Origin of the sequence: Caldisphaera sp. (genome assembly GCF_023256325.1) — an archaeon.
Lineage (GTDB): Archaea > Thermoproteota > Thermoprotei_A > Sulfolobales > Acidilobaceae > Caldisphaera.
On the sequence record NZ_JAGDXI010000033.1, the window covers coordinates 1 to 45,958 of the forward strand.

At 30.5% G+C, this 45,958-nt stretch carries 41 protein-coding genes and 1 pseudogene; 17 read left to right on the forward strand and 25 right to left on the reverse strand.

Features of this window, described 5'->3' with window-relative positions:
• Positions 1–155 precede the first annotated feature (155 nt).
• The 3 genes from Q0C16_RS04505 to Q0C16_RS04515 all read left to right on the forward strand — a co-directional run bounded on the left by Q0C16_RS04505 (position 156) and on the right by Q0C16_RS04515 (position 4,916).
• Positions 156–1,454 carry an acetamidase/formamidase family protein gene (locus Q0C16_RS04505; protein WP_292319910.1) on the forward strand — a complete coding sequence of 433 codons (1,299 nt, stop codon included), beginning with the start codon at positions 156–158 and terminating at the stop codon, positions 1,452–1,454.
• A gap of 138 nt (positions 1,455–1,592) precedes the next feature.
• A complete protein-coding gene (locus Q0C16_RS04510; protein ID WP_292319912.1) occupies positions 1,593–3,572 on the forward strand; it encodes an acetate--CoA ligase in 1,980 nt (659 codons plus the stop codon).
• Between the two features lie 654 nt (positions 3,573–4,226).
• Positions 4,227–4,916, forward strand: coding sequence for a metallophosphoesterase (locus Q0C16_RS04515; RefSeq protein ID WP_292319913.1), 690 nt, complete (start codon positions 4,227–4,229; stop codon positions 4,914–4,916).
• 54 nt (positions 4,917–4,970) lie between these two features.
• Here the strand turns inward: Q0C16_RS04515 and Q0C16_RS04520 are convergent, their stop codons facing one another.
• The 3 genes from Q0C16_RS04520 to Q0C16_RS04530 all read right to left on the reverse strand — a co-directional run bounded on the left by Q0C16_RS04520 (position 4,971) and on the right by Q0C16_RS04530 (position 7,767).
• Positions 4,971–6,428, reverse strand: a complete 1,458-nt coding sequence (locus Q0C16_RS04520; protein ID WP_292319914.1) for a 4-hydroxyphenylacetate 3-hydroxylase N-terminal domain-containing protein — start codon at positions 6,426–6,428, stop codon at positions 4,971–4,973.
• Between the two features lie 599 nt (positions 6,429–7,027).
• Entirely contained in the window at positions 7,028–7,426 is a 399-nt protein-coding gene (locus Q0C16_RS04525) for a hypothetical protein (protein WP_292319915.1), read from the reverse strand.
• Positions 7,399–7,767, reverse strand: coding sequence for a hypothetical protein (locus Q0C16_RS04530; RefSeq protein ID WP_292319916.1), 369 nt, complete (start codon positions 7,765–7,767; stop codon positions 7,399–7,401). Before Q0C16_RS04530 ends, Q0C16_RS04525 begins: the two co-directional genes overlap by 28 nt.
• 427 nt (positions 7,768–8,194) lie before the next feature.
• On the opposite strand from Q0C16_RS04530, the gene Q0C16_RS04535 reads away from it, so the two are divergent.
• Positions 8,195–10,738, forward strand: a complete 2,544-nt coding sequence (locus Q0C16_RS04535; protein WP_292319918.1) for a penicillin acylase family protein — start codon at positions 8,195–8,197, stop codon at positions 10,736–10,738.
• Position 10,739: 1 nt separating this feature from the next.
• On the forward strand, positions 10,740–11,090 hold the full coding sequence (locus Q0C16_RS04540) for a hypothetical protein (RefSeq protein WP_292319920.1): 351 nt from the start codon (positions 10,740–10,742) through the stop codon (positions 11,088–11,090).
• Positions 11,091–11,122: 32 nt separating this feature from the next.
• Here Q0C16_RS04540 and Q0C16_RS04545 read toward each other — a convergent pair whose 3' ends face one another.
• Positions 11,123–11,677, reverse strand: a complete 555-nt coding sequence (locus Q0C16_RS04545) for a hypothetical protein (protein WP_292319921.1) — start codon at positions 11,675–11,677, stop codon at positions 11,123–11,125.
• A gap of 192 nt (positions 11,678–11,869) precedes the next feature.
• Between Q0C16_RS04545 and Q0C16_RS04550 the strand changes: the two genes are divergently transcribed.
• Entirely contained in the window at positions 11,870–14,806 is a 2,937-nt protein-coding gene (locus Q0C16_RS04550; protein WP_292319923.1) for a thermopsin family protease, read from the forward strand.
• A gap of 99 nt (positions 14,807–14,905) precedes the next feature.
• Here the strand turns inward: Q0C16_RS04550 and Q0C16_RS04555 are convergent, their stop codons facing one another.
• The 3 genes from Q0C16_RS04555 to Q0C16_RS04565 all read right to left on the reverse strand — a co-directional run bounded on the left by Q0C16_RS04555 (position 14,906) and on the right by Q0C16_RS04565 (position 17,685).
• The gene (locus Q0C16_RS04555) at positions 14,906–15,841 is read right to left on the reverse strand and encodes an MBL fold metallo-hydrolase (protein WP_292319925.1); all 936 of its coding nucleotides are present in this window, start codon (positions 15,839–15,841) and stop codon (positions 14,906–14,908) included.
• Positions 15,820–16,713, reverse strand: a complete 894-nt coding sequence (locus Q0C16_RS04560) for a CocE/NonD family hydrolase (protein ID WP_292319926.1) — start codon at positions 16,711–16,713, stop codon at positions 15,820–15,822. The genes Q0C16_RS04555 and Q0C16_RS04560 overlap by 22 nt, the downstream gene beginning before the upstream one ends.
• A gap of 153 nt (positions 16,714–16,866) precedes the next feature.
• Positions 16,867–17,685 carry a carbon-nitrogen hydrolase family protein gene (locus tag Q0C16_RS04565; RefSeq protein WP_292319927.1) on the reverse strand — a complete coding sequence of 273 codons (819 nt, stop codon included), beginning with the start codon at positions 17,683–17,685 and terminating at the stop codon, positions 16,867–16,869.
• A 146-nt stretch (positions 17,686–17,831) separates the two neighbouring features.
• Between Q0C16_RS04565 and Q0C16_RS04570 the strand changes: the two genes are divergently transcribed.
• Positions 17,832–18,545 (forward strand): carotenoid biosynthesis protein, encoded by a 714-nt coding sequence (locus tag Q0C16_RS04570; protein ID WP_292319928.1) that lies wholly within the window; start codon positions 17,832–17,834, stop codon positions 18,543–18,545.
• A gap of 52 nt (positions 18,546–18,597) precedes the next feature.
• On the opposite strand, the gene Q0C16_RS04575 is transcribed toward Q0C16_RS04570, so the two are convergent.
• The gene (locus Q0C16_RS04575) at positions 18,598–20,166 is read right to left on the reverse strand and encodes an aldehyde dehydrogenase family protein (RefSeq protein ID WP_367117908.1); all 1,569 of its coding nucleotides are present in this window, start codon (positions 20,164–20,166) and stop codon (positions 18,598–18,600) included.
• A 380-nt stretch (positions 20,167–20,546) separates the two neighbouring features.
• Between Q0C16_RS04575 and Q0C16_RS07990 the strand changes: the two are divergent.
• The 3 genes and pseudogenes from Q0C16_RS07990 to Q0C16_RS04585 all read left to right on the forward strand — a co-directional run.
• Positions 20,547–20,778 (forward strand): annotated as a pseudogene (locus Q0C16_RS07990) (RNA-guided endonuclease TnpB family protein); the annotation flags it as partial.
• Positions 20,779–20,889: 111 nt separating this feature from the next.
• On the forward strand, positions 20,890–22,323 hold the full coding sequence (locus Q0C16_RS04580) for a hypothetical protein (RefSeq protein WP_292319930.1): 1,434 nt from the start codon (positions 20,890–20,892) through the stop codon (positions 22,321–22,323).
• 15 nt (positions 22,324–22,338) lie between these two features.
• Complete coding sequence (locus Q0C16_RS04585) at positions 22,339–23,622, forward strand: hypothetical protein (protein ID WP_292319932.1); 1,284 nt, start codon at positions 22,339–22,341, stop codon at positions 23,620–23,622.
• Here Q0C16_RS04585 and sat read toward each other — a convergent pair.
• Both sat and Q0C16_RS04595 read right to left on the reverse strand, forming a co-directional pair.
• The gene (sat, locus tag Q0C16_RS04590; protein ID WP_292319933.1) at positions 23,619–24,764 is read right to left on the reverse strand and encodes a sulfate adenylyltransferase; all 1,146 of its coding nucleotides are present in this window, start codon (positions 24,762–24,764) and stop codon (positions 23,619–23,621) included. The two genes, Q0C16_RS04585 and sat, sit on opposite strands and share 4 nt — an antisense overlap.
• Positions 24,765–24,772: 8 nt before the next feature.
• A complete protein-coding gene (locus tag Q0C16_RS04595) occupies positions 24,773–25,012 on the reverse strand; it encodes a hypothetical protein (protein WP_292319935.1) in 240 nt (79 codons plus the stop codon).
• 156 nt (positions 25,013–25,168) lie between these two features.
• Between Q0C16_RS04595 and cysC the strand changes: the two genes are divergently transcribed.
• Together cysC and Q0C16_RS04605 are read left to right on the forward strand one after the other, a co-directional pair.
• On the forward strand, positions 25,169–25,723 hold the full coding sequence (gene cysC, locus Q0C16_RS04600; RefSeq protein WP_292319938.1) for an adenylyl-sulfate kinase: 555 nt from the start codon (positions 25,169–25,171) through the stop codon (positions 25,721–25,723).
• 104 nt (positions 25,724–25,827) lie between these two features.
• Positions 25,828–26,235 carry a hypothetical protein gene (locus Q0C16_RS04605; protein ID WP_292319939.1) on the forward strand — a complete coding sequence of 136 codons (408 nt, stop codon included), beginning with the start codon at positions 25,828–25,830 and terminating at the stop codon, positions 26,233–26,235.
• On the opposite strand, the gene Q0C16_RS04610 is transcribed toward Q0C16_RS04605, so the two are convergent.
• Positions 26,232–27,059, reverse strand: a complete 828-nt coding sequence (locus tag Q0C16_RS04610; RefSeq protein WP_292319941.1) for a 7-cyano-7-deazaguanine synthase — start codon at positions 27,057–27,059, stop codon at positions 26,232–26,234. The genes Q0C16_RS04605 and Q0C16_RS04610 overlap by 4 nt on opposite strands.
• A 217-nt stretch (positions 27,060–27,276) precedes the next feature.
• Between Q0C16_RS04610 and Q0C16_RS04615 the strand changes: the two genes are divergently transcribed.
• The 3 genes from Q0C16_RS04615 (at position 27,277) to Q0C16_RS04625 (ending at position 28,439) form a co-directional block, all read left to right on the forward strand.
• On the forward strand, positions 27,277–27,486 hold the full coding sequence (locus Q0C16_RS04615; RefSeq protein WP_292319942.1) for a CopG family transcriptional regulator: 210 nt from the start codon (positions 27,277–27,279) through the stop codon (positions 27,484–27,486).
• A 129-nt stretch (positions 27,487–27,615) separates the two neighbouring features.
• Entirely contained in the window at positions 27,616–28,041 is a 426-nt protein-coding gene (locus Q0C16_RS04620; RefSeq protein ID WP_292319943.1) for a hypothetical protein, read from the forward strand.
• Between the two features lie 41 nt (positions 28,042–28,082).
• Entirely contained in the window at positions 28,083–28,439 is a 357-nt protein-coding gene (locus Q0C16_RS04625; RefSeq protein ID WP_292319945.1) for a transcriptional regulator, read from the forward strand.
• 185 nt (positions 28,440–28,624) lie between these two features.
• Here the strand turns inward: Q0C16_RS04625 and Q0C16_RS04630 are convergent, their stop codons facing one another.
• The 10 genes from Q0C16_RS04630 to Q0C16_RS04675 form a co-directional block, all read right to left on the reverse strand.
• Positions 28,625–29,605: a Gfo/Idh/MocA family oxidoreductase gene (locus tag Q0C16_RS04630; protein WP_292319947.1), complete on the reverse strand. Its 981-nt coding sequence runs from the start codon at positions 29,603–29,605 to the stop codon at positions 28,625–28,627.
• Between the two features lie 59 nt (positions 29,606–29,664).
• The gene (locus Q0C16_RS04635; RefSeq protein ID WP_292319949.1) at positions 29,665–29,850 is read right to left on the reverse strand and encodes a hypothetical protein; all 186 of its coding nucleotides are present in this window, start codon (positions 29,848–29,850) and stop codon (positions 29,665–29,667) included.
• Between the two features lie 10 nt (positions 29,851–29,860).
• Positions 29,861–30,853 carry an ABC transporter ATP-binding protein gene (locus tag Q0C16_RS04640; protein ID WP_292319950.1) on the reverse strand — a complete coding sequence of 331 codons (993 nt, stop codon included), beginning with the start codon at positions 30,851–30,853 and terminating at the stop codon, positions 29,861–29,863.
• Positions 30,831–31,772, reverse strand: coding sequence for an ABC transporter ATP-binding protein (locus Q0C16_RS04645; protein WP_292319951.1), 942 nt, complete (start codon positions 31,770–31,772; stop codon positions 30,831–30,833). The genes Q0C16_RS04640 and Q0C16_RS04645 overlap by 23 nt, the downstream gene beginning before the upstream one ends.
• A gap of 1 nt (position 31,773) precedes the next feature.
• Positions 31,774–33,120 (reverse strand): ABC transporter permease, encoded by a 1,347-nt coding sequence (locus tag Q0C16_RS04650; protein ID WP_292319953.1) that lies wholly within the window; start codon positions 33,118–33,120, stop codon positions 31,774–31,776.
• A 1-nt stretch (position 33,121) separates the two neighbouring features.
• Positions 33,122–34,183, reverse strand: coding sequence for an ABC transporter permease (locus Q0C16_RS04655; RefSeq protein ID WP_367117909.1), 1,062 nt, complete (start codon positions 34,181–34,183; stop codon positions 33,122–33,124).
• 73 nt (positions 34,184–34,256) lie between these two features.
• A complete protein-coding gene (locus Q0C16_RS04660) occupies positions 34,257–36,851 on the reverse strand; it encodes an ABC transporter substrate-binding protein (RefSeq protein ID WP_292319974.1) in 2,595 nt (864 codons plus the stop codon).
• A gap of 153 nt (positions 36,852–37,004) precedes the next feature.
• Complete coding sequence (locus Q0C16_RS04665; RefSeq protein WP_292319957.1) at positions 37,005–38,453, reverse strand: extracellular solute-binding protein; 1,449 nt, start codon at positions 38,451–38,453, stop codon at positions 37,005–37,007.
• 70 nt (positions 38,454–38,523) lie between these two features.
• Positions 38,524–40,185 (reverse strand): ABC transporter permease subunit, encoded by a 1,662-nt coding sequence (locus Q0C16_RS04670; protein ID WP_292319959.1) that lies wholly within the window; start codon positions 40,183–40,185, stop codon positions 38,524–38,526.
• Entirely contained in the window at positions 40,186–41,124 is a 939-nt protein-coding gene (locus Q0C16_RS04675) for an ABC transporter ATP-binding protein (RefSeq protein ID WP_292319961.1), read from the reverse strand. It abuts the gene before it with no gap.
• Between the two features lie 68 nt (positions 41,125–41,192).
• On the opposite strand from Q0C16_RS04675, the gene Q0C16_RS04680 reads away from it, so the two are divergent.
• Positions 41,193–42,110, forward strand: coding sequence for an NAD-dependent epimerase/dehydratase family protein (locus Q0C16_RS04680; protein WP_292319963.1), 918 nt, complete (start codon positions 41,193–41,195; stop codon positions 42,108–42,110).
• Between the two features lie 14 nt (positions 42,111–42,124).
• Here the strand turns inward: Q0C16_RS04680 and Q0C16_RS04685 are convergent, their stop codons facing one another.
• The gene (locus Q0C16_RS04685; protein WP_292319965.1) at positions 42,125–42,397 is read right to left on the reverse strand and encodes a hypothetical protein; all 273 of its coding nucleotides are present in this window, start codon (positions 42,395–42,397) and stop codon (positions 42,125–42,127) included.
• Between the two features lie 59 nt (positions 42,398–42,456).
• Between Q0C16_RS04685 and Q0C16_RS04690 the strand changes: the two genes are divergently transcribed.
• Positions 42,457–43,158, forward strand: coding sequence for a GNAT family N-acetyltransferase (locus Q0C16_RS04690; RefSeq protein ID WP_292319967.1), 702 nt, complete (start codon positions 42,457–42,459; stop codon positions 43,156–43,158).
• On the opposite strand, the gene Q0C16_RS04695 is transcribed toward Q0C16_RS04690, so the two are convergent.
• The 3 genes from Q0C16_RS04695 to Q0C16_RS04705 all read right to left on the reverse strand — a co-directional run bounded on the left by Q0C16_RS04695 (position 43,147) and on the right by Q0C16_RS04705 (position 45,791).
• Positions 43,147–44,163: a glycosyl transferase family 4 gene (locus Q0C16_RS04695; RefSeq protein WP_292319968.1), complete on the reverse strand. Its 1,017-nt coding sequence runs from the start codon at positions 44,161–44,163 to the stop codon at positions 43,147–43,149. The genes Q0C16_RS04690 and Q0C16_RS04695 overlap by 12 nt on opposite strands.
• Before the next feature lie 53 nt (positions 44,164–44,216).
• The gene (locus Q0C16_RS04700; protein ID WP_292319975.1) at positions 44,217–45,548 is read right to left on the reverse strand and encodes an alkaline phosphatase family protein; all 1,332 of its coding nucleotides are present in this window, start codon (positions 45,546–45,548) and stop codon (positions 44,217–44,219) included.
• A 66-nt stretch (positions 45,549–45,614) separates the two neighbouring features.
• The gene (locus Q0C16_RS04705; protein ID WP_292319970.1) at positions 45,615–45,791 is read right to left on the reverse strand and encodes a hypothetical protein; all 177 of its coding nucleotides are present in this window, start codon (positions 45,789–45,791) and stop codon (positions 45,615–45,617) included.
• Between the last annotated feature and the right edge of the window lie 167 nt (positions 45,792–45,958).

Genomic DNA, 45,958 nt, shown 5'->3' on the forward strand with positions numbered 1-45,958 from the left:
TATGAATTTATATTTAATTTTCAAATAAAATAAATTATATAAAAATAATAAAATTCTTAAAAATCATTGTTAACCGGGGGGTAACAATTAATAAGTTAATTCTTTTTAATAAAGTTTAACTACTTTCGATCTTATAATATTATATGGTGATAAAAATGGTATATGAATCTGTATTATATAATGATTTACACACTAATGGCATTATAGGTCCTCATAGCAAAATGCTAGGTCCAGTAGCTGATGGAGGTAAAATAGTTTTCTTAACGCCACCAGGATGTTGGGGCCCTATGATTACACCAAATATTAGAGGAGGCCATGAAGTTAATGTTCCTGTATTAGTAGAAAAGGCTGAAATTGGGAACTCTATAGCTATATTTCTTGAAGATATAAAAATAAAATCAAGGGCAACATCTTCAGGTGTTGGAGAACCCGTTGAAAACACTTATATGGGAGATCCATTTGTTTTTAAGATATGCCCATCTTCTAAGGAACCATGGCCGGATTATGAAGTTGTTGGCATAGGAGATAATGCTGTAAGGTGTAAAGATGGTACTCCAGCATCACCTTTTAAGATGGTTCATGGTTATACCATGTTATTTGATGATTCTTATAAGGTAGGTATAACTGTTGATAAAAAATTATCTGAAGAAATAGCAAAAAATGCTAAAAGTTACATGTCTATTCCGCCGAACTCAAAACAGGTACCTGTTGTAACGTTAGCTAAAGCAGATCTTATAGGGGCAGTCTCGAGAATTAGGCCTTTTATGGGTCAATTAGGATCGATACCTGCAGTAGATATACCAGATTCTCATAATGCAGGCGACTTTGGATACGCTTTAATTGATGCAAACCATCCGTATAGAATAACTAGAGACCAATATGAGCACGATTTAACGGATGGCCATCTGGATATAGATTCTGTTAGGCCTGGTTCTATAATTATAGCCCCAGTCAAGGTAAAGGGGGGAGGAATTTATGCAGGGGATGGCCATGCTATGGAAGGTGATGGAGAAGTGGCAGGCCATACTACAGATGTTACTACAGAAGTTTCAGTAAAGGTAGAAGTTATAGATAAGTTAAACCTTGAAGGGCCATTATTATTACCTAGAGAAGAAGATTTGCCTCCTTTAGCTAAGCCTTGGAGAAAGGATGAGTGGGATTATGTAATGAGCTTTGCAAAAAAGGTAAATATAGAGGTAGAACCAGTTGCTCCCTTACAAATAATAGGATCAGGTCCTACTATAAATGATGCAGCTAAAAAAGGTTTTGAAAGGGCTGCAAAACTTTTTGGCATGAAACTAGAAGAGGTTTTAAATAGGGTCACTATAACAGGCGCTGTAGAAATTGGAAGATTGCCTGGTATTGTGCAAGTATCTATGCAAGTTCCAATAAGAATTCTCGAAAAACTAAATATTGCTGATATTGTAATTAAACATTATAATTTATCATATTAGAATCTAGTATAATTTTTTATTTACAAACTTTTTAATTAATATCTTTACGGCTTTTAGATTCATATCAAAAATTTACATTATATAGCCAATAATTAAAAATATAACCTTCACTGTATACATAAATTTATGGTGTATTGTATGCCAGAAGAGAATATATCATCAAAGCCTATTTTAATTCCTCCCATGGTTAGTTATCTTATTAGAAAGGCGCAAGAAGATCCGGTAAAGTTTTGGGATGAGGTTGCAAAAAGCGAAACTGATTTAATATATTGGAAACGGTTGTGGGATAAGACATTTGAATGGGAAGAAAACAAGCCTTACAGATGGTTTATTGGAGGAATAACTAATGCAGAATATAGTCATATTGATTTCCCAGTAGAAAAGGGATTTGCTAACAAAGCCATATACATCTATGAGAATGCGGAGCTAGGAATTACTAAAACGTATACATATTATCAATTCCTTGATCTAGTTAAAAGATATGCAGCCTCTATGAGAGCTCTTGGTATAAAGAAAGGAGATAGGATTACAGTATATATGCCAACTAAAGTTGAAAGTATAGCAGTTTTCCATGCAGCTGCCAGAATAGGAGCAATAGCTACTCCAGTATTTGCTGGATTTTCAGCTGGTGCCCTAAGGGATAGAATACTTCTTACTGAGCCTAAGTTATTGTTTACGCAAGACTTTAATATGAGAAGAGGTAAGCTCATCGGCCTTAAAGATATTGTAGATGATGCTCTTAAGGGAATAGAGAAACCCACAATTGAAAAGGTAATTGTACTTAAGTCAGGCTACACAGAAAAAGAATCATCTGTGAATCCTAAACGCGATATGACTTTTGAAGAGTTCTTAAGCAAGTCCAAAGAGGGGTCAAGCGATGTTGAATGGATGGAGTCTAACGATCCATTATATATTATTCCTACTTCAGGTACCACTGCAAAGCCCAAGCCAGTTGTGCATAAACACGGTCCATATCAAGTTTATGTAACTACTATGAGCAAATGGGTTTATGGAACAGAGCCTAGCGATGTCTGGTTCAATACAAGCGATGTAGGTTGGGTAGTAGGCATGAGTTACATAGTTTATGGTATACCGATATTTGGTGCTACAAGTATTGTATATGATGGTGTTGCAGATTATCCGAAACCGGACATGTGGTGGGAAATAATTGAAAAAAACAGGGTAACAAAGTTATGGTTATCTCCAACTGGAATTAGGCTTTTAGGTAAATATGGAACGTCGTATGCGAAAAAGCATGATCTCTCTAGTTTAAAGGCTGTATTTAGTGCTGGTGAATTGCTTAACCCTGAGCCTCTTAAATGGTTAATGTATGATGTACTTGATGGTCGTGTGCCTGTTATAGATCATATGTGGCAAACAGAAACCGGTGGACCAGTTGTAGGTAATCCTTATGGAATACAGATGCTGCCAATAAAGCCGGGTAGCGCTGGTATACTATTGCCAGGTCTAATAGGTTATGTTGCAAACGAAGAAACAGGTCAACCAGCTAAGCCAGGTGAAAAAGGTGTTTTGGTAATTAAACACCCATTCCCGGGCTATACATCAGAACTTTGGCAAGATTATGATAGATATATAAGATCTTATTGGAATGCAAGGCCTCAACTCAAGGGCGTTATATATACAGGAGATGGAGCTATGGTAGATGAAGATAATTACATATGGTTTGTAGGAAGGGTAGATGATGTAATAAAGATATCTGCTCACCGTATAGGATCATACGAGTTAGAAAGTGCTCTTGTATCGCATCCAGCAGTTGCTGAAGCTGCAGTTATTGGTGTGCCAGACCCTATAAGAGGCGAAGTTGCTGTAGGGTTTGTGGTGCTTAAGGAAGGTTATCAACCCAATGAAAAAATTAGGGAAGAATTAGAAGATCACGTTAAGAAAGTTTTTGGACCAGTAGCTGTATTTAAGACTATTGAGTTCGTTAAGGCAGTTCCTAAAACAAGGAGCGGCAAAATTATGAGAAGAGTAATAAGGGCTGTTTATAAAAATGAACCGTTAGGTGATATATCAACTTTAGAAGACGAAGCAGAGGTTGAAGAAATAAAGAAGGCTATTGAGCAGTTTAAGCAAGAACTCAAGGAAAGAGAATCTTAAATAAAATATTTTTAAATTAATTTATAACAAAACTTCTTATTGTTTTATTGTTAAGTTTTATTCAACATAATTATTGCAAATAAAAAACATATCTTTATTATTAAAGGAAACAAGATAATGCATATAAATCTAATTTGACCAAATAAAAATAAATAAAAATATTACAGCTTAAAACCTATGCCTTATAAAAACAGCTGTTATAGCTATTATGCCTATTACTACAGCTACCCCACCTAAAGCTCCAAAATTTGTGGATACAGATGATACCTTACTATTTACAGTCGTAATACTTAAGTTTAATGATGATATTCAAGATGATAATGATTTGTAGTTATTTGATACTGAGCTGCTTAGTGATAAGAGTTCTGATGTTAATGTGGAGTTTACATTTTGTAATTTTGTATTTAATGATAATGTGTTACTGTAAAGCTATAAATATACAAATGTTTAAAGATTTCATAATTAACTTTATATGGAAAACTTAAATCTTTATAAAATTTTATTTATATTAAATATATCTTGAAATTCCTTGTATTATATGTTTTGATTATTTTTCATATAAAATTTAAATGAAAGCAGGATTAATATAAGGACCTTCAACTTTTTTAATTCTGAAAGTAAATTGAAAACATAATATATAATAAAAGGGACGGGATGATCGAGCTGATAATAAAAGAAAAATCAAGAAATGTTTTATGGATTAACCTTAGCTATACTTATAATAGAATTGCTGTAGTTTCAGATCTTCATGCGGAAGACAAGGGATTTAGTGCAAGGTGCTTTACAAAAACTATTAAGGCAGTTAATCCTGAGGTTTTAATAATTGCCGGGGACGTTTTTAATAATATGGAAAAACAGAAATTTGATGAATCTATGGCAAAACTTGTTGTTGAATTAACTGGTTACCCTAATAATTTGCGTGAGATTTTAATAACCTTATCTATAGGTAATCACGATCCAAAAATTAAAGGATTGATAGAAAGTTTTAATATTAATAATATTAATGTAAAAGCAATTAATGGTGTTGCGTTGTTAAGGTTTAATGATAAGCATTTAGTTGTGCTTCATGGAGATTTGTTGTTCAAAAATGGTATAATTGCTGCATTTATTAATTTACTTTTAGGAAAAGGGTTTTATGAAAAAATAACGAAAAGAATCTTACTTTTAAACTCAGATATATTTTTAATTATGGGCCATACCCACATTCCTTTTATTGATTATAAAATGAAATCTGCAAATAGTGGTTCATGGGCTTGGAGGCCTATAGTTGGAAAATCTTCTACAATTTTGATAATTAATAAGGATTTTGTCATTAAGCTCTTAAAACCCTCTTGTAAAGTATAATTTTCTACTTTTTAATTAATTTATAAATATATATTTATTTAAATTTTTTGATAATTAAGGCATTTCATCACTTATCCCAGAAGCATAATACGCAAGTTTTTTGCTTTCTTCGTAATTATAGGACCTATATAATTCTATAACACTTGCTTCAATAGATCCTTCTGCATGTATCATTATTGTAGTGAAAAATGCCCCTAAACTTGATAATATTTCTCTCGTTAATGATAAAAGCTTTGCTCTAGTTAGTGGATCTGTACCTTTCTTTCCAACTAGGTATTTTTTCAAGTATTTTACTTCTTCTTCATTATAAAAATCTTGAGTTGCTGGTAATGTATCGGCAAGTCCTCCGGCTATTTCTACTAGATCCTTAACCACGTTAAGATAACTTTCGTTTGAAACAAGCTTACCAACGTTTGTAAATATCCTATTAGGTATAGCAATTTTTGTATCTTCATCTAATTCAGCATATAAAGAGGCTGCTAAAGCAGATTCTCTCAATATTTCCTTATATTTTATCATATCGACAATATCTCTCCTTACATGAGACTTATCATCAATGCCATTTAATTCTGCTAATAGTTTTCCCAAGCCTATTAATAAATCAGCTATAACAGCCCTATAAGATATAGCAGTAAACCTGTGGAAAGTTGGGAACATAACTGCTAAAGGTCCTGCTAATTGGTATTCACCAGCTAAAAATACTCTATCCCATGGAACAAATACATCATCAAATATTACTAGTGATTGTGTTTCCATATTTTCCTTTCCCAAAACAAACCAAGGATCATTTAAAGCAGTTTCACTAGCTTTTAATGGCTTTGAAATCATCTTTAACCCCTTGGTATTTGGAGGTATAGAAAAAGATACTGCATAATCTTTATCCTTTTCTCCCATATTTCTTGTTGGCAAAACTATAATTTCATTAGCAACTGGTGCCTGTGTTATTTGTGCTTTTGCTCCCCTAACTATTATACCATCTTTGTTTTTGTCTACTATCCTTAAATATAGATCTTTATCTTCTTGTTCAAAAGGTCGTAAATCTCTATCTCCTTTCACATCTGTTTGAGCAACAGCTAATCCCAAATCATTTTTTATAACGTATTCATAAAACTTCATTACATTTTCATAATAATGTGTTTTAAAATATGAATCAGTTTTCTTTGCAACAATCATGAGAGCAAACAATGCATCGGAGCCAATAGCTTTAATTACATCAAAACTCCCCCTTCCTAATTTTGATGTTTCATAAATTAAATTAAACCTTTCTATTAGATCGTTTCCATTTCTAGGTATTTTATAAAATTTGCTTGAATAACCATAAACATCATCTTTATAAACAGTTAATTCCCTTGTTTTTTCATCCTGTTGCCATTTATATATTAAAGATGCATGATTTACGGCTGATTTTAAAATATCATGTTTAGTCACATCATCAACTCTTTTACCTCTATAATATACTTCCCTACAATCTCTCAGGCTGTTTATATATTCTTGAGAACTCCTTAAACCCATAGTTTATCCCCATATTTTCTTATATTAAATAATATTTAAATACAATAAATTTGTAATTCTATATGAAGGTTTAAATAATATTTAAATACAATAAATCTTATTATTGTTAACTCCCCGGTTAACAATAAGAGCAATTTAGTTTTCATTAGAAGAGCCTTCGTCTTATTTAAAAGTAATTATAAATACATTGTGTATCTATAAATTAGATTTATAGAATTTGATTCTTGATTTCCTTTATTATATTAAACAAAATTTTTTAAGACCTTTATCTTCTTTTAAAAACTTCATAATTTATAGTTAAGTATTTACCAAAATGCCCAAGGCTGAATTAGAAATTGCTACCTTCTTCCTATAATTTTCTACTTACGTATTGTAATAAACCTTTTTTCTATCATATACTAATATCTATGGCATTCGTTAATGTTCTCTCTATGCCGTTGGTGTTACAATCCTTGATCCTTGAGCATTTTCGCCATAGAACTTCCTTAATTAAGTGGACCACTTGGGTTTCCTTTCACTGATTGGAGATAGTTTCTGAGCTTTATCCTATCTGAATAGTTAAAGGACACAAGTTTATTTATTGAAATTAAGATAAAAATTCAAAGTATTTCATTAACTGTACATGTTTCTTTGACTTTATCAATTAAAATTGATAATTCCTTTAAAACTCCAATTCCTATTAAATTCTTTCCCTCAAAATCTCTTGGGGATAAGACGTAAGTTTCCATCTTTTTATTGCCAAAATCTATGAGTGCTCTTGACGTCTTCATGATAACATAACCATTTAAGGTTTTAAACCTAAACCATGAATCTTCTGGTAATTCTCCAACTTCAAAGTACTTATAGATAGTATCTGTTAGCATTATTGTACCATCAAAACCTGTATCTAATCTTAAGCTTAATTCAAATTCATCAAGCTTGATATTTTGGAGTTTTAAATTAATATAAGGTTTTTCGCCATTAAAACACTTTATTGTAATAAACTTCCTCCCAACCATTCGCCCTCACTTTTGATATCTTTACTGGGATTAAATACTATAGCATGTTTAACGTTTAATTTCTTAAGAACCTCCTCAACTTGATCTATGCTATCGTAGGCTCCTATGAATTTACCTTGAGCTATAATTACGTATTTATCTTTATATTTTGATAGTATTTCATCTTTTAATTTATTAAAGACTTTATTATTTTCTTGTCTTTCATCGTTATCTCTAACCCTATTCAACCAGAGATCCATAGCTTGATCAATAGCTTCAGATAAAGTTAAACCTCTTCTTATAGCTTCAGCTTTGAATTCTCTGAGTTTCTCCTCATTTACATTTTTTATTACCAAAGTCACCTATTTCACCAATTTAACCTATGTAACCAAAGTTAATAATTTTTGAATGCCTATCTTATGTTTAAGAAATTTATTATAAAAAATGTAAAACACCTTTTGTCAAAAAGCTTTTCTTGTTGTTATAAAAAAGCCTTATTTACTGTACTTTTTCCTAACGTTATTAAAAGAGTTATAAAAGCATGAAAATAATGAGTTAATAGAAAACCATTAATTTAATTAGATAATTAATTAAAAAGCGATTTAAATAGAAGGAATTGACTGCTTATAGGCTTTATTATAAATGATTGATTTGATATAATAGTAGAACTTGCAGCAAGATGATTCCATTATTTTCATAATAGAAATCATGGAGATATTTAGGAAATTAACGGATTTAATTCTAAAAAACATATTTAAGCTATAAAAACATATTAAAAACGGTGAAAAAATGGCTAAGAAATCCTATATATTAATAGCGGTTTTCCTTTTTATATTAATATTTGTATCTTATTTGGGCCAAAGTTTTTCATTATTTAGCCCATCTAAAAACAGTATTTGGCCTTATTCCTACACCTCTAAATTAAAGAGCCAAACAATATACCTAAAAGGTTTAAAGAGTCCTGTTAAAATTATAATAGATAATAATGGAGTAGCACATATATATGCTAATGATACCTATGATGCCTTTTATGCTGAAGGATATTATACCGCTTATATGAGGTTGTTTCAGCTTGAATTATTCGGTTTAACAGGAGTAGGTAATTTAAGTTCATGGTTTGGCAATTTAACTCTAAGCACAGATCTTTACGCCCATTACGTTGGTTTTCCTCAAAATGCAAACTTTTCATTAAATTATGTTAAGGAAAACTACCCTGTTATATATTCTTATTTGCAGGCATATTCAAACGGAGTTAACGCTTACATTTCTCAGGCTGAAAGCTCTCACGAATTACCTCCCATTTTTTATTTGCTAAGAATCAAGCCTTACAATTTCACTCCATATTATTCAATAGCCTGGGGTGAAGTAATGTCATGGGGATTAGCCAAAGGTTTTTGTGATGAACTAAGGCTTTCTTTAATTTATACACATTTAGGCTACAATTTAACTCAAGAACTTTTCCCATATTACCCTTATTATACAAATGGTTCTTTAACAGCAATGCCAGGCAATGGAACTGTTAATAACTTAAATCTTCAAAGCTTTAATATAAGTCCTTCATATTTTTGGTCATTGAACTTTTATAGCAATTTTGCAAATGGATTAAGTAATGAAACCTTATATAAGGCAATCCCATTAATTATCTCATCTCTTAATGAAATATGCTCAGATCCATTAAGCTTTGTTGATTTAGGTAGCAATGAATGGGAAGTTACTGGTAATTACAGCAGTACTGGATACCCAATGATGGCTAACGATCCGCATTTAACTTTATATGATCCGTCATTATGGCTTCCATTACAATTAGTATCTCCTAGATTAAACGTAACTGGTTATGAATTAGTTGGAGAGCCAGGTGTTTTGATAGGTCATACGGAAAATACTGCATGGGGATTAACAACTCCTTTAGGTGCGTCTAGCAACGCTTATTTAGAAGTTGTAAATATGGAAAACCATTCTTATCTATTTAATGGTGAATGGTTACCTTTAAAGGAGTATAATTTTACTTTATTGAACAAAAAATATACAATTTATTATACAAATAACGGACCTTTAGTTTCTTATAACAATACATTAAAAATGGGTATAAGCCTTTATTGGGTAAATCAATATTATCCATTCTTAACATTGGTATCTGAATTCCTATTGGATAATTCAACAAATTTCTCTCAATTATTAAATGCAGCAAGATATTGGGTTGAACCAACACAGAATTTAGCAATGGTTTCAAAGAATGAGACAGGATTTATTACAGCAGGTCTCTATCCTTTAATAAGGATTACATTACCAAATAATGAAAGTGTAGAGGTTGTCGGTGGTAGAACTATCTTAAATGGATCAATACCTAATTATGAACCTGTTGGTTATATACCATTTAATTACTTGCCTCAATCAATTAACCCTGAAAGGGGCTTTGCCTTTGCACCAAATCAGCCAACAGCATTTATAGATTATCCGTACCCATTTGTTGGAGGTTATTGGGTCTCTGATGGAAGGGCGTTAACAATATATAGATATTTGAATTCTCATAGGAACATGACTATCTCAGATATGGAATCTTTGCAAAGCAATGTAACTGATTCATGGGCTTCCATATTAGATCCTGTAATGGTTTCATGCTTAGAAAATGAGAACTTTTCAAATAATCTTAAAGAAGGTGTTTTGTTGTTATCGGCATGGAATTATACATTTTATCAAAACGAGGTGGCGCCAACAATTTATACATATACTTTATTGAACATAATAAATAATGTAGTTAACCCAGTTTTAAATGAACATGGATTAACCCAATATAAGAATTTGCTAACAGGTACAGTTGGTTTTTATGGAACTGATACTTTAATTACAAGCGATCTAGCATATTTTGCGACACATAATCCAAATTCATCATTATTTAATGGAAGTTTTTGTAAAGTAGTTAATTCGTCTTATAATGAGGCAATGAGTTATTTATCAAGTAAGCTGGGTAATATTTCTAATTGGAAATGGGGTAACGTGCATGTATTAGAGCTCATAAATCCTGCTGGAATTTCATCTCTGAATTATGGCCCAATACCCATATGGGGTGATGGTTTTACTCCATCAGCAGCTTACTTTAACTTCAATGGTACAATTTCTATTCCACTAATTGTTAGTGAAGGACCAAGTTTAAGGATAGTAGATTCCCCTGCAACTAATCAATTTTATTCAGTATTCCCAGGAGGGCCCAGCGAAAACCCCGCAAGCCCATGGTTTGAAACGCAACTAAATTCATGGCTAAACTTTAATTATTATCCATTTTCACCTGTTGTTGAAGTTAATGCTACATGGTATTTAATTCCTAGAGGTGGATAAAATGAATAAGACTAATTTAATAATATATATGACTTCGATAGCTTTAACTCTAGCCTTATCATATTTTATCCCCTACGTTTGGATTGGAATAATACCAGGCATAATAATGGGATTAATAAGAAGAAGATCATTAAGGCTTATTTCAAGCTTTTTAATTGGATTTATAGGCTCTTTATTAATGTATTTAGTATACCCAATAAATTATTTAGTTTCTTTAGCTAAGACTGTTGGAGCGTTAGCTGGAATATCTTGGTTAATATTAATACTAATATATCCGCTATTATATGGGTTGATAGAATTATCGGCATCGGGTATTATTGGAGAAATTTTAAATTCTAAAAATAAAAAATAAAATTTTCTAAAAATAATATTTATGATAATAAATTAAAGATTATCTTTTAATTCTCCTAGTTCCTGTATCAAATATAGAATCGAATAATCTTTATCAAAACTATCAAAATCTTTATCTATTTCCTTATCTAACAATACAATTGAATATGAAATTTCATAATCCTCATTTTCCTCTCCATCCTCATCCTCTTCATATGCATCCCAAATCAGCTTTACTCTTTTTATTTCTTTATTTATAATAAATAATTTTAATCTTAAATCAGCTTTACTATTAATGTCAATAGAAAACGATATTTTTAAAACCCCATCATCTTTCTTTCTTGATTCAATATCAAAAGAATTGTCATGAAAGTATTTTACTAACTTATATTTTAACAGTTCATTTTTTATATTTTGATATTCTCTTATTCCAGCCTCGTTCGATGTAGCTAAATTTAATCTGTCATCGAGATTAATAGGTAGTTTTTTATATTTATTTAGTTTTTCCCTTATAACTTTTTTAATATTGGATGTATTTTTCGAATTTTTAAACTTATCAGAAATATCGATTATTTCTTCTTCAATAGTGTTATCTAGTAGATTACTCATAATTTCACCATCCTATATACAATTAATAATTAAGATTAGAAATTATATAAGCTTTTAAAATATTAGATTACGGGAATTCCCATATAACTTAAATCTAGTTAGATATGAGAAATAATCAATTCAGTTTGTAAATTCTTGTATTTCAGTATTTAATTCAAAAACTAATAGATTCATGAAAATTCCCAAAAATTCATGTCTCAAGATTTATATAATTTTAAAACATCATTAATAATTGCAGAAGGTGGAATTGTGTACTTTGGTAAATCAAAAAGGTTTAAGATAACTGTTCTTTCGTTATTTTTGCTGTTGATATTAATTATGCCTTTATCCCATGCTATGAAAATAAGCAAATACGAAAGTCAGGAAAGTAATATAACTATGAGTGCAAGAAAAGTAATTGGTTTGCAGTCAGGCTTTAATGAAAGTGTTGGCATAAATGATAATGGATCGGCTTTAATAAATAACAACTTAATAGAATATAGTTATTCAACAAATTCTCTATTAGGTTACTTCGCATTTTATGGAGGTAGCTTTTATTCTGGTACGCCTATTAATAATAGTGCTTTTTCTGTTCAACTGAACTCAAATTTTAACGTTACAAGTAGTATGACATTATGGGCTCAAGATGTATTCGATGTTGAATATCAAAACGGCGTTTATTATATCAACATAATAGATAATCTATGGAACAGCACTACTTCCGATGCTAATATTAGTCAAGGTTTAGTTTCTGGAAAAGGAACTGTAAGTATAAGCGGTTCACAAACATATTATTACAGTTGGGCATTAAACAATAACAATATTATTACCACCTATGCAACAAATATCCCATTTTATTTATATGCATATATGACTATAAACCAGAGCAGCAATGGCTATCCACAAATATATATGTATTATGAATTTCGGAACTCTACTTTTAACTCTGGATGGATTTTATATGATAAAATAACTGTTTATGTAAAGTCTAGCAATCCACAATTCTTAACTGGAATACAAAGTTCAATAAACTCATATTTTCCTTATTATCCATTCGTAACACAATGGGTTGTAGGAGGAGCAGGTGGCGGGTCTCAATTAACTGTATATAATTGGAACGCTTCAATGGGCCTTTATTACGAATATAATGGTAATTTCTATAGTGTACCTGACGCAATAAGTTTACAGCCCTCTATATTTACCGCTGGCGCAACCGCTGAAAATGTAAATCAATATTATGGAATACAAGAGTATTATAAAAATGGTATAGTACATCAGATTGAAGGGCAAAATCAACAAGAATTCTTATGGCAGCCTAAATCATATTATCAATTAAATGGAAATAACCTGACCTTATATTTAACTCCTCCAAACGGGGAATGGTTAATAACAATATCAGGTAATAACTATTATAATCAAACATTCGGTCAATATTCTCCAATATCGTATATATTGCAACCCGGTAATTACAACTTATCAGTAACTTTATATGCAGGTTCTATGCCAATAGAAACGTTTACTTCATCATTGACGGTAGGAGGAGGTATAGTTAATGTTACTTCTCCAGTTAACTTTTATGTTGACGGATTTTCTCATTTAAGTGGAAATTATTTATTTAATACTCCTGTCAATTTAACGTTTCCAAGTATTTATTATATAAATAATAACAGCAGGATGCTGTTTAAATATTTAATAGTAAATGGTCAAATAGTTAAAAGCAATACAATAATTTTATATGTTAATGCAAATGTGACTGCAGTATATCAACTGCAATTCTATGTGACTTTTCCATTCGAATTAAATGGTTATATTAACAATTTATATCAAAAAATAAGTAATGGTTGGTACAATGAAGGGACGATAATAGATATACCAGCGCAAACAGTTTATAATGGTAGCTACACAAGGTTTGTTATATATAAAGAAACCTATTATAAAATAAACTCCTCTATGATTATTACCCCACCATTCTATACTCAATATTATTTAAAGATAAATTATGCCATACCTGCTGAAATAAATGGAGTTAATTCAACATTAGTAAGCGATTGGTATAACAAATCTACAGAAATTTTTATATACAGCATTTATTACATTAATAGTACTGCTAGAGAATCAATTAACTCAAATATAAGTAAGATTATTTTACGAAACCCAGTAATCATATCTGTTTCAGTCACTTACCAGTATTTTATTAATATTAGGTTACCTAACGGAACGATAAGTAATTGGTTTAACAAAGGAATGCTCATTAAACTACCCTCCATAATATATAACGGTAGTCTAGAAAGATACGTATTAAATCAAAGCAACACTATAATAATTAATAGCACATTTAACCTAACTATAAATTATATCAAGCAATATTACGTAACCATTAAATTGCCTAATCAAACGATAAGTAATTGGCACAATGTAAATTCTGTAATTACATTACCCTCCATAATATATAACGGTAGTCTAGAAAGATACGTATTAAATCAAAGCGGAATAATTAATGTAAATTCACCATTTAACCTAACTCCATCATATATTAAACAATTCTACATCAATGTATTATTGCCAAACGGAACAATAAGTGGTTGGTACAACTCAGGTTATAAGTTAGTGTTACCTTCCATAATATATAATGGTACCCGAGAAAGATACGTATTAAATCAAAGCAATGAGATTTTAATTGAAAAATCATTTAACCTAACTCCATTATATATTAAACAATATTACGTCTTTATCAAGCTACCTAACGGAACGATAAGTAATTGGTTTAACTATAAAACAGTAATTGCTTTACCTGAGATAATTTATATTACCAATCAAGAAAGATACGTATTGAACCAAAGCAGTTCAATAACCGTGCTATATCCTATAATTAATGAAACGGCAGATTATTATAAGCAATATTTGGTAACAATAAATGGTATAGATAATTGGTACAATTTTGGTTCTACTATTAAGCTATACGAATCAGTGCCTATATATGAGACTCTAACCTGGGTTGGCAATTATACATTACCAAATAATTCTAATGTAACTGTAAATGGACCTTTGATTGAAAATGCAAAAATATCAACTAATATAACTTTTGTTGGAAGTATAGCTGCGATAATAATTGTTGCAGCTATAGCTGGAATATTTCTAAGGAAACATTAAGAGGCATTTAATTTATTTTTTATATAAAAATTTATATGAAATTATTTTAAGATCTATTTAAAATAATTTATTTTTTTATTATATTATTGATAAACATTTTTATTTTAATGGATATTTTGCCATTTTCGTGGCTAGTTCTGGTAAATTTGTTACCATCTCTCCAGGAGGTTTACCTTGGAAATCCAATATTGCTCTAGCGACGTTGAAAACTATTCTTTCTTCAAGGCTCCATCCTTTAAGAGGTCCAGGGCCTATACTTTTTGCTATAATTAAAGGATCTGAAATTCCATTTGATAAACTCTCTTTAGTGCCATTTGCTATGTGTATAAGGTAATCTTTCATAAGTTTGATTACTTTTTCATCAGTAACTTCTCCATGCCCTCCTACAATCTTTTTACCTTTTGAAATGCCTTCCAACTTATCTAGCACTTTAATCCAATTTAATACCGTACCATCAAGGGCTAAGGGGGTTACTTGATTAAATATTATATCTCCAGCAAATATCGTATTCGCATGATCTACTATAGCTATTAGATCTCCTACAGTGTGCGCTGGTCCTAAATATTTTACATTAATTGGACCATATTTTGATTCTATAACTATTCCATCATCACCTATTACTATATCAGGTAATGTGTATTTTGAACCCTTAAAGTCTAATTGTGGAAAGAACGCTTCATAAATGCTAGATCCAATTTCTTTAAGTGTTTTTATCATGTTATTTGCCTCTTTATGGATAATAGCAGGTGCTCCTATGACATGGTTACCCCATACATGGTCTCCATGATGATGTGTATTTAATATTAAACCGGGTTTCGGCAGCCCTAAATTTTTGATAACGTTTATAATATCATTAGCTCTTTTTTCATTATATTGTGTATCGATGATTAATGTATAGGAACCCATGTCAATAAGGCCAGAATTACTTAAAAACCATCCACCATTTTTATCAATAATTGCATAAACATTTTCGCTTAACTTTTCTATATTACACCAATTGCAATCGGACATGCTCATAACCTCTCTAACAGCCATGCTGATTCATAAATTGCGATTTCATTTAATAAAGGTTGTTTATAGATTTCAAAATGGCCTACATTATATTCCTTTATTGTTACTTCGCTTTTAATTCTATCAGCTACTTCTTTAGCTATTTTTGGAGGTGTTGTTTGATCTTTAGATGCAATTATCATTAATAAAGGTTTCTTTATTAAGTGAGAGTAATCTCCTGGATTGTAAGCTAAAATATGAGTTAGGCTATCTAAAGTGATTTTGTTTTCAAAAGTTTCATATTTTGATGCAATGCTTGTATAATATTCATAAGCCTCCTTGGTCATTAAAGCTGCTATACCATCTTTAGATACTATAGGAATATAAGAAGGTCTTCCTTCGCAACAATCCTTTGAGTTCTGTGAGTATAGCATTAAAACTGGTTCAAGGCTACCAAAATATTCCAAGGCTGTTCTATACGAATAAACATTTGGAACTTGGGATATTCCGCATTTTAGGCCAGGTTCCGGAAATGCTAATAGGGTTAATACATGGCCTCCTGAAAAGCTTGTCCCCCAAACACATATCCTATTTGGATCGACTTTCTCAATAGTTTTCATAAAAGAAATGGCGCATCTATAATCAGATACTTGATCCATTGGATATAGAGCTTGTCGTGGCATCCCTTCGCTTCTTCCAAATCTTCTGTAATCGAAAACGAAAACAGCTATTCCTTTCTGAGCAAAGTATGGGGCATAATCATCGGCATGCACTTCTTTTACCATGCCAAAACCCATGCCCATCACTAAGGCCGGAGCTTTCTTAATACCAGAAGGCAAATATAAAATACCATGACACTTTTCCCCATTACAAGGGAAAAAAGTTTCTTTCTTTTCATAAGGCAAATTGCTAGTCATGTTTATCACCTATAGCGTTTAATAACTTTATGTTATTAAACACCATATACATATTTAATTACGTTTTTTAGATTAATAAATTTAAACGTGTATATATTTTAATCAATAACTTAATAAATAGTTTAAAAATTTTTTATATGATAAAAATTGAAGCTAAATAAGTCCTGAATATAAATCAGTTTTTCTTTGGGTGAGCAAGGGCAATATTTTTCTAGCTTCATTGATTCTTTCTTTGTCTACTTCGCCAAAAATAATTCCTTCCTCTTCATTCATTCTATGCATTATAATTCCGAGGGGGTCTACGAAACTTGTTATGCCAGTAAATACGTTTCCTATTTGATTTGATGTAGCTATATAAACAGTATTTTCTAATGCTCTTGCTTTGATCATAGTTAACCAATGCTCTTCCTTATTGTAACCCTTAAACCATGCACTTGGGACTAATATTACATCCGCTCCATTTAAAGCTAAAATTCTCGCAATTTCAGGAAACCTTATCTCATAGCATACCATAACTCCTATTTTAAATCCATTAAAGTCAAAGACTCTATAAGGATTTTTAGATTCTTTAAAGAAATCAGATTCTTTAAAGTTAAATGCATCATAAAGGTGTGTTTTTCTATAGATATTTATTATATTGCCATTATCATCAGTTGTTATTATAGTATTGTATGTTTTTAGGCTGTTTTCTATAGATTCATACATGCCTACTGTTATGGATAAATTATATTGCTTCGATATTTTTAATATACTTTTTACAAAATTACCATTTAGGCTTTCAGCCTCCTTAGATCTTTTCTCTAAGCTATCTTCAGAAGAGAAATATATCATAAAAACTTCGGGGAAAACTACCATATCTGCACCTTTATTTTTGGCTTTTTTTGAAAATTTTTCAATTTTTAATATATTTTCTTCCTTGTTTTTACTTGATACAAGTTGTGTTAGACCTATTTTTAATGCTTTTTCTTGCAATTCTCTCACCTTATTTTATTATGTTTTAAGTTTTTATAATTCTTATTTTTATTTATATACAAGAAGAAAAGAATTAAAATATATTAATAAAATATAGTATTTAATGTAGGCATTCGATCTTAAGACAAGGCTTTGAGGTTTAGAAGATGGGATTTAAAAAGATCGTATGGATCTTAACTACAATTTACCCAATAACACTAGTTTTATCAATTCTTCATATTAACGGATTAATTGAATATTTTTCAAGTATTTATTCGATACCATTAGTTTTTATTATTCTCTATTTTTTGAACTCATTATTAGAAATGGGGACTAATACGACAGTTAAATTCTTAATTGTATCTATAACAATATCATATATTTTTGAGTTTATTGGGGTGCATTATGGCATACCGTTTGGAAAATATTACTATACAGAAGGTTTGGGACCAAAAATTTTAGGAGTCCCTATTTTTATACCTTTGCTTTGGTCGTCATTAGGTTTTTATTCGTTGGCTGCTACCAATAGCTATTTGCTAGCATCGCTTGCTATGGTTATAATTGATTTGACTTTTGATCCTCTTCTTTCTCAAAAAGTTAAGCTATGGATTTGGCAATCTCCTGGACAATATTTTGGAGTTCCTATAACAAATTTTATTGGCTGGTTCATAGTTTCAGCTGTTTTCTTTTATTCTTTCTACATTTTAAGTAAGTATAAGGCTTCACAACTTAAAAAAACAAAACCCTTCTCTTCAATTTTTTATTTAGAATATAACGTATCATGGGGGATAATAGATATTATAAAAGGACTTTTTGTAGTAGGAATTGTTGGCATAGTTTTGTCTATATTATTAATAATTATAATAGCTAGCCTAAACTAAATCGATAAAGCTCTATATTATTATATAGATAATTTATATAATATAAAAAAGTTTATAGATAAGTTGTTCTCGCTTGTTCTCTCAAAAACGAAATTAAATAATAAGGTCCTCCTGCATTTCTTCCAGTAAATCCAGAAGACTTCCATCCTCCAAATGGTTGTACTCCAGGCATTGCTCCTGTTGTTGACCCGATTTCTCTGTTAGCATAAGTTACACCTGCTTCTATGTTGTTGAAAAAATATTCTACCTCTTTTTCGTCATTTGAAAAAATTCCTGCAGTAAGTCCATAATCGACATCATTTGATAGTTTTATTGCTTCTTCTAAATTTTTAACTTCTTTTATTAAAAGTATTGGAACAAAAAATTCTATTTTCCAAAGCTCGCTTTCATATGGAAGATCTACAATAATTGTTGGCTCTACTAAATAGCTTTCTTTCTCTTCTATCACTTTACCTCCGATTAATATTTTTCCACCATCATTAATAGCCCTATTAATGAAGTTTTTGTACTTTTCGACAGCTCCTTTATTTATAATGGGACCAAGAAATGTTTCCTTCTTTCTTGGATCGCCTATAACAATTTTTTCTACTTTTTCTTTTAATAAATTAATAAATTCATTATAGACTTTTGACTCGACAAAAACCCTAGAAGTTGCGCTGCATTTCTGTGCCCCAAAACCAAAGGCTCCACGATATATGCCTTCAACAGCTTTCTTTAAGTCTGCTTTTGAGGTAACTATGGTTGCATTTTTTCCTCCTAATTCTAAAACAATTGGTCTAGGCCTAATACTAATAGCTTGTTTTAATATTTTTTGACCAACTTCCTTAGATCCAGTAAATGCTATACCATCAAATCCAGAATCTTTTTCTAAGAATTTTGCTATGGTTTCATTAGAAACAGTAACATAATTTACAGCCTCATTAGGGAAGCCAACGCTTCTTAAAATCTCAACTAGCTTATATGCTGATAATGGAGTATGCGGAGACGGCTTTATAACAATAGTATTGCCAGTAATTAAAGCACCTAAAGACATTGTTGTAGTTATAGCTAAAGGAAAATTAAAAGGAGATAAAATTAACCAAGCTCCATATGGTCTTAAAACAGAATTTGCTCTTTCATTTTTAAGAATTCTACTTTCCATTTCCTTAATAAATCCTCTATTTTCTTCTAAAACATGGGCATAATAATTAAAATAATCTATTGTTTCATCAACTTCTGCCACACTTTCATACCTATTTTTACCGTTTTCATACGTTATCATTCCCGCTAATTCAAATTTATTTCTTCTAATTTCATCTGCCGCCTTTATTGAAAGCTCAACTCTTTCATGCCAATCAACTGTTTGCCAAAATTTAAAATATTCCTTAGCTGTTTTCAATGCTTTATTTAATATACCCTCATCACCGTTTTGGAAAATCCCTATAATAATTGATGTATCTATTGGGGATTTGACTTCAAACTTCGATTGAGTCTTTATATATTCATTTCCAATTAATATTGGATATTCTTTTCCGAGTTCCTCCTTAGCTTTTTCTAAACCAATCTCAAACAGTTTGTGAAATTCTTCCTCTTTTCCTTCTTCCAAAAATCTATAATATGTTTTCTCATTAACGAAAGGCATTTCCATCACAATTAGTTTTATTCAAAAAACAAATAATATAGACCTTTTTATATATGTTTGAATTATATTTAATGATAGCACAAAAATTTTTAAAACTATTTTTAATCTCTATAAGAAATATAAAATGATAAGTCATAAGGTATAATAAAGTTTAAAAGCTAATTTTAAAATAAAAATGCATTATATTGACAAAAAGAATGATAAGCCTCGCCTTTACAAGGCGGGGTAAAAGCTTTTGAGCTTTGCTTAAGATAAATCAAATAAAGCTAGCCATCAAATGGAGTACGCTTCACCGATTTAAGATGTGAGGTAAGCCTCTACTCCGATACTCAAGAAACATAGGTATGGGGAAGCCCATATGGGCATCATGTATGTAATGTGTCCCCATGTCTTTACATATCCCTGAGTCCCTAGGAGACAGGAGCGGAGGGCAACTCCTGTTGAGGGATAGGGGTAATGGGCTGAAGACCTAGCGGTGGTCTACCGTTAAACGAATGGAGCGGGGTGGGTAATTCCCACTAGCAATGAAGTGATGAAAATGAAGGCGGTAAACCACAAACCCATGATCTCCCTGAGGGAACCCTCGCCCTTCAGGGCAGGGAGGAGGTCAGTATAACTGAAAAGATAAAATTATCCTTACAACTATATAATATATCTACAACTATGAAAAGATTAGAGAAAAGTATAAACGCTCCCCATATATCCAATATATAGGGTGAGTATATGATTAGAAGATATCTATTAACTATAGCAATTATAGCAATTATAGCAATTGGTATTGCGTTGCCATTAACTACAAAAGCCGATTATATTGATGATTCACAAAACATGAATAACAATTATATATTAGTATATCCCAATTCAATATCATTTTTGTTCAACGGATCAAAATATATAAATTACGAGGGTAATGGAAACCTAAGTTTGAGTCTGTCATTTTTAAATGGATACAAGATACTAAAATTAAATGCTACAAAATCTGTTGAAAATAATAAATATAGGTTAAGTGAGCTTGTATATTATCACAATTCTAATGGAGGGAAGGGAATATCTAATTATTCCGCTTTATATGAAACTCAGTATTTTAACATAACATCAAATGGTTATCTAATGATAACTGCTAACCCATCAAACAAAATTTATTATATTAACCTATCAATAGCCGCAAATTGGCAAGGCTCATTTAATGATTCAAATGAAGAAATTAGTGATCAGCTATATAGTAATTTCAATAATCTATTTAACTATAATGAAAATGACGAAAATTCTTTTAATCCTTCTACGAATCCTAATGATTTTACAAAATATTTCCAAGATATCAATTTAAATGATTTATCTCAACTTTCAAGTATTTCTTTATTAAAAGACTTAAACATAACTGGATTAAACATAACATATTATAATGTTAATTTTAATTTAAACTCAGTAAGTATAATGATTAATGCAACTTTCAATTCGACAGAAGCAACAACAAGTAATGCAAGTATGTTAATTAATAATCTAATTAATAACTTCCTTAAACCTAAATTTGTAAAGATAAACTCATATTCAATAACCAAAAACGGTATATTTAATTTAAACGTATTTATGAATACAACTGCTGATTTAACATCAATATCTATGCCATATAACTTTAATTTATCATCATTACTCTCATCATTAAACATACAATCAATAAGTCAATATAACCTATCTTTAATCAAAAATGCATTAAATGCTTCGGCAGAAATAATAAAATATATAAACGATAATTATGAAATAATTATTCCAAGTTCCTTAGAGCTAAACGTATCACTTAACGGGAACGAAAGTCATTATAGTGTAGAGACTCCAAAAATAGCGTATAAAGGTTCAACAACGCCAAAAGAAAACTTAGTTAGTGTTGATTACCTAATAGGAAATGTATCGGAAATATTACAACAAAATGGTTTCAGTGAAGCAGCAAATAAAGTTTTATCAATAAATAATGTTAAAGTAACACTAATCGGCATAGGAGTAAAGGTTAAACCAAATCAAACAATAATAGGCAATTTAAGCCAGGTCAGCGTTACTATTAACAATAATTCCAGCATAACAACTCAAGAAGCTATAGGTGGGACAATAGCTGTAGTTGTACTGGCAGCAGTATTAGCTATATTTATTAAGAAACACTTCTAACTTTTGGTGTAGTTAATGCTATATAGCAAAGCATTAGCGTTAATAGTTATTTTTTCCTTTTTAATTTTAGGATCTCTCATGTTTTCTTTGTATGGAATATACAATAAATTAGATCAAGGTATAATAATAAAAACAACCTTGAATCTGATATATTACACGCCAAAAAACAATAAACAAATTAGCATATTAAGCAATAATAGTCAGACATATATAATAATTAATAATAAAGAATATATGATAAATCATTTAGATACAAATGAAGCATGTAGTTACGAAAACTATTACATTGCTCTTTCAGGCTATTATAATGAGAATCCTTCGTTAACTATTTTTTATAATAATGGTAGTTATGTTATCTATCAATTAGATGAATCGCCTACAGCTCTTTACTGTACAAAAAATGAAATTGCATTTTCAGGGATTAGCCAGATAAATCCATATATAGGTTTCTTAAATGTAAGCAATGGCATATTAAAAAGTTATAAAGCAAATATATACATAGGAACGCCAAGCTACATAGAGTTTTATAATAACACTTATTTTATAACATTTAACAATAATAATGTCTTACTTTTTAACATTAATAAAAGTTATGTTATATCTTATCCTACATTCATTAGTTTATACGGCATATTTCATTACAACAAAAACATATATTTAGTAGGCTCTATAAACAATAATTCTGTATATGGATTTTTAAGCAACCCTATAAACAATAATTCTTTTATTGTCGGTTTAAATGATTATCAGGGCTATATAAACATTGGTATAGGTAAACTAAATGGTTTTTCATTGCTATATAGGCCTTATACCACATGGGCATATTTAATAACTGTAACTCAAAACAAATTTGTCCATACGACCATGATAGGATTATCATATCCTTTTTCTTTATATAATTTAGGTACTTATGATAAAGGTATATGGTTAACTGGATCAATTACAATAAACAATCAAAGTTATCAACTGGGATTATATGTTAATGGATCTATCAATGGATATATAGGATATAAACTTCCTGTAGCATATACTTTAACATCTTCTCCCATAGTATCTAGTGGATTCTTAAAAAAGGTTAACGTTAATTTAGAATTAAATAGGATAAATGTAACTCAAAATGAAATCGAATACAATAAAATATATGGTATATCTAATATAACAAACAGTATTGAATTTCAATATCTTGAATTTTATGTTAATAAATACATAATATTTGGAGAATACACATTTATTTCTGTAATAATTGGAATAATAATATATTGCATATTAGCAAAAAGCTATAAGTGGAAATGTTTTTAGTAAAAAGGATTTTTATATGATAATATTACATCAATAACTTCGGGTCTCATTATATATTCTGGAGGTCTTTCACCTTTAATAATTGAGTTTCTTATTTGTGTTCCGCTAATTCTGACTCTGTCGTTTTCTGTATGGGGGCATATTTTTTCATTTGCCATTGCATTACATTTCTTGCAATAAAAAGCCTCTCTAATAAACAACGGCATTATACCTAGATCAGGGAATTCTTCAAATATCTTCCATGAATCGTATGGACCATAATAATTACCAACACCCGCATGGTCTCTTCCTACAATTATATGAGTAGCACCAAAATTTTTTCTAACAATTGCATGATGAATCGCCTCCTTAGGGCCTGCATATTTCATCTCCATCCTCAATATACTAAAAACATAACTATCTTTTGGGAAATAATTCGTTAATAATGCTTTATAAGAGTTTACTATAACATCATCTATAAAATCCCCTTTCTTTTTCCAACCCAATAATGGATTAATAAATAATCCATCAACAAAAGTTAACGCGGCTTTCATAACATACTCGTGACCTAAATGAGGTGCATTCCTTGTTTGAAAAGCTGCAACGCTTTTTATATTTAAATGATCAAATAGTACCCTAGTATCTTTTGGAAAAAGTCTTACTGTTTCATAGGGTTCCTTTATATTTTTTAATAAGGTTATAGGGCCAGCTAATAACTTATTTTTCATATCATAAACTTTGTTAACTCCTGGATGTTCTCGCGAAGTTGTTTTATAAATATAATAAGCATACTCTTTTTTATCCCACGAATAGACCTCTTCTACTCTTATAACAGCCAAAACTTCGTTGTTATATACTAATGAAACCTCGTCTCCCTCTTTTATGTCTTTTAAATCGTTTTCATCAACATCTAATATAATAGGTATTGTCCACGGTAAATCATTTTCTAATCTCATATTTTTAATAACAGATTCATAGTCATTATAACTCAGAAAACCTTCAAGAGGTGAATAAACACCATATGCAATATTTAATATGTCATATGCTCTGCCATCATTAATATTAATTTTAGGCATGCTTTTTGATTCTTCTATTAGCCTTTCTAATGACTTTCCTACTCTTGTTCTATCTATAAGTCTACCTCCATGAGGTTTAGAAACCATATAACCACCTATATATATCCAAGTTTCTTCAGTCTTTCAATTATTTCCTTTTTTTCTTCTTCTGATATCGTCGATGACATTTTTTCCTGCTCCATGCTAGCAACTACATCTCTTAACACATAAATAACAAATTGAGAAACACTAGTAAATCCCGTACCTTGAATTAAATTCTTGATCCTATCATAAAGAGTTATGGGAATTGAAACGGTCGTGTATCTTGTATTAGGTTCCCCTACTCTTTGCTTCACATTCTCACCTCTTAATTAAATTTAATTAAGAGTTTAATAATATTTAATTAAGAAAATATATACTTCACTACCTTTGTTAAGCTTATATACCTTAAAGAAAAAATTATTAAAAAGCTATCAAAAGTGAAATTGCTCTTCGAGAAAAGGGTCATAAATATGAGGTGCTTGCAAAAAGGATTAGTGATTTGGTTAACAGGCCTTTCAGGTAGCGGTAAGACTACAATAAGCAATATTGTAAAAGACTTGATTAAGAAAGATGGAATCAGGGTTGAAATTTTAGATGGAGATTGGTTTAGGCAAAACATAGATCCAGAAGCTGGTTTTACTAAAGAAGAAAGGAGAAAACATTTAATAAGAGTTGCAAACGTAGCAAAACTTTTAGCTAGAAACGGCATAGTTACTATTTGCAGTTTTGTATCCCCATATGAAGATGTTAGAAATGAAATAAAAAACATAATAAGAGAAGAAGCTAAATTTTTTCTAATATACACTAAATGCGAAATCGAAGAATGTATAAAAAGAGATCCCAAAGGATTATATAAAAAAGCGCTAAAAGGAGAAATAAAAAATTTTACTGGTATAAATGATCCTTACGATGAACCCAAAGAATATGACCTATTATTAGATACGGTTAGAAACTCCATTGAATATAATGTTGAAAAACTTTACAGCTTCATAAAAGAAAAAATAAATGAAATTGAGAAAGCGTAGAAATCCAATTAAATTAAGTTTAAAATAGTTATATACTTTTTTTAAAAATCCTCAAACATAAGCTTATTGAAAAGGGAAGTTTAAGAGAATTAGAGGGTAAATTAATGGAAAACGTGTCAGAAATAATCAAAAACAAAAGGGATTTAGATGAAATAGAACAGTATTTATTGCATAAACCTTTTCATTACCATATCTTAATAAGAAAATCAAATACGCAGCTACCAAAAACCAAAGGTTACAAAAGATCTCTAGGAGAGTACAATGGAGAAAAATTAGATTGGAGAAAGACTTTAATAGATGGAAGTTGCATTCATATTAGAGAATATAATGATTATTACATAATTCACAGAGACAGAGTTAACCCAGATGATAATTTGCTAAAGCATATTGCTCTGGATTCTTTGAAAAGCCTTCCACTAATTTTACCATTTGTAATACCAATCATTCTTTTAAGGTACAATCAAAAACTTATTATAAAGAAAAAGTTAAGGAAGTCTCTTAAAATAGCTTAAATACAATCCTTTCTTACATAGTAATCATTAATCTTCACAAACTCCTCTGGATTTGATGGAGGAACTAAATATTTTGTACAATCCTTTAGGCCAGCCTCTATAAAAGCGTTGTTCCTGTTTCTACATGATTCGCATTTTCCACAATGATATTTTTCACTTAAATAACAACTCCATGTATCGTAAATGGAATTGCCAATAATTTCAAAGCATGATTTCAAAACATCACTCTTTTTCAGACCTTCTTTACTTGGTGACCAAATTTCTATATTTCTTTCCCCTCTAAAATGGCATATCCTAAATGAAGATTGTAGAGATTCAATACACTCAGGGCTACAATCGGGATATAAAGGTTCATAAGTGTCCTGCCTAGGTACTATATCATTATAGTGCGATCCATAAATTACGTAAACGTTTTGATTATATGTTTCTGATATTGTATAAGCATATGCGGTAGCAATTGATAACATAACAACATTTCTTATAGGAACAACAACATTTGGTTTATATATTCCTTCCACATTCACATTACTATCAGTTAATTGAGTATTTTTCCAAATTTCTGCCATAAAAGACATGTCAACAACTTTATGTTCTACTATTTTTCCAAATTTATTAAAAGACAATGAATTTAATTTTTCTACCATTTTCTTAGCTATTTCGGTTTCTTTAGCTCCTTTTTGCCCATAAAGAAAGCTTAAAGCGTGCACATCACATCCTCTAGAAAGCCATAGAGCTGTATAGCATGTAGAATCAGGACCACCGCTCATAATTGATACAGCCCTGCAGGGTCTATTTATATTTGGTTTTACTCCTAAACGATACATTTTTTGCACCTTAATTTACTTAAAACTTTAGTTATTTTATATTTATAAGCTATATTTTAAATTTTATATAAGAGGCTGATTATAATAATTAAAACTTAATTTGCTTAACATAAATTATCTTACTTATTTAAATTTGAAATAGACTATAGTTTTAAAAGATAGATTATTGGAAAAAGTTTTAATATCTTTAAGAATAAATTTAAATTAGGTGTTTAAGATGAGCCAAGATAAACAAACTGTTTATATATCAAAGGAATTATATGATAAAGTAAAAAAATACCTAGAAGATCAAGGAACTTTCAATACAGTTGAAGAATTAATAGAATTTATGTTAAATGAGCTTCTCCAACAGTCTTCTGGAGAAATTATGTCAAAGGAAGATGAAGAAAAAGTTAAAGATAGATTAAAAAGACTAGGTTATATGTAACTTAATAAAACAATAATGTGCTTAATTTACTTTGTAATTTTGCTGTACAATATTAAAACAATTTTTATTTCAATTAAATTCAAACCTTATAATATTTTAATGTTAATTCATATATTTTAATTGATAGCTATGAGTGAAAATAATTGCGATAATAAAATAATAATAATCATTAAAAACTTAATTAAAAAAGGGCTTGGCAAAAGCTGTATTGAGTCAACTCTATATTTTTATTATAATTATTCATTGGGCCACGAAGAATTTCTCAACTACTATGAAACAGCTTTTAATTGCCTATACAAAATAGATGAAAAAGAAAACAATGAACCAAACGATTTATTTTTATTATGTGAAAATGAAGTGGTAAAGGATATAATTATGATGATTTTAAAAAATTTTGACAAAAATGATATAAAGACAAAAATATACAAGAAATATTTATTGCACAAAGATAAAAATGGAGAATATAATAAAATAACATTGAGAGATATAGATAATTTTTATGAAATTTCTAAAAAATGTATTAATTATAAAAAATATAAAAATGCTAATACATAAATTTTTAATCTATAAAACATATTATAGAATAGGTGATATTCATGTCTTTAGATGTTAAAGGTTTATTGTCCTCTCCTGATGATAAAAAAGAAGAAGTCTTAAAAAATGTATTTTCTTCATTATTGGGATTAAAACAAGAAGAAGTAGTTAACGCTTTAACTGATTTTTTAAAAGAATTGCAGAAAAATGCAAACGATATTCAATATAAAAACGTTTGTAAAATAAACTTAAAAATCATCTCATCTCTACCAGATAATGTGGCAAAACAAGTTATAGCAATGAGATTACAGGCTCAAAATAGTTTGCCAAAAGATATGAAGGCCAGAGATCAAAAAGTTTTAAATGATGCCATAAATGAATCGCCTTATAGGGAAAAAATATTAAAGCTATTAAGCTAATCCATAAAATTTTTCCCATTAACTACAACTTATATTTATTTCAAAATATAAACGCATTTTTATCCAAATTAGAATTAACAAATATTATTTTTACTAATTAGGTTCTATAGAATTTAAGCTCATTTTATTATAAGTAGTGTTTGAACCTTACATAATTAAGTTATTTTAAATACTAGATAAAATTTTCATAAACAATTGGATTCATATATATCCAAGACTGCCCTTAGATCTCTTAAAGCTATTTCTGGAGGCATTGGAACATTTTTTTCTTCTATTATAGAATCAATAAAACCTTTAAGCTCATCTTTTATTGAATCGCTGTCAGGTAATTCTATTCTGTTATTATTATATATCAGATCTCCATATCTTCTAACATATCTCGTTTTACCTGAAATTTCAACTTTTCTAGTATAGGGGTCTTCATAAATAGTTCCTTTTTCTCCATATATTTCAAAAGCAGGAACCATTGGGGAATTATTCATACCCCAACTAAACATCAGCAAACCATTAGCCCCATTTTTAAATTTGATTAATGAGAAGCTAGTATCTTCTCCTTCCATATCGACAATCGATTTGTAATTTGATGAACATATTTTTTCATAGCTTCCTCCTAAATTAAGTAAAGTATCAACCAAATGTATCCCACCATCTATTAGTGATCCTCCCCCCATAGAAGTCTTAATTTTTCTCCAAGTCCTAGGTTGATTAAAAGTAGTATACCTTACAATAATCGTATATATTTTGCCTAATTCTTTAATCATTTCGACTGCTTTTCTTATAGAGGTATCAAAATAATAGTTCTCAGCCACCATAAACTTAACTCTACTTGATTTAGCTTTTTCTATTATTTTATTAGCCTCTTCAACTGTCCTTGCTATAGGTTTCTCAAGCAGGACATGCTTCTTCTTCTCCATTGCCTTTATACTCATGTCTAAATGAGCATCATGGCTGACTATTAAATCAACGATATCAACATCAGAGTTTAATACTTCATCATAAGAAGTAAAAATACCAGATGCCTTAAATTCCTTTGCTAAATTATCAGCATCGTTTTTATCAGAACTAAATACATATATTTTTAAATCGTAACCTTCATCTTTTAATTTATTTAGAGCATATAAATGAACTCTTCCAAATCCTCTACTGCCAACTACCGCTATTTTCAAAATAGTCCCCCATTCTATTTGCCAATAAGAAATTAAAATATTTTTCTTAAGCCCTAAAATCATTTAAACACTTTAGATAAAAAATGTAATAATCCTCTTATTCCAATCATAGCTCCAGCTAAGCTCATGGATAAGGCTATTACTAATATCCATAAATTACTAAAAATCATCCCAATATATGTTAACATGAAAGAAAAAAACAAAAGCAAAACGCCAATAATTATTTCTATAAAATAGCTTTTCATTTGAAATCACCTAATATAACCAACAAGCTACCTCATGATCAGAACTCATTGATTTAATATCAGGCATCTTTTCTAAACACTTTTGAGTCGCAAAAGGACACCTATCATAAAATGGGCATCCTTGAATTTTAGAAGTATCTATCTTACTTTCTTTTACATTAATTGTTTTTATAGTATCTTTACTCTCTGGATTAATCTTTGGATATGCCTCTAATAAGACCTTAGTATACGGATGTAAAGGGTCTTTTAGAACAGTTTGAGCCCTACCACTTTCAACGATCTTTCCTTTATACATAACAGAAATCCTGTTTGCTACTATCTTTGCTATTGGCAATTCATGTGTTATAAACAAAATGGTTATACCGGTTTGCTTATTTATCTTTTTCAATAGATCCACAATTTCCCCTTTTAGTGAGGCATCTAGCATAGTAACTGGTTCATCGGCTACTAAAAATTTAGGGTCTAAAGATAAAGCTCTAGCAATACTAAGCCTTTGTCTTTGACCTCCAGATAGTTGAAAGACATAGTTATTTATCAAATCAAGTGGAAGGCCTACCATGTTTAGCACTTCTTCAATCTTTTTATTAATATATTCTTTATCTTTAATTTTAGAATATTTTAATGGCATGCTTAAAGCATCATATACTTTCATATAAGGATCTATAGATGAATATGGATCTTGATAAACCATTTGCAGTTCTCTTCTTATATGTTTTATAATCTTAGTTTTAGGAGTAATTACAACAGGACTACTGTCCCTATTATATATAATTTTACCCTCCGTTGGCTTTTGTAATCCTATCATAGCTCTACCTAGAGTTGTTTTACCTGATCCGCTTTCTCCAACCAACGCCATTACTTCTCCTTTATTAATTTTTATGCTAACTCCATCAACTGCTTTGGTTATTTGTTTTTCAGCCAGAAATCCACCCCTTACAAAGTATACCTTCAATCCTTCTGTTTGTATCAATACATTGGGATCAATATAGCCAGCATGAGACATATCTATCACCTTCTATTCTTTTCAATTCGGGTTCTTTCTGTTTACATATTTCCATTGCGTATGGACACCTATCACTAAACCTACATCCCTTAGGTAAGTTTGCCAAATCAGGCATAAATCCTGGAATTCCTTTTATATAGTCCTTATTAATATCTGCTATAGAATCCATTAATAACTGAGTATATGGATGCTTTGGATTTTTATATAAGTCTAATGAATAACCACTTTCCATTATGCTTCCTGCATACATAATATATAGCCTATCAGATATTTCTGAAAGAAGCGCCAAATCATGAGTTATAAAAATTATAGATAAGCCAAGTTCTTTCTTTAATGTTTTTAATAAATTGATTATTTTTGCTTGTGTTATTACATCTAAGGCTGTTGTAGGTTCATCACAAATGAGTATCTCAGGATTTAAAGCCAATGCCATAGCAATGAAAGCTCTTTGCCTCATCCCGCCAGATAGTTCATGAGGATATTTATCTGATACTGAAGGATCTAACTCTACCATTTTTAAAAGCTCATTAACTCTTTCTTTAAAATTCCCTTTATATTCATGAACTTCTAATACTTCTTCAATTTGTTGACCTATTTTAAAAACTGGAGTAAAACCGTTCATAGACCCTTGAAATATCATAGATATTTTTTTCCATCTAATTTCCTTGTTAAACTTATCCTCATCGTATGATAATATATCCTCATTATTAAACAATACCTTGCCTCCAACAATTTTTCCAGGAGGCGTTATTAAACGCATAATACCCATTGCTAATGTGCTTTTTCCTGAACCGCTTTCTCCTGCAATTCCTATGACTTCTTTTTTATTTAAATCTAAATTAACCTTATCAACAGCTTTCCTGACACCTTTAGGCGTATAAAAGTGTATAGAAAAATCTTTAACAGACAATATAGGCATTTTACTTACCTCCGAAAACAGCCTTTTCTATAGAGAAGCCTATCATCACAAATGGAATAGAAACCAAAATTATCATAACGCCTGGGAAGAGAATCCACCACCACCATCCATTTACAGCTGCCAAATTTGATTCTGCACTGTTTAAAATCGAACCCCATGTTACTAAACCCGTTGGGGTTAGACCTAAGAAAGCAAGGGTCTCAACCAATATTATAGCAGCAGGCACACCTAGTGCTGTATATGCTATTGCAAATGGTGTTAACCTTGGAAGAAAATGAGTGAAAAATATCCTATATGAAGGTATGCCTAATACTTTATCAGCCTCTACAAACGTCTCGTTTTTTATTGATTGTGCAGAACTCCTTGCTATTATGGCATAAAAAGGCCAAGACAAAAATGCTATTAATAATGCTTCTAGAAATAAGTTAGGCCTCATAATGTAAGATAAGACAACTAAAAACGGTAAAGCGGGCAAAACTAATATCACCAAAGTTATCCAGTTCATAGCAGAATCTGTTTTACCTCCAAGAAAGCCTGATATACCCCCTACAATAACTCCACCTATAACTGATATTATTGATGTGAGCAATCCTATTTCCAAAGCGTTTGGGAATCCTAATAGAATACCTAAATCTATTGGCCTTCCGTATATATCTGTACCAAATAATCCATATGCGTTGCCTTCTAAGTAAATTTTATTTGATAATATTTTAGTATTTGGGGAAGTAACGATAGTTATTGAAACCTTATATAAACCCTTTTCAACAGTACCGTTTAATAAATTTTTTCCTTCATATCCAAATAAGGCTTGAGAATAGGTTTGTGACGTTGAAGAAGAAGGTACATAACCTATTTGCTGGCTTATATAATTGCCAATAGAGCTGGAATAACTTATTAGATCTGTAATGCTAGTAGGAGAATTTGAGCTTAAAGTAATATTAGTCCCATCTGGTTTTATCCATAATATCTGCATTGCTTGAATAGGGCTAGATGTTTCTATATAAAAAACTACGTCTGTTGGGGGTTTATCTTTAGTCCAAGTAAAATTATAATTTAACTGATATATATCATAACTGCTTGATGAATAAATAGATAAAGGACTTGTAGATATAGTTTTTGTTCCAAATATTTTTGAAGGATTAAAATATGACATCCAATAAGGCATTGCGTTTTTTGGGTATGTTTCCCAATAGACAGAGTTTTCCCACTGTGGAGACACTTTTCCAAAACTGGTTACTGCATAAATAGATAAGGCTACAAAAAAGATAATCATTATTAAGCCTATCAAGCCTGACTTATTTTTTATTATTGTATTTACATATAGCTTTATCCCAGTTTCTGTCGCCATATCACCCACCTGCCTTAATTCTTGGATCTAAATAACCTTTTACTAATTCATTTATAAATAAAGCCAGCAAAAGAATAACAGTCAAAACAAAGTTAATCCCAAGTATTACAGGCAAATCATTTAGCAATATCGCTACGTATGTCAACCATCCAACACCATGCCAGTTAAACACAATTTCTGTTGTTAATCCTCCGGCAAAAGAACCAGCTATAGCTAATGCCACTTGAGTAGATATAGATGGTGACGCAGTTCTTAGTATATGCCTATATAATATCCTTGAATCGCTTAATCCTCTGGCCTTTGCAGTCATAACAAAGTCTTCCTTTGTTGTACTGATGACTAAGCTTCTTACAACATACGCAAATCCTCCTACATTGACTATAAAAAATGCCAATAAAGGAAGCGCCATATGATAAAGCATATTTATAGAATACATAAGTGGACTTTTAGGAGGAGGAATTGACGTTATTCCTCCTGGAGGGAAAACTTTTACACCATATGCTAATGCGGCTATCAAAAGAAAACCCAACCACCATGTAGGTAAGCTTGAGTGTATAACGGCAATAGTTGGAACTATTTTATCCCATACTGTACCTGCATACCTTGCTGATAACAATCCAATTAAAGTACCTGCAAATATTACTATTAATGTACCTGTAGTAAATAATATTATCGTGTAAGGTAAATAACTTGCAATAATAACATATACCTTATGGCTACCGTTAGGTGCCTCTAAAAAATATGCATTTCCGAAATTGAATGTTAATAGATTTTTCATCTGGATGAAATATCTTAAATAAAGAGGTTGGTTTAGGCCATAGGCTGTCATCAAAGAATCCTTATATTTATTTACTAAAATGTTAATATTTGTTAGGTTTATACTACCGTGACCTGCAGAGTGCTTTAATATTGCTTGCTTAAATCCTTCAGCTTCTGTTTGCACTGTTGCTTTAAGAACTTCCTGTATTACGGGATATGTTAATAGATATAGCAAACTCATAGCAGCTATCAATACTGTTATATAAATTATAATTTCTTTAGCTAAGTATGACTTATATCCCATAACTTTTAACACCAGGTTTGTATCCAAAAATAAAAAAGAGGTATAAAGTTAAAAAAGTTTTTTAATGGATTTGTTATCTTCTTCTAATTAATAAAACTGCTGCAACTATAACAATGATGACTACAACTGCTGCAACTACTATTGTGACTGTTGATGATGATGGCGGTGGAGTGGTTGTAGATGTTGTTGAGGTTGTGGTTGATGTTGTAGATGTTGTTGAGGTTGTGGTTGATGTTGTAGATGTTGTGGTTGTTATCGAAGGAACTACTAATAATGTATAAACTGTGGGATCCATCATTATATTTTGATACGTATATGTAAATATTCTTAAATAATATTTACCATTTAAGCCTGTTGGTAGGGTAAATGAAAACTGACCATTGGAATTTGTTGTAACGTTATAAACCCTTACAACTTCTCCATTACTATTAACAAGTTGAGCATAAACTATAACATTTGGTGCAGGAGTTGTTACTTTAGATCCATCAGGAGTTTGCAATACTTGACCTGTTAATGTTTGCCCTGCCCCAACTATTGATGGAACTTGGAAGTTTAATGTATATAGCATTGGAATCTGGAATACTATACTAGGTAATGATAAATTGAAGTTTGGATTCCTAACTACAACTGCCCCTCCTGAAGTAACGCTATAGCTAGTTAATATAAATGGACCATCACTCACAAAAGCATTCCCATATTTATTGATAAAGTTAATTAAATTCTTATATCCTTGAACTGCTGTTGTTTCATTTACTAAATTGAAACCGCTTAATTTTTGAACCTCCATTAGATCTTGAGGTATGTAACCTGTTGATGAATAATTATTCAAAGCCTGCATCATATATCCTACGTCTTTTGGACTAACTATGCTTAACCAATCTATACCTTTTGCAGTTGCAGTAGAGTCATCCCATGCAGCTAATCCATGTGATACGACCCAATTCATTGCAGAATATTCTTGCCACGGGAAGAACTCTGCAGGGCTATAACCTCCTAAGGGTAAGAAGTCACCTAATAAAGTTTCAGCTGCATATAATGGATCAAAGAACTTTACATCACCCCATATCTGTATAGTTGTAGAATTTATTATTTTGAATCCTATTACTGATGGATACATAGCAAATGAATAAAAGCTCTCTACGGCAGGATCGCTTATTGAGCTGCTTGGAGATAGCATTTTTTGAGCCTCAAGATATATGTTTATTATATCAGCTAAAGTTATGCTTTGGTTGTCTGCAAATTTATCATTATTCATTAGCGGAGCAAAGTTAGCTATTACACTTAGTTCTGCCGTTGTATTTGGTTCAACGTACTGAACTTGTAACGTGCTAGTATTAAACGTTATGGCATTAGTGGGAACAGGTATATTTGATACATTTGACTCATTTACAACCTTTAGTATTACTCCTGTTGGTACTGAATACCCGTTTGGACCCGCTTCGCTTAATGGATAAATCAATGAATATGCTAAATCAACAGAATAGGCATCTGTAAATCCAAGACCTGGATTCATTGATCCTTGAGATAAATATCTAACGCCTATTGTTGTAATTCCAGTAGGAGTAGACATAGTCATATAATTTGGAGTGTTTAATACGCTACCATAGGAAACTGATGGTAAAACTCCTTGCAATATAGAGCTTCCATAAATCGGTATTTGTGATTCTGCCACAAATACTCTAATTGAATCATTTATACCTAAAGACACTAGCTGGCTTAATAAATTATAATATTGTTTAGATGTATTAAATTGAGTGAAATACAATTGTAATGATATTGCATCTAATTTAGACATTGTATTAAACAAATCTGGAGTTTCGTACATACTATCATTATATGCTCCAAAAGTTAAACTTATGTTACTTGTAGCAGGAACTGCTCCGAATAATGGTGCCAGAAATTCTATAGGCAATCCATAATCATAATAGCTATATCCTCCTGACCAAGATTCTATAGCTATATTCCAGGTAGAATTGTGTGGATCAGATCCATATATTACAGTATTTTGTTTTTGTAAGTTACCGCTAACTTCCTGTATAGTAAAGCCTAATTGCTGTAATTGTGACTCTAAAAACTTTGCATATTCTTGTCTAACTATTGTATCTGTTCTAACAAAGAAATAAATTGTTATTGGTTTTCCGTTATAATACCATTTACCGTTTATGTATTGAGCCCCGTGTTTAATCAGCGTATTGTATATAGTTTGATTAGCATAAGTTAAATTATAATGTATATCTATATATGGTGCAGAAGCATTTGAAGTCATTAGACCTTCAAATTGTCCTGCATAAGGTCCATAAGTTGGTGTTCCATAACCGCCCAATATATTATTCACAAAATAGCTCCTATCAACTATATAGTTCATTGCATACCTAACCGGTTGGAACATAAACGGATTGAATCCAAAAGATGTATTTAATGGATTTAATAAAACATCATAAAATGCTATTGGCATTATATAAGTGCTATAATTTGAAGGTAGACTAGTTATTTTATTGGGTGGAATTGGAAAAGTATACATGCTTATAGCACCACTCGTAAAGGCTTCTATGCCGTTTAAGTCATTTCCGTTATATGATATGAAGGTTATTTGATTTAGTCTAGGATATTGAGTTGTATCAGCTTTAGCATTGTTGTATGCAAATGGAAATACAAAACTAATTAACATTATCGCCAACAAAACACCTATGTAAATTCTTCTCACTAAAACTACGCCTCCTTAATATATCCTTTTTTACCTTATATCTTCTGGGTTTAAATATCTATCGTTTTATACTAATAAAATTAATTAATTTAGATTTTATTTAAAATATTAATAAATTTAAGAAATATATGCATTTAATGCATCAATCCATTTTTGAACTACAGAATTCATAATTTCCTGAGCATTATTAGATTGATTTGTTATATAAGAAAATATTCCATTGTCTAAATACGTAGACAAAGTTGGAATTTGAGATGGCACACCTGTACCAACACCTGCATATGCTTTTTGAGATGCTATAAGAGTAGCATTATATCTTTCCCTTACTAGCAAAGGCAAAGATTTGTTTGATATTAGCATATTAAATGCCTGCTTTGAAACTGGAACAGAAGATAAAACTTGAACTTGTGGCGATGTTAAAAATTGTAAGAAAAGCTCTGCAGCTTTCACATGAGTCGAATATTTACTTATACCTAAAAATGTAGGCCCTGGCTCGGCATATCCTCCAGGCAATGGTGCAAATGCTATATATTTACTTACGTTACTTGGGACAGCATCTATTTGAGAATTCCACATAAAAGCACCTGGAGAAACATTTTCACCCAAAATATCAGGTAAATTATCATAGGTTATAGGAAGCTGTAATGGGTTTGGTTCATAGCTTATTAATTCCTTATATGTTTCTAATGCTTCTATTCCAACACTTGTGTTTAATGCTATTTGTGGATATTTACTATTTGAGCTCATATATCCATAAAAATAAATTCCCCAACCGGGGATACCAGCTGATGTACCTCCATTAACAGTTTCGTTATGCTCATAGAACCAATAATATACAGCCGGAAATGAATAATCTATATCTTTATCGCTAGCGCTATCAGCTATTAAGAAACCATACTTTGTTATGTTATGGGAGACAAAGAATTGATCAGCATCAATTACTTGGGTCCAGTTATTCCAAGTCCACGGGTTTAAACTAAAATGATATTCATTATAAAACTCTTGCTGTAATAAAGTGTTATTAAATAACTTTGTATTATAGGCAAATATATAAAAGCTTGACCCAAAAAGTTCTCCTACAATTTCATATTGATTTGATGTCTTGTTATAATAAATACCTCCATCGGCTTCCGCGCCTTGTAATATATCACTTTGGTTAATGCCAGAATTATTTAAAGGGATCAAATAAGGCCAAAATTGATATGCTGTTCCATGTGTATATAAAACTATATCATATTGATTAGAACCTGCTTGAAATGCAGTAGAAATTGCTGAAAAATATTGACTATACGGATAGGTAACTAAATTTACTTTAATGTTTGGATATTCTTTTTCAAACATAGGTATAACTGTTTTATTTAAAAAGTTGGCCCCCCCACCGCTATACATAACAACAGTTATTGTTTGAGGTTGTAATGAAGAATTTGTTATGAGTGTAGTGGTTGTTTTAATAGATTCTCTATAATAGTTATACGAAACAACCCCTACAACTATTATAACTATAACAATAACAATAATGCCCGCTATCATTTTAGAAGATATACTGTCATTATATCTTTTAGACAAATTCTCACCACATTATTTTTAATCAAATTAATATAAAAACATATATTATTTTTAAATACATATTGTTTATCTAAATAAACTTTATTCCTCCACTATATGATCCCTTTAGTACCCTTGTTATTGTAATTAATGAAAGTATCATTACTGGAAGAGCTGTAACAACAGCTGAAGCAGCTAACAAAGCCCAATTAACACCAATATCTCCTATAGCAAGTAAAGCAAATATAGAAAGAGTTTGCGCTCCTTTAGGTGGAAAAGAAAAATTATAGGGAGTTTCAGATAAAACTAAAGGTACAAAAAGAGCATGCCATGTACCTATTATTAATAAGAGAAGCGTAGAAAATAAAACAGGCCTACTTAATGGCATTATAATTCTTGTAAACTTCCTTTTTATGTTAAATAGTTCAGCGGTCTCATCATAAAATTTTGGCAAGAGCATAAAGTAATTATACATTAGCCATAATGCATACAATGCTCCATATAAAGGCATTGCTAAAATTAATGCCCACCATGTATTTAATATATTTATTTTAGCAACAAATATGTAAATCGGTATTATAAAGGCCATAACAGGTAAAGAATACAAATACATAGATAATGGTAAAATCCAAGCGTTTTTCCCTCTAGATATTTCATAAGATGCAGGAGCTGCTAAAAATATTGAAATAAGTGGGCCAATAATGCTTATAACTACAGTTGTTATTAAATAAGGTATAGACTCATATAATGCCTGGATAAAATATGTAGAAGTTAACCCTTTTGGTATAAGTATCGGAGGTGTTGTAAAATCTAACTCAGGACTTCTAAAAGCTGATAGAAACATATAATAAATTGGAAAGTCTAAAAAGAAAAGCAAAAGTATTAAAAATATTGAAACCAAAGCTAACATAATTTTATTATTTAGCCTTAATTTAAATGATGGAAATATAACCTTTTGCGTTTTTAGTGCTTTCACATATAATAATGCTGGAACCGTAGCAATAATAGATAAAATGGCTGCAGAAAATGCACCTCCGGCAAGAGCATTTCTTAATGAAGATTTAAACGATATCGTATAAACAGCTAAACCAAGGGTTGTAGTCGAAAATAATGGGCCACCACCTGTCAATATATATGGTGTGTCAAACGCACCTAGAGAAAAAACAAATTGCAATAGAAAAACAATTAGAATAGCTTTTCCTATTAAAGGTATTGCTATTCTAGAATAGTATTCAGATTTAGGGATTCCATCCATCAATGCATTTTCTTTTATTTCCCTTCCTATAGATTTTAACGACGAAAAAATTATCAAAAAAGACATTGGTATTCCTGCCCAAACGCTTACTAATATAACGCTGAGCATTGCTGTTCTTGAAATTAACAAAGGATCATATTTAATTCCAAGCAAATAAGTAAACCAACCGTATGGACCATAAAAGCTTATACTCCAAATAAGAGCAGAAGAAGTAAAAGGTATTGTATAGGGTAGCATAACCATAAATGATAATAATAATTGAACCCTTCTATTATCAATTGAATCTATAGCTATCGCAGCTAGTAATCCTAACAATGTAGTTAAAAATGAAACACCAATAGTATATACAAAGGTGTTGTCAATTATTTCTATTATAGGATATAATTTGTATATCAAAATAACTTGATGACTAGCTATGCCAGCTATGTAAAAAGTTGCTACAAAAGGAATTATTCCTAAAGCTGTTATATAAATTAAATAAGGCGCAGAGTATTTCAACTAAAACACCCTATATTTCTTTATGGAAAATTTAACTTTTTCACCTTCATTGAATTTTCTATCAGAATATCCCCTTATTTCTTTGTTATTATATCTTACATATATTAAATATTTTCCATTAATAAATTCAACATCTATAACTTCCCCTTCATATTTACCATGGGTATCTATTTCGATATCTTCAACCCTTAAGCCTATTTTTCCATGTACATTAAATAAATTCCCATCTAGAATAAGCATTGGAGGGTCACCAATAAAAGAAGCAACAAATTCATCTTTTGGCTCATTATATACCTCTTCAGGGGTTCCTACTTGCAATATCTTTCCGTCCTTCATAACAGCTATTCTATCAGCTAATGCCATAGCTTCAATTTGATCATGAGTTACATATATAGTTGTTATGCTTTCTTTTCTTTGCAAATCCTTAATAAATCTCCTTGCAGATATCCTTTGGGGAGCATCTATGTTACTTAAAGGTTCATCTAATAACAAAACTTTGGGATTTTTTATTAATGCTCTCGCTAATGCAACTCTCTGCTGTTGTCCACCAGATAATTGAGATGGATACCTATTTAAAAGATCTCCAATGCCTAAGGCTTTACTTATTTCATCTATTTTTATTTTTGCATCCTTCTTATCTTCTACAGGCATAAGGAGATTTTCATAAACAGTTTTATGGGGATATAAAACATAGTTCTGAAAAACCATGGCTACTCCTCTTTTGGATGGATGCAAATTAGTTACATCTTCATTATCGATAAATATTTTGCCGGAATCTATTTCTTCTAATCCTGCTATACATCTTAAAAGAGTTGTTTTACCCGAACCAGAAAAACCTAATATAACAAATAGTTCGCCTTTTTCAATTTCCAAGTTTATTCCTTTTAGTACCTTATTTTTTTGATAGCTTTTTTCTAAAGCCTTTATAGAGACGCTCAATACTTTTCCCTGTTTTTAATTTATAAAAGAGTTTAAAGATTTTTCATTACACTTAATCAGGGGAGAAAATGATAATAGTTACTGGAGGAGCTGGATTCATAGGGAGTAATTTAATAGAGGATATATTAAAAGATGATAATGATGCTATTATAATAGATAACTTATCATCTGGATCAAGATATAATATAAACGGAAGGGCTAAGTTAATTATTAGCGATGTTTCAAAATACAAGGAAATAGAATTTTTAGAGAAATTCAAAGGAGAAGAAGTTAGTATAATCCATTTAGCTGCTATTGTAAGTGTTGATGAAGTGAGAGAAAACCCTATAAGGGGAATAGAAGTAAATGTTAACGGAACATCAAACGTATTGGAGTTAGCGAGAAAGTTAGATGCATACATAACTATAGCGAGCAGCGCAGCAGTTTATGGAGAAAAAGAAAAAATGCCAATAGATGAAGACGATGAAAAAAAACCGATTAATCTATATGGATTCACCAAGTTAATGGGAGAAGAAATGCTTTTATCTTATATAAAAGAATATGGATTAAAAGGTTCTGCCTTACGTCTTTTCAATGTTTATGGGCCTAAAATGAAAAAAGGGCCATATGCTGGAGTTATACAAATATTTATTGAAAAGCTATTAAAAAATGAAACTCCAATAATTCATGGCGATGGTAAAAACACAAGGGATTTCATATATGTAAAAGATGTTACAAACGCATTTATCAATGCAATTAAATTTAAGGCAAGCGGTATTTATAATATCGGTACTGGTAAAGAAATAACAATAAAAGAATTATTAGATGTTATAGAAAAAATTATAGGTAAATATAAAGAACCTATATATGATGAACCTAGGAAAAACGATATTAAGAAAAGTGTGGCAAAGATTGAAAAAGCAAAAAAAGAACTTAATTGGGAACCTGTTTACAGCTTAGAAGAAGGTTTAAAAAAAACAATTAATTATATTTATTCAAAGATTTGATTAGCATATTATTTTTAGCTTTTCTTTAAGCTTTCTATTAAATTATTAATTTCATTTAATTGCTTTTCTATGTTGCTTTTTGCATTTTCTAAATTACTCTTAAGGCTTTCAAGCCATAATATTTTATCTTCCTTTGATATTTGAAGACCTTGAAACATTGCTGGAACATATCCGTACCTTAAGTAAAATCCTGGCCTTTCCCATGGAGGTAAATAATTGAAGGGCCCATTTCCCGGATATATATTAATATTTCCTGGGTACCAACAGTTGTTTCTACCCCAACCCATTCTACTCACCCGTATCTATTATTCGATACGAAACTTATAAACTTTTCTCATATAAATATTTGAACAGGTTAGTATACATTAAAATGGGGGTAAAATTGTTCCAAGCATTAAGATTTGAAAAGGTAGTACCAGAAGACAGGGATAAGATAAATAAGCTTACTGAAAATACTTGGATGTGGGGAGATTATATACCTGAATACTTTGACAAATGGGTAAAAGAAGGTCTTTTTATAAAAGCTGTTAGTGATGGTGAAATTCTTGGTATAATACATGCAAGAATATTCGAAGACTTTACATGGTTCGAGGGAATAAGAGTTAAACAAGAAATAAGAAGGAAAGGTGTTGGAAAGGCATTAGCTAAAAAAGCTATGGAATTAAGTCCAAAGAAAATATTCAGGTTAGCAGCTAATGAGAAAAATGTTCCATCAGTGCAACTTGCTAAAGCTCTTGGATTTAAAGAAATAGATATGTTTTATTTTATAGATGGCAAGGTATATGACATTAAAGAATTAATAAACGAATTTAAACTAAAAGAAGTTAAAGCTAATTTGAAAAATGTTAAAGGATTTGTTAACGATTGGGTTTGGTATCCTATAACCAAATATTCTGGAAAAATATATTCAAATGGCGAATTAACAATATTAGAAACGAATCCTCCATTTTTAGTTAATGGATATTTGGAAAATATAAGACATATGAGCAAGAATTTTACTTCAAATTCAGAAGGTTTCATAGTTTTTGAATTAAAATTAAATGTATAAAAATAAGGAAATTATACCAACAATGATTTGAAGTATAAAAATAAAAATTACTACACCCCTTTCTGTTGCTTTACCTCTTATCTTTATTAAAGCCTTTATAGCTAAATGCGTAATACTATAAGACCTTTCATATGGCGGCATTAAAGAGTTACCTTCAACTTTCCCAAAGTTTTCTTTATAAACTCCATGGAAAAGACCCCTAATAAATAAAATTAGTTCTATGTAATATAGGAAAAACATTGTTAAGCCAAACTTGGGTATATCACCTAATATTATTAAACCTGCATATAACGCTCCTATAGCATATGTAAAAGTATTACCAGGGAATACCTTTGCTGGATACCAATTATAAATCAAGAAAGCAATCAAAGCCCCCATTAAAATTATGCTAACATATACTACAATTTCTATTCCCTTAATTAAACCGAAAATCATTGTAAATGTTAAAAGAATTATAGCATTACCGGCTTCCAAACCATTATAACCTGCTATCATGTTATAAGCATTACTAGCACCTAAAACTCCTATAGGTATAATAATTAAAGGATATAAAATACCTAAATAAATTTTGTTAAAAAATGGTATAGATAATATGTAAGAGTTATATTTAGCGATCATCAATGGTAAAGCTATTGGTACCATAGCTAGTATTCTTATCCATTGAGGTACCCCTTTTTTCCATCCCAAAATGTCATCCATAAAGCCTAAAAAAGAAGATAAAATCAGTAAAGTAATTATTGAGTAAAAATAAAGCAAATAAAAATATTTGTTTTGTGTAAAAACATAAACTGCTTCAAATAATAAGAGGCCAAATATTGATGATATAACAACCCATATTCCACCAGCTTCCGCAACTTCACGTTTATCGGCTTTATTTATATCTTTACCAACTAATCCCTCTCTTTTAGCAACACTAATCCATGACCTTATTATAAATAATGCTGAAATAAAAGATACAATAGATGATGTTATTGCTAATGGTATACCTATCAAATTTTCTCCCATATAAATAAAAATAGAGTCAAATTTAAGCTAATTGTTAACCCCCCAGTTAACAATCACTTTCCTAAAATTAATTGCTCTAAAACATTTTTGATTTTATTTATCTCTATAACACCTTTATTACCTTTTTCTATTGTTCCTTCTGGATCATAAATAGAAAACACACCATACCAATCATGCATAGAATCATCTGGCCCTTTATCATTTTTCTCTAAATACATGCTCTTGTAACCTATTGTACCTATTGGCCTCCAATTCAAATCATCTAAATAAACTGTTAAATCTGGTGCATCCCCTTTTATTTCTGGATAAATTTCTTGAGGGGTATAGGCTTCATTCTTCCACTGCTCATTATTAGGTCCTTTAATTTTTGATATAGAGTTTTTCAAATCCTTTATTAAACCTTCTATCTCTTCTTTTTCTAAAATTCCTTTAGGTTCTCTTCCTTTAATATTAAAGAAAAAGCGAGAATAATAACCTCCCCATGCCCAAACTTTTGTCTCATTCCAATTTATATTATCAGGTAATAAATCTTCTCCTTCTTTTGTCTCATTTTTAATTTTTAAAAAGCCTTGCTGCATTAACCACTGATTTATAGGATAAGAGCCCTTCATGCTTTTTGTTCCATGATCGCTTACAATAACATAAATTGTATCTTTTGGTAGTTCCTTAATTAACTTAGAAAACCAATTATCAATCTTTCTGTAAACATTTGGAATTGCTTTACTGAACTTTTCATTATATTCATACCTTGGATGGGTATTATCAAAATATTTCCAAAACATATGATGAGCTCTATCAACTCCTATTTCAACATAAATAAATAGATCCCATGCTTTTTTTACTAAATAGTTAAGGATTTTTTGATGATTATCTATCATTTCCATCAGATCAGAATATGCTTTATCTCTATCTTCAGTCCTATATACTACATCGAATATTGGAGATTCCCCAATTTTATTTTCAATTTCATTTTTTAACCATGGTGGAAAAGTGTAAGGTTTTTCTTTACCAGGAGTATTGAAATCTGTAACCATAAAGCCATTCATTGGTTTAGGAGGATAAGTTGGAGGAACTCCAAATAATCCTGTTTTAATGTTAAACTTAGCTAATTCATCCCATATAGTCTTTTCTTTAACGTCATTAGAATTAACTACATAAGAATCAAAAGTACCAGGCTTCCTATGCCTAAAACCATAAATTCCTAATTCACCAGGTGTTTTCCCTGTAAACATTGATATCCATGCAGGTACAGTTATCGGCGGGTGGCAGGTTTTCATCAAATAATTTTGAGATTCATTTGTTAATTGCCTAATAGAATCTAAACCTTCTCCATAGTTTTCGTATAAAACTTTAGGTGGTAATGAATCTAAACCCAAGACAAACACTTTTCTCAATCTACACACCAAAAACAAATGGAAAGAAAAAAATAAAAAATATATTTGAATTTAGGTTTACATTTTAGCAAAGGCCATATATGCTACTACAATTAATACTATCACTGCTAATACTAGTGCACCCAATGCGTAATATTCAGCACTCTGAGCTCTACTAGATGCAGTTGATACAGTTGAACTAACGGATGATACAGTACTTGGTAATGAGCTTAATGATGATAGTGAACTGCTCATGCTTGAGACTGTTGTGCTAAGAGATGAGACTGTTGTGCTAAGAGATGAGACTGTTGTGCTAAGAGATGATAGTGAACTGCTCATGCTTGAGACTGTATTGCTTAATGAAGACAGTTGTTTGCTCAGGCTTGAGACCGTTGAATTTATTGATGATACAGCTACACTAA

Bases quoted from the DNA above. Each gene is read 5' to 3' on its own strand.
- Q0C16_RS04505 (WP_292319910.1), top strand. From the start codon at position 156: ATGGTATATGAATCTGTATTATATAATGATTTACACACTAATGGCATT.
- Q0C16_RS04510 (WP_292319912.1), top strand. From the start codon at position 1,593: ATGCCAGAAGAGAATATATCATCAAAGCCTATTTTAATTCCTCCCATG.
- Q0C16_RS04515 (WP_292319913.1), top strand. From the start codon at position 4,227: ATGATCGAGCTGATAATAAAAGAAAAATCAAGAAATGTTTTATGGATT.
- Q0C16_RS04520 (WP_292319914.1), bottom strand. From the start codon at position 6,428: ATGGGTTTAAGGAGTTCTCAAGAATATATAAACAGCCTGAGAGATTGT.
- Q0C16_RS04525 (WP_292319915.1), bottom strand. From the start codon at position 7,426: ATGGTTGGGAGGAAGTTTATTACAATAAAGTGTTTTAATGGCGAAAAA.
- Q0C16_RS04535 (WP_292319918.1), top strand. From the start codon at position 8,195: ATGGCTAAGAAATCCTATATATTAATAGCGGTTTTCCTTTTTATATTA.
- Q0C16_RS04540 (WP_292319920.1), top strand. From the start codon at position 10,740: ATGAATAAGACTAATTTAATAATATATATGACTTCGATAGCTTTAACT.
- Q0C16_RS04545 (WP_292319921.1), bottom strand. From the start codon at position 11,677: ATGAGTAATCTACTAGATAACACTATTGAAGAAGAAATAATCGATATT.
- Q0C16_RS04550 (WP_292319923.1), top strand. From the start codon at position 11,870: ATGTCTCAAGATTTATATAATTTTAAAACATCATTAATAATTGCAGAA.
- Q0C16_RS04555 (WP_292319925.1), bottom strand. From the start codon at position 15,841: ATGGCTGTTAGAGAGGTTATGAGCATGTCCGATTGCAATTGGTGTAAT.
- Q0C16_RS04560 (WP_292319926.1), bottom strand. From the start codon at position 16,713: ATGACTAGCAATTTGCCTTATGAAAAGAAAGAAACTTTTTTCCCTTGT.
- Q0C16_RS04570 (WP_292319928.1), top strand. From the start codon at position 17,832: ATGGGATTTAAAAAGATCGTATGGATCTTAACTACAATTTACCCAATA.
- Q0C16_RS04575 (WP_367117908.1), bottom strand. From the start codon at position 20,166: ATGCCTTTCGTTAATGAGAAAACATATTATAGATTTTTGGAAGAAGGA.
- Q0C16_RS04580 (WP_292319930.1), top strand. From the start codon at position 20,890: ATGATTAGAAGATATCTATTAACTATAGCAATTATAGCAATTATAGCA.
- Q0C16_RS04585 (WP_292319932.1), top strand. From the start codon at position 22,339: ATGCTATATAGCAAAGCATTAGCGTTAATAGTTATTTTTTCCTTTTTA.
- sat (WP_292319933.1), bottom strand. From the start codon at position 24,764: ATGGTTTCTAAACCTCATGGAGGTAGACTTATAGATAGAACAAGAGTA.
- cysC (WP_292319938.1), top strand. From the start codon at position 25,169: ATGAGGTGCTTGCAAAAAGGATTAGTGATTTGGTTAACAGGCCTTTCA.
- Q0C16_RS04605 (WP_292319939.1), top strand. From the start codon at position 25,828: ATGGAAAACGTGTCAGAAATAATCAAAAACAAAAGGGATTTAGATGAA.
- Q0C16_RS04610 (WP_292319941.1), bottom strand. From the start codon at position 27,059: ATGTATCGTTTAGGAGTAAAACCAAATATAAATAGACCCTGCAGGGCT.
- Q0C16_RS04615 (WP_292319942.1), top strand. From the start codon at position 27,277: ATGAGCCAAGATAAACAAACTGTTTATATATCAAAGGAATTATATGAT.
- Q0C16_RS04620 (WP_292319943.1), top strand. From the start codon at position 27,616: ATGAGTGAAAATAATTGCGATAATAAAATAATAATAATCATTAAAAAC.
- Q0C16_RS04625 (WP_292319945.1), top strand. From the start codon at position 28,083: ATGTCTTTAGATGTTAAAGGTTTATTGTCCTCTCCTGATGATAAAAAA.
- Q0C16_RS04635 (WP_292319949.1), bottom strand. From the start codon at position 29,850: ATGAAAAGCTATTTTATAGAAATAATTATTGGCGTTTTGCTTTTGTTT.
- Q0C16_RS04640 (WP_292319950.1), bottom strand. From the start codon at position 30,853: ATGTCTCATGCTGGCTATATTGATCCCAATGTATTGATACAAACAGAA.
- Q0C16_RS04645 (WP_292319951.1), bottom strand. From the start codon at position 31,772: ATGCCTATATTGTCTGTTAAAGATTTTTCTATACACTTTTATACGCCT.
- Q0C16_RS04650 (WP_292319953.1), bottom strand. From the start codon at position 33,120: ATGGCGACAGAAACTGGGATAAAGCTATATGTAAATACAATAATAAAA.
- Q0C16_RS04655 (WP_367117909.1), bottom strand. From the start codon at position 34,183: ATGGGATATAAGTCATACTTAGCTAAAGAAATTATAATTTATATAACA.
- Q0C16_RS04660 (WP_292319974.1), bottom strand. From the start codon at position 36,851: ATGTTAATTAGTTTTGTATTTCCATTTGCATACAACAATGCTAAAGCT.
- Q0C16_RS04680 (WP_292319963.1), top strand. From the start codon at position 41,193: ATGATAATAGTTACTGGAGGAGCTGGATTCATAGGGAGTAATTTAATA.
- Q0C16_RS04685 (WP_292319965.1), bottom strand. From the start codon at position 42,397: ATGGGTTGGGGTAGAAACAACTGTTGGTACCCAGGAAATATTAATATA.
- Q0C16_RS04695 (WP_292319968.1), bottom strand. From the start codon at position 44,163: ATGGGAGAAAATTTGATAGGTATACCATTAGCAATAACATCATCTATT.
- Q0C16_RS04705 (WP_292319970.1), bottom strand. From the start codon at position 45,791: ATGAGCAGTTCACTATCATCATTAAGCTCATTACCAAGTACTGTATCA.